Here is a 55203-nt window from a genome sequence, read left to right as displayed (position 1 = left end):
AGCCCGGGCGTCTACTTCGAGCGCACCCCCGACAAGACGTCCGACAAGGACATCTACTCGGCCAAGGTCATCCCCAGCCGCGGCGCCTGGCTCGAGTTCGAGATCGACAAGCGCGACCTCGTCGGCGTCCGCGTCGACCGCAAGCGCAAGCAGTCGGTCACCGTCCTCCTCAAGGCCCTCGGCATGTCCGAGGCCGACATCCTCGAGGAGTTCGGCGACTTCGAGTCGATGCGCCTCACCCTGGAGAAGGACAACACCACCGACCAGGACGACGCGCTGCTCGACATCTACCGCAAGCTGCGTCCGGGCGAGCCGCCGACCAAGGAGGCCGCGCAGACCCTGCTCGACAACCTCTACTTCAACGGCAAGCGCTACGACCTGGCCAAGGTCGGCCGGTACAAGATCAACAAGAAGCTCGGCGTCGACAGCGAGCTGTCGACCTCGACGCTCGGCCTCGAGGACATCGTCGCCACGATCAAGTACATCGTCGCCCTGCACGCCGGCCAGGAGACCCTGCCGGGCCAGCGTCGCGGCGAGCCCGTCGACGTGCGCGTCGAGACCGACGACATCGACCACTTCGGCAACCGCCGCCTGCGCAACGTCGGCGAGCTCATCCAGAACCAGGTCCGTACCGGCCTGTCCCGGATGGAGCGCGTGGTCCGCGAGCGGATGACGACCCAGGACGTCGAGGCCATCACGCCGCAGACCCTGATCAACATCCGCCCGGTCGTGGCGTCGATCAAGGAGTTCTTCGGCACCAGCCAGCTCTCGCAGTTCATGGACCAGAACAACCCGCTCGCGGGCCTGACGCACAAGCGGCGTCTGTCGGCCCTCGGCCCGGGTGGTCTCTCCCGTGACCGCGCCGGCATGGAGGTCCGCGACGTCCACCCGTCGCACTACGGCCGCATGTGCCCGATCGAGACCCCTGAGGGCCCGAACATCGGCCTCATCGGCTCGCTCGCGTCCTACGGGCGGATCAACTCCTTCGGCTTCATCGAGACCCCGTACCGCAAGGTCACCAAGGGCCGCATCACCGACGAGATCCACTACCTGTCGGCCGACGAGGAGGACGAGCACGTCATCGCCCAGGCGAACGCCGCGCTCACCGACGACGGCACGCACTTCGCCACCGAGCGCGTCCTGGTCCGCATCAAGGGCGGCGAGGTCGAGTACATCCCGGCCGACGACGTCGACTACATCGACGTCTCGCCGCGCCAGATGGTCTCCGCGGCCACCGCGCTGATCCCGTTCCTCGAGCACGACGACGCCAACCGTGCCCTCATGGGCTCGAACATGCAGCGTCAGGCCGTCCCGCTGGTGCGGGCCGAGGCCCCGCTCGTGGGCACCGGCATGGAGTACCGCGCGGCGGTCGACTCCGGTGACGTGGTCGTGGCCGAGAAGGCCGGCGTCGTCACCGAGGTCTCGGCCGACCTCGTCACCGTCGCCGGTGACGACGGCACCAGCCGCACCTACCGGATCGCGAAGTTCGACCGCTCCAACCAGGGCAACAGCTACAACCAGGTCGTGCGGGTCGACGAGGGCCAGCGGCTCGAGGCCGGCCAGCTCATCGCCGACGGTCCCGCGACCGAGGGCGGCGAGATGGCCCTGGGCCGCAACCTGCTCGTGGCGTTCATGCCGTGGGAGGGCCACAACTACGAGGACGCGATCATCCTCAGCCAGCGTCTGGTGCAGGACGACGTCCTCTCCTCGATCCACATCGAGGAGCACGAGGTCGACGCCCGCGACACCAAGCTCGGCCCCGAGGAGATCACCCGGGACATCCCGAACGTCTCCGAGGAGGTCCTGGCCGACCTCGACGAGCGCGGCATCATCCGCATCGGTGCCGAGGTCCGCGACGGCGACCTGCTCGTCGGCAAGGTCACGCCCAAGGGCGAGACCGAGCTGACCCCCGAGGAGCGCCTGCTCCGCGCGATCTTCGGTGAGAAGGCGCGCGAGGTGCGCGACACCTCCCTGAAGGTCCCCCACGGCGAGACCGGCACCGTCATCGGCGTCAAGGTCTTCGACAAGGACGAGGGCGACGAGCTGCCTCCGGGTGTCAACTCGCTGGTGCGCGTCTACGTCGCGAACAAGCGCAAGATCACCGACGGCGACAAGCTCGCCGGCCGGCACGGCAACAAGGGCGTCATCTCCAAGATCCTGCCCGTCGAGGACATGCCGTTCCTCGAGGACGGCACCCCGGTCGACGTCGTCCTCAACCCGCTCGGTGTCCCCGGCCGTATGAACGTCGGCCAGATCCTCGAGCTGCACCTCGGCTGGGCCGCCAGCCGCGGCTGGGAGATCGAGGGCACCCCCGAGTGGGCCGAGCTGATCCAGGACGACGCCCGCGAGGCGCCGGCCGGGACCCGCGTGGCCTCGCCGGTCTTCGACGGCTGCCGCGAGAACGAGATCGTGGGCCTGCTCGACAGCACCCGCAAGACCCGTGACGGCGTGCGGCTCATCGACGGCACCGGCAAGGCGCTGCTCTTCGACGGCCGCTCCGGCGAGCCGTTCCCCGAGCCGGTCTCGGTGGGCTACATGTACATCCTCAAGCTGCACCACCTCGTGGACGACAAGATCCACGCGCGCAGCACCGGGCCGTACTCGATGATCACCCAGCAGCCGCTCGGCGGTAAGGCCCAGTTCGGTGGCCAGCGCTTCGGTGAGATGGAGGTCTGGGCCCTCGAGGCGTACGGCGCCGCCTACGCGCTCCAGGAGCTGCTCACCATCAAGTCCGACGACGTCAACGGCCGCGTGAAGGTCTACGAGGCCATCGTCAAGGGCGAGAACATCCCCGAGCCCGGCATCCCCGAGTCCTTCAAGGTGCTCATCAAGGAGATGCAGAGCCTCTGCCTCAACGTGGAGGTCCTGTCCAGCGACGGGTCCACCATCGAGATGCGCGAGGCGGAGGACGACGTCTTCCGCGCCGCGGAGGAGCTCGGCATCGACCTGTCCCGGCGCGAGCCGAGCAGCGTCGAAGAGGTCTGACAGGTGACCCGGCCCGGGCGCCCACCAGCGCCCGGGCCGGGGAGCCCGCCCGACTGACCCCTGTCAGACCACAGAACTGCGTTAGCAAACGAGAGAAGGAACCACGTGCTCGACGTCAACTTCTTCGACGAGCTCCGGATCGGCCTCGCGACGGCCGAATCCATCCGCGCCTGGAGCCACGGCGAGGTCAAGAAGCCCGAGACGATCAACTACCGCACCCTCAAGCCCGAGAAGGACGGCCTCTTCTGCGAGAAGATCTTCGGCCCGACCCGGGACTGGGAGTGCGCCTGCGGCAAGTACAAGCGGGTCCGCTTCAAGGGCATCATCTGCGAGCGCTGCGGCGTCGAGGTCACCCGTGCCGCCGTGCGACGTGAGCGGATGGGCCACATCGAGCTCGCCGCCCCCGTCACCCACATCTGGTACTTCAAGGGTGTCCCGAGCCGGCTCGGCTACCTGCTCGACCTGGCCCCGAAGGACCTCGAGAAGGTCATCTACTTCGCGGCCTACATGATCACCTCCGTCGACGACGAGCAGCGGCACGCCGACCTGCCCTCGCTGGAGGCCCAGATCCAGGTCGAGAAGAAGGAGATCGAGAACCGCCGCGACGCCGACGTCGAGAACCGGGCCAAGAAGCTCGAGTCCGACATCGCCGCGCTCGAGGCCGAGGGCGCCAAGTCCGACGCCAAGCGCAAGGTGCGCGACTCCGCCGAGCGCGAGATGAACGCCATCCGCCGGCGGGCCGACCAGCAGGTCGAGCGCCTCACCCAGGTCTGGGACCGCTTCAAGAACCTCAAGGTCCAGGACCTCGAGGGCGACGAGGTCCTCTACCGCGAGATGCGTGACCGCTTCGGGCTCTACTTCGAGGGTGGGATGGGCGCTGCGGCGATCCAGAAGCGCCTCGAGACCTTCGACCTCGAGGCCGAGGCCGAGAGCCTGCGCGAGACCATCGCCTCCGGCAAGGGCCAGCGCAAGACCCGGGCGCTGAAGCGCCTCAAGGTCGTCAGCGCCTTCCAGACGACGACGAACCAGCCCTCGGGCATGGTCCTCGACGCGATCCCGGTCATCCCGCCGGACCTGCGCCCCATGGTGCAGCTCGACGGTGGCCGCTTCGCGACCTCGGACCTGAACGACCTGTACCGCCGCGTCATCAACCGCAACAACCGTCTGAAGCGACTGCTCGACCTCGGCGCGCCCGAGATCATCGTCAACAACGAGAAGCGGATGCTCCAGGAGGCCGTCGACAGCCTCTTCGACAACGGCCGTCGCGGCCGCCCGGTCACGGGCCCCGGCAACCGTCCGCTGAAGTCGCTGTCCGACATGCTCAAGGGCAAGCAGGGCCGGTTCCGCCAGAACCTGCTCGGCAAGCGCGTCGACTACTCCGGCCGTTCGGTCATCGTCGTCGGCCCGCAGCTCAAGCTCCACCAGTGCGGCCTGCCGAAGCAGATGGCGCTCGAGCTCTTCAAGCCCTTCGTCATGAAGCGGCTCGTCGACCTCGACCACGCCCAGAACATCAAGTCGGCCAAGCGCATGGTCGAGCGTCAGCGCCCGGTGGTGTGGGACGTCCTCGAAGAGGTCATCACCGAGCACCCCGTGCTGCTGAACCGCGCGCCCACGCTGCACCGTCTCGGCATCCAGGCCTTCGAGCCCCAGCTGGTCGAGGGCAAGGCCATCCAGATCCACCCGCTCGTCTGCACCGCCTTCAACGCGGACTTCGACGGTGACCAGATGGCCGTGCACGTGCCGCTGTCGGCCGAGGCCCAGGCCGAGGCCCGCATCCTGATGCTGTCCTCGAACAACATCCTCAAGCCGGCCGACGGCCGCCCCGTGACCATGCCCACCCAGGACATGATCATCGGCCTCTACCACCTGACCTCCGAGGTCGAGGGTGGCAAGGGCTCCGGGCGTCTGTTCAACGGCGTCTTCGAGGCCCGGATGGCGTTCGACGCGCACGAGATCGAGCTCGGCTCGCTCGTGAAGATCCGGCTCGAGCACGTGGTGCCGACCCCGCTCTCGGAGCTCCCCGAGGGCACCGAGGTCGACGCCGACGGCTACGTCCAGGCCCTGACCATCGAGACGACCCTGGGTCGCGCGCTCTTCAACGAGACGCTTCCCGAGGACTACCCGTACGTCAACGACCAGGTCGACAAGAAGCGCCTCTCGACCATCGTCAACGACCTCGCCGAGCGCTACAGCAAGGTGCAGGTCGCGGCGAGCCTCGACGCGCTCAAGGAGTACGGCTTCCACTGGGCGACCCGCTCGGGCATCACGGTGGCCATCTCCGACGTCGTCACCCCGCCGCGCAAGCTCGAGATCCTCGAGGGCTACGAGACCAAGGCCACGAAGGTCCAGACCCAGTACGAGCGCGGTCTGATCACCGACGACGAGCGTCGCCAGGAGCTCATCGAGATCTGGACGCAGGCCACCAACGAGGTCGCCAAGGAGATGGAGGCGAACATCCCGCCGTCGAACACCATCTACCGCATGGTGATGTCGGGGGCGCGAGGCAACCTCATGCAGCTGCGGCAGATCGCCGGTATGCGTGGGCTGGTGTCCAACCCCAAGGGCGACATCATCCCGCGACCGATCCGCGCGAACTTCCGCGAGGGTCTCTCGGTGCTGGAGTTCTTCATCTCCACGCACGGCTCGCGCAAGGGTCTGGCCGACACCGCCCTGCGCACGGCGGACTCGGGCTACCTCACCCGTCGCCTCGTCGACGTCTCCCAGGACGTCATCGTCCGTGAGGACGACTGCGGGACCGAGCGTGGCCTGGCCATGCCGATCGCGGCCACCGACGAGCGCACGGGTACCCGTACGGTCCACGACGACGTCGAGACCGCCGTCTACGCCCGCTCGCTGGCCGAGGACGTCGTCAAGGACGGCGAGGTGCTGGCGGAGGCCGGCATCGACCTCGGTGACGTGGTCATCGGTGCGCTCTTCGCGGCTGGTGTCGACCAGGTCAAGGTGCGCTCGGTGCTCACGTGCGACTCCAAGGTCGGGACCTGCGCCAAGTGCTACGGCCGCTCGCTGGCCACCGGCAAGCTCGTCGACATCGGCGAGGCGGTCGGCATCATCGCGGCCCAGTCGATCGGTGAGCCCGGGACCCAGCTGACGATGCGTACCTTCCACACCGGTGGTGTGGCCGGTGACGACATCACCCAGGGTCTGCCCCGTGTCGTCGAGCTGTTCGAGGCGCGCACCCCCAAGGGTGTCGCCCCGATCGCCGAGGCGTCCGGCCGGATCACCATCGAGGAGACCGACAAGGCGCGGCGCATCCTGCTCACGCCCGACGACGGCTCCGAGGAGCACGCCTACCCCGTCACCAAGCGGGCCCGCCTGCTGGTGCAGGACGGCCAGCACGTCGAGGTGGGCACGCGTCTGACGGTCGGCAACATCGACCCGAAGAACGTGCTGCGCATCCTCGGCCCGCGCCAGACCCAGATGCACCTGGTCGACGAGGTCCAGAACGTGTACCGCCAGCAGGGCGTGTCGATCCACGACAAGCACATCGAGGTGATCGTCCGGCAGATGCTGCGCCGGATCACGATCATCGAGTCGGGCGACGCCGACCTGCTCCCGGGCATGCTCGCCGAGCGCGGCCGCTTCGAGGCCGAGAACCGTCGGGTCGTCGCCGAGGGTGGCAAGCCGGCCTCGGGTCGTCCCGAGCTCATGGGCATCACCAAGGCGTCGCTGGCGACCGAGTCGTGGCTGTCGGCGGCCTCCTTCCAGGAGACCACCCGCGTCCTCACCGAGGCGGCCATGGAGGGCAAGTCCGACCCGCTGCTGGGCCTGAAGGAGAACGTCATCCTCGGCAAGCTCATCCCGGCGGGCACCGGCCTGCCGCGCTACCGCAACATCGCGGTCGAGCCCACCGAGGAGGCCAAGGCGGCCATGTACTCGATGCCGAACTACGAGGACTACGCGTTCTCGTTCGGCCCGGGTTCGGGCGAGGCCGTGCGCCTCGACGACTCCGAGCTCGGTCTCGACCGGCTCTGAGGGTCTGACCCGCTGACGACGAGGGCGGGCACCACGGTGGGAGACCACCGGGTGCCCGCCCTCGGCGTTGCGGCTGGGAGGATGGCGGGATGGACCCCGCCCTCGTCATCCGTCGCGAGCAGCCCGACGACCTCGGGGTGACCCGCGAGCTGCACGACGCGGCGTTCGGGGTGCCCGCGGGCGGGGAGCACTCGCTGCAGACCCGCATCCTCGACGCCCTGCGGGCCGACGGCGACGTGCTGCCCGACCTGACCTTCGTGGCGGCGCTGCGCGGCGAGGTCGTGGGCCACGTCGTCTGCAGCCGGGCGAGGATGGGGGAGGGGCCGTCGGTCGGGCTCGGCCCGGTGGCGGTGCGTCCCGACCGGCAGGGCGAAGGCATCGGCTCGGCGCTGGTCGCGGCGGTCCTGGTGACCGCGGACCAGCAGCACGAGCCCTCGGTGGTGCTGCTCGGCGACCCCGGCTGGTACGCGCACTTCGGGTTCGAGCCCGCGGCGGCGCACGCGGTGGCCTCGCCCCGCCCGTGGCCCGACGGCCACTTCCAGCTCAAGCGGCTCCAGGCCTGGCGCCCGGGGCTGGCGGGCCCCTTCCGCTACGCGGCCGCGTTCGACCTCGAGCCCTGAGGAGCGCCCGCCGGAGCGGGGGAGGCGCGGAGCGCGTGGAGGGCGCCGAGCACCAGCGCCGTCGTCGCCGGCAGGAAGAAGGCGCCGATGGTGAGCAGTGCCAGCAGGGTCAGCGCCGCGTGGGCCGCCACCCCCGCCAGCCGCAGGCCCCGCCACGGCGACGTTGCCGCGCCCAGGGCGAACACCACGAAGAGGGCCGGTGCCACCAGGGCCCCGGGGCCGTTCACGGCCGCCAGGGTGGCGCCCCCCGACCCGTCGCCGGCGGCGTAGAGCGGCGCCACGAGGCACACCAGGGCGGCCAGCACGCTGAGCGCCAGGCCGAGGAGGAGGAGCGGGCGGGTTCGCACGGGAACAGCGTGCTCCTCGCCACCCTGCTCGTCCAGGGGCGGGGCGGCCCGAACCGATTTGGGTGCTACCGCGCGGCCCGGTATCCTTGACGCTTGTGTCTGGCTAGGCCCAGACCCTGGAGTCGGAGCAGCCGCCGCGAGGCGGTGGCACCGGCCTCGCCCACCTTCTGCCGGGCGCCCCACCACCATCCTGACCAGGCTGGCGCATGGGGAGTGCAGGGAGGAGCAGCCGGTGCGACACACCCGACCACGGGGGTCGAGCCCGGTCACCACTAGGAGCCACGGCGACGACGCCGCGGCTTGACCAGACGACACGAAGGAACCAGGTTGCCTACCATCAACCAGCTGGTGCGCAAGGGCCGGCAGGACAAGGCCGTCAAGGCCAAGACCCCTGCCCTCAAGGGCTCGCCGCAGCGCCGCGGGGTGTGCACTCGCGTGTACACCACCACCCCCAAGAAGCCGAACTCCGCCCTCCGCAAGGTCGCCCGCGTGCGCCTCACGAGCGGCATCGAGGTCACCGCCTACATCCCCGGTGTGGGCCACAACCTCCAGGAGCACTCGATGGTGCTCGTCCGCGGCGGTCGTGTGAAGGACCTCCCCGGCGTGCGCTACAAGATCATCCGCGGCGCCCTCGACACCCAGGGCGTCAAGAACCGCCAGCAGGCCCGTAGCCGCTACGGCGCGAAGAAGGTGAAGGGCTGATGCCTCGTAAGGGACCCGCTCCGAAGCGGCCGCTCGTCATCGACCCGGTCCACCAGTCCCCGCTGGTGACCTCCCTGGTCAACAAGGTCCTCCTCGACGGCAAGAAGTCCACCGCCGAGCGCATCGTGTACGGCGCGCTCGAGGGCTGCCGCGAGAAGACCGGCACCGACCCGGTGCAGACGCTCAAGCGCGCGCTCGACAACATCAAGCCGACCCTGGAGGTCAAGTCCCGCCGCGTCGGTGGTGCGACCTACCAGGTGCCGATCGAGGTCAAGCCGAACCGCGCGACGACGCTGTCGCTGCGCTGGCTCGTCGGCTACTCGCGCCAGCGGCGCGAGAAGACGATGACCGAGCGCCTCATGAACGAGATCCTCGACGCCTCCAACGGCCTGGGTGCCGCGGTCAAGCGTCGCGAGGACATGCACAAGATGGCCGAGTCCAACCGGGCCTTCGCCCACTACCGCTGGTGACCACCTCCCGGGAGCCGGCCGCACATCCCTGCGGCCGGCGCCCGGGCACCGGTGAGCACCACGACGGCGCACCGCACCGCACCACCTAGAGCGACGAGACGAGAGCACACACGTGGCACAGGACGTCCTGACCGACCTCAAGAAGGTCCGCAACATCGGCATCATGGCGCACATCGACGCCGGCAAGACGACGGCGACCGAGCGCATCCTCTTCTACACCGGCGTCAACCGGAAGATGGGCGAGACGCACGACGGCGCCTCGACCACCGACTGGATGGAGCAGGAGAAGGAGCGGGGGATCACCATCACCTCCGCCGCCGTCACCTCCTTCTGGGAGGGGTCGCAGATCAACATCATCGACACCCCCGGCCACGTCGACTTCACGGTCGAGGTCGAGCGCTCGCTGCGCGTCCTCGACGGCGCGGTCGCCGTCTTCGACGGCAAGGAGGGCGTCGAGCCCCAGTCCGAGACCGTCTGGCGCCAGGCCGACAAGTACAACGTGCCGCGCATCTGCTTCGTCAACAAGATGGACAAGCTGGGCGCCGACTTCTACTTCACCGTCGACACCATCAAGGACCGCCTCGGCGCGGAGGCCCTCGTCCTCCAGCTGCCGATCGGTGCCGAGAACGACTTCATCGGGGTCGTCGACCTCGTCTACATGCGCGCTCTCGTGTGGCCCGGCGACGCCAAGGGTGACGTGACCCTGGGCGCCAAGTACGAGATCCAGGAGATCCCGGCCGACCTGCTCGAGAAGGCCAAGGAGTACCGCCACCACCTCGTGGAGCGGGTCGCCGAGGCCGACGACGCGCTGATGGAGAAGTACCTCGACGGTGGCGAGCTCACCCCCGAGGAGATCAAGGCCGGCATCCGTGCCCTGACCATCTCCTCCGAGCTCTACCCGGTCCTGTGCGGCTCCGCGTTCAAGAACCGTGGCGTCCAGCCGATGCTCGACGCCGTCGTCGACTACCTCCCCTCGCCGCTCGACGTGCCCCCCATGGAGGGCCACGCCCCCGGCGACGAGAACCAGAAGGTGCTGCGCGCCCCCAGCAAGGACGAGCCGTTCTCGGCGCTGGCCTTCAAGGTCGCCACGCACCCCTTCTTCGGCACCCTGACCTTCATCCGGGTCTACTCCGGCCACATCAGCGCCGGCACCCAGGTGATGAACAGCACCAAGATGAAGAAGGAGCGCATCGGGAAGCTCTTCCAGATGCACGCCAACAAGGAGAACCCGGTCGACGACGCGATGGCGGGCCACATCTACGCCGCCATCGGCCTGAAGGCCACCACCACCGGTGACACCCTCTCCGACCTCGACGCGCCCGTGGTGCTCGAGTCGATGTCCTTCCCCGAGCCGGTCATCCAGGTGGCCATCGAGCCCAAGACCAAGGGCGACCAGGAGAAGCTCGGCACCGCCATCCAGAAGCTCGCCGAGGAGGACCCGACGTTCCAGGTCCACCACGACGACGAGACCGGCCAGACCATCATCGCCGGCATGGGTGAGCTCCACCTCGACATCCTGGTCGACCGCATGAAGCGCGAGTTCAAGGTCGAGGCCAACGTCGGCAAGCCGCAGGTCGCCTACCGCGAGACCATCAAGCGCGGCATCGAGCGCCTCGACTACACCCACAAGAAGCAGACGGGTGGCTCGGGCCAGTTCGCCAAGGTGCAGATCGCCCTGGAGCCGCTGGACACCGCCGAGGGCGAGCTCTACGAGTTCGAGAACAAGGTCACCGGTGGCCGCATCCCGCGCGAGTACATCCCGTCGGTCGACGCCGGCATCCAGGACGCCATGCAGTACGGCATCCTCGCCGGGTACCCCCTCGTCGGGATCAAGGCGATCCTGCTCGACGGTGCCGCCCACGACGTCGACTCCTCGGAGATGGCGTTCAAGATCGCCGGCTCGATGGCGCTCAAGGAGGCCGTCCGCAAGTGCGAGCCGGTCATCCTCGAGCCCATGATGGCCGTCGAGGTGCGCACGCCCGAGGACTACATGGGCGACGTCATCGGCGACATCAACTCCCGCCGTGGCCAGATCCAGGCCATGGAGGACATCAGCGGCGCCAAGATCGTGCGCGGTCTGGTCCCGCTGTCGGAGATGTTCGGCTACGTCGGCGACCTGCGGTCCAAGACCCAGGGTCGTGCGAACTACTCGATGGAGTTCGACTCCTACGCCGAGGTCCCGAAGTCCGTGGCCGAGGAGATCATCAAGAAGACCCGGGGCGAGTGACCGCTAGAGTGGTCGCTGGTCTCCAGCAGTAAGCATCCCCACCCATCCCATAGACGACGCCACGTCCTGCCCGGTCGTAACGGCGTTACCCAGAGAAGAGTCCTGAGGAGGACATCAAGTGGCGAAGGCAAAGTTCGAGCGGACCAAGCCGCACGTCAACATCGGCACCATCGGTCACATCGACCACGGTAAGACGACGCTGACGGCTGCGATCTCGAAGGTCCTGCACGACAAGTACCCGGACCTGAACCCGCAGTTCGCGTTCGAGGACATCGACAAGGCGCCCGAGGAGAAGCAGCGCGGTATCACCATCTCCATCGCGCACATCGAGTACCAGACCGAGGGTCGTCACTACGCCCACGTCGACTGCCCGGGTCACGCGGACTACGTGAAGAACATGATCACCGGTGCGGCCCAGATGGACGGCGCGATCCTCGTGGTCGCCGCCACCGACGGCCCGATGCCGCAGACGAAGGAGCACGTCCTCCTGGCCCGCCAGGTCGGCGTCCCCTACATCGTCGTCGCGCTGAACAAGGCCGACATGGTCGACGACGAGGAGATCCTCGAGCTCGTCGAGATGGAGGTCCGTGAGCTCCTCTCGGACTACGAGTTCCCGGGTGACGACCTGCCGGTCGTCAAGGTCTCGGCGCTCAAGGCCCTCGAGGGCGACGCCGAGTGGGGCAACACCGTCCTCGAGCTCATGGACGCGGTCGACAACTACATCCCCGAGCCCGAGCGCGAGACGGACAAGCCGTTCCTCATGCCCGTCGAGGACGTCTTCACGATCACCGGTCGTGGCACCGTCGTCACCGGTCGTATCGAGCGCGGCATCCTCAAGGTCAACGAGGAGGTCGAGATCGTGGGTATCCACACCGGCCCCCCGGCCAAGACCGTCGCCACCGGCATCGAGATGTTCCGCAAGCTCCTCGACGAGGGTCGTGCGGGCGAGAACGTCGGCCTCCTCCTGCGTGGCATCAAGCGCGAGGACGTCGAGCGCGGCCAGGTCGTCGTCAAGCCGGGGTCCATCACCCCGCACACCGAGTTCGACGCGAACGTCTACATCCTGTCCAAGGACGAGGGTGGCCGTCACACGCCGTTCTACGATAACTACCGCCCGCAGTTCTACTTCCGCACCACCGACGTGACCGGTGTCGTGAAGCTGCCCGAGGGCACCGAGATGGTCATGCCCGGTGACAACACCGAGATGGCCGTCGAGCTCATCCAGCCCATCGCCATGGAGGAGGGCCTGCGCTTCGCCATCCGCGAGGGCGGCCGTACCGTCGGCGCCGGCCGGGTCACCAAGATCAACAAGTGACCTGACGCCGGGCCCGCCCGGCGGCTGGTCGAAGGGCCCGCACCTCCCCCGGGGGGTGCGGGCCCTTCGCCGTCCTCAGCCGTTCGTGGCCTCGCGCCAGTCGTGCGCGGTCAGCTCGGCCAGCCACTCGCCCTCGTCGGCGCCGGGCAGCGGCGAGGCCGGCGCGCGGTGCACCACGCCGGCCGGGCGCATGCCGATCCGGCGCATCACGCCGCGGCTGGCCTGGTTGACGACCATGGTCTCGGCCACCACCCGGTCCAGACCGACCGCGGTGAAGCCGTGCTCCAGCAGGGCGGCCGCGCCCTCGCTCGCCAGCCCGCGACCCCACGCCCGCGGGTGCAGCCGCCAGCCGATCTCGGCCAGCCCCGGCCCCTGGGGGCTGAGCAGCCACCAGCCGACGAACCGGCCACGCTCCAGGCCGGCCCAGTAGCCCAGGCCCATGGCGTCGGCGGTGGGGTCGAGCCGCGACAGCATCCGCTCGCGGACCTCGGCGGGGGTGCGCGGACGGTCGAGGAAGCGCATCACCTCGGGGTCGGCGTCGAGGGCCTCGAGCTCGGGCAGGTCGTCCCACGACAGGGGCCGCAGCACCAGCCGCCCGGTGGTGAGCACCGGGCGGCCACGCGGGGCGCGGCGCGGGCTCACCGCGGGGCCTGGAGGCGCCCGACGGCCTCGTCGGCCAGGGCCTCGCGGACGCGGGCGATGGCGGGGGAGGGGGCCATCGAGCGGCGCCAGGTCATCAGCACTCGGCGGGTGGGTACCGGGTCGATGAGGGGCAGGGCCACCACATTCGGCGGCAGCAGCTCGCGACCCAGGCGGGGCACCAGCGAGACGCAGACCCCTTCGGCGACCAGCCCGACGTGCGAGGAGAACTCCATCGACCAGTGGCGGATGCGGGGGCGGCGGCCGTGCCGGTCGAACATGTGGGTGAGCCAGCCGTGGCAGACCGACCCCTCGGGCGCGCAGACCCAGGTCTCCTCGACGAGGTCGAGGGCGGTGACCCCGGTGGCTCCGGCCAGGCGGTGGTCGGCGGGGACGAGGACGTCGGCGGTGTCCTGCCCCAGGGTCACGACCTCGACGTGGTCCGGGAAGGGCAGCGGCAGGTCGCCCCAGTTGTGCACCAGCGCGGCGTCGGCCCCACCCGTGGCGACCAGCGCGATGGCCTCGTGCGGGTCCGCCTCGACGACGGTGACGTCCAGCCCGGGCGCCTCCGCCCGCAGCCGGCGCAGGGTCGGCGCCACCAGGCCGCGCACGGCGGTGGAGAAGGCGACCAGCCGCACGGCCCCGGTGACCGGCCCGCCGGCCACCCGGCCCAGCCCCGACTCCAGGGCCTCGAGCCGGGCCAGGATCTCGGCACCCTCGTCGACCAGGTGCCGCCCCAGCTCGGTGAGGACCACGCCGCGGCCCACGCGCTCGAGCACCGCTGCCCCGACCCCGTGCTCGAGCCGCTTGACCTGCTGCGAGACGGCCGAGGGCGTGAACCCGAGCTCGGCGGCCGCGCCCCCGATCGAGCCGGTCCGCCGCACGGCCGACAGCGTGGTGAGGTGCTCCAGCGAGATCATGCAGCGACGCTACATGGTTCACGCCACGAACCGTCGCTGGTGCTTCACGGACGGGCGGGGCAGGATCATCACCGTGCCCCTGCGTGACGTGCTCGCCGCCTGCCTCGTGATGGTCCTCTGGGGCCTGAACTTCGTCGTCATCGACTGGGGGCTGGCCGGGGTGCCGCCGCTGGTGTTCGTGGCGCTGCGCTTCCTCGTCGTGCTGCTGGCCCTGCCGTTCGTGCCGCGCCCGGCGGCGCCGCTGGGCCGGGTCCTGGCGATCGGCGCCTGCATGAGCCTCGGTCAGTTCGGCCTGCTCTACACGGCGCTGGCCGTGGGGATGCCGCCGGGCCTGGCTTCCCTGGTGCTGCAGCTGCAGGCGGTCGTCACCGTGGTGGTGGCCGTGGCGCTGCTGGGGGAGCGGCCGCGGGGGGTGCAGTGGGCGGGCGTGGCCGTCGGCCTCCTGGGGTTGGGCGTCGTGGCCCTGGGCCGCGGCGGCCAGGTGCCGCTCGTGGCCCTGCTGCTCACCGTGGGGGCGGCCTGCTCTTGGGCGCTCGGCAACGTCCTGGTCCGCCGGCTCCGGGTCCCCGGGGGGCTGGGCCTGACGGTCTGGTCGGCGCTGGTGGTGCCCATCCCGCTGCTGGCGCTCTCGCTGGTCGTCGAGGGGCCGGGCGCGATCGGAGACGCGGTCCGCCACCTGTCCCTCGCCGCCCTGCTGTCGACGCTGTACACCGCGGGCCTGGCCTCGCTGGTCGGCTACGGCATCTGGAACCGGCTGCTCGAGCGGCACCCGGCCTCGGAGGTCGCGCCCTTCACGCTGCTGGTGCCCCCGGTCGGGCTGCTGAGCGCCTGGCTGGTGCGCGGGGAGCGGCTGAGCACCACGGCCCTCGGCGGGGGGGCGCTGCTGGTGCTGGGGGTGGCCCTCGTCGTCCTGGGGCCGCGGCTCGGGCGACCGCGACGCCCAGGCCCGGGCGGCGACGACCCGGCAGGTACGGAGCCGTGGCGCGCAGGGAGCGTCCGGGACCGTGACGACCCGGCACCTGCGCAGATCCGGTGACCACCGTTCGAGGCGCCACGACGCGCCATGATGGGCGTGGTGCCGGAGGCCTGCCGCGCGGCGGTGTATCGGCCGATTTGGACGAGGCGCCGGGGCTCTGGCAGACTAACGGGGTTGCCTGGCATGCGTGAGTGACCCGAGAGGGTGGCTCACGCCCACCGCGACGAGAGGACGAACCGCCGATCGGCGGGGCGGCTCGTCGGCGAAGAGCCGGGCCCCGGTTCCACCGGGCAGACGATCCCACGGGTGTGGTGCGGGCTTCCGCGCGTCACTCGTACTGCGGAGCAAGGGCGACACGCCCGACCTCGGGGGTCGGAAGCCCAGGGATCGGCACACAGACAGTTGGACGGCGAGAGAGAGACGGAACAACAGATGGCGGGACAGAAGATCCGCATCCGGTTGAAGTCGTATGACCACGAGGTCATCGACAGCTCGGCGCGCAAGATCGTCGACACCGTGACCCGCGCGGGTGCGACCGTGGTCGGCCCCGTGCCGCTGCCGACGGAGAAGAACGTGTTCTGCGTCATCCGGTCGCCCCACAAGTACAAGGACAGCCGCGAGCACTTCGAGATGCGCACGCACAAGCGCCTCATCGACATCATCGACCCGACGCCCAAGGCCGTCGACTCGCTGATGCGTCTCGACCTCCCGGCTGACGTCAACATCGAGATCAAGCTCTGAGGCTCGCGATGACCACCACTGCCACGAAGACCCAGAAGGGTCTGCTGGGTACCAAGCTCGGCATGACCCAGGTGTGGGACGAGAACAACCGACTCGTGCCCGTCACCGTGATCCAGGCCGGCCCGAACGTCGTGACCCAGGTCCGCGCCGCCGGCACCGACGGCTACGCCGCGGTCCAGCTCGGCTTCGGCGCCATCGACCCGCGCAAGGTCAACAAGCCGATGGCCGGCCACTTCGAGAAGGCCGGCGTGACCCCGCGCCGCTTCCTCATCGAGATCCGCACGGCCGACGCGGGCGAGTACTCGCTCGGCCAGGAGCTGGGGGCCGACACCTTCGAGCCGGGCCAGCCGGTCGACGTCTCCGCGACGACCAAGGGCAAGGGCTTCGCCGGTGTCATGAAGCGTCACGGCTTCCACGGCGTCAGCTCCTCGCACGGCTCGCACAAGAACCACCGCAAGCCGGGCTCGATCGGTGGCTGCGCCACCCCGGGCCGCGTCTTCAAGGGGATGCGCATGGCCGGCCGCATGGGCGGCGTGCGCCACACCACCCAGAACCTCACGATCCACGCCGTGGACGCCGACAAGGGCCTGCTGCTCGTCAAGGGTGCCGTCCCCGGCCCCCGTGGCGCGGTCGTCCTCGTGCGCTCGGCCGCGAAGGGGGCCTGACCCACATGGCAACCAAGACCCTCGACGTCGACCTCCCCTCGGAGATCTTCGACGTCCAGACCAACGTCCCGCTGATCCACCAGGTCGTCGTGGCCCAGCTCGCGGCCGCCCGCCAGGGCACGCACGCCACCAAGACCCGCGGCGAGGTCCGCGGCGGTGGCCGCAAGCCCTACAAGCAGAAGGGCACCGGCCGCGCCCGTCAGGGCTCGACCCGCGCGCCGCAGTTCGCCGGCGGTGGCACCGTCCACGGCCCGCAGCCGCGTGACTACGCCCAGCGGACCCCCAAGAAGATGAAGGCCGCCGCCCTGCGCGGTGCCCTCTCCGACCGGGCCCGCCACGGCCGCATCCACGTCGTCGAGTCGATCGCCTCCGGCGACGCCCCCTCGACCAAGGACGCGCGCACCCTGTTCGCCGGTCTCACCGAGCGCCCGAACGTGCTGGTCGTCCTCGACCGCGCCGACGTCGTCTCGATGAAGTCGGTCCGCAACCTCGCCGAGGTGCACGTCCTCGCCGTCGACCAGCTCAACACCTACGACGTGCTGTGCGCCGACGACGTGGTCTTCACCAAGGCCGCCTACGACACCTTCGTCGCCGGTCGACAGGGCGCCGTCGTCGCGTCGACCCCGGTCGTCGTCGAGGACAGCGCGGCCGAGGCCGCCGCGGCCCCCGAGGCCGAGAAGCCGGCCGAGAAGGCCGCCGCAAAGAAGGCCCCCAAGGCCGCCACCACGGCGACCGAGAAGGCCGGGCCCGACCTGCCGAAGGGCGCGGTCGCGCCCCTCGAGGACGGCTCGGCCCCCGAGGGCTACACGGTCAAGGGCAACGCCGACTCCGGCAAGTACCACGAGCCCGACGGCCAGTGGTACGGGCAGACGGTCGCCGAGTTCTGGTTCAAGACCGCCAAGGCTGCCGAGAAGGCCGGCTTCACCAAGGCCGGCACCACCACGGAGGACGAGAAGTGAGCCAGGACAAGAACCCCCGCGACATCCTGATCGCGCCGGTCGTGTCCGAGAAGTCCTACGGGCTCCTGGACGAGGGCAAGTACACCTTCATCGTCGACCCGCGCTCGAACAAGACCGAGATCAAGATCGCCGTCGAGCAGGTCTTCGGCGTCAAGGTCGACTCGGTCCACACCATGAACCGCAAGGGCAAGGCCCGTCGCACGCGGTTCGGCATCGGCAAGCGCAAGGACACCAAGCGCGCGATCGTCACCCTCCGCGAGGGCTCGATCGACATCTTCGGCAGCGCCGGCGCCTGAGGAAGCTGAGGACTGAACAGACATGGGTATCCGCAAGTACAAGCCGACGACGCCTGGGCGTCGCGGGTCGAGCGTGGCCGACTTCGTCGAGGTCACCCGCTCCACCCCCGAGAAGTCCCTCGTCCGTCCGCTGACCAAGAGCGGCGGTCGTAACAACAACGGCCGCATCACCACGCGCCACATCGGTGGTGGCCACAAGCGCGCCTACCGCGTGATCGACTTCCGTCGTCACGACAAGGACGGCGTGCCCGCCACCGTCGCGCACATCGAGTACGACCCCAACCGCACGGCGCGCATCGCGCTCCTGCACTACGCCGACGGCGAGAAGCGCTACATCCTCGCGCCGCGCGGCCTGGAGCAGGGTGCCCGCATCGAGAACGGCCCCGGTGCCGACATCAAGCCCGGCAACAGCCTCCCGCTGCGGCACATCCCCACGGGTACGGTCGTGCACGCGGTCGAGCTCCGCCCCGGTGGCGGCGCCAAGATCGCCCGGTCCGCCGGGGTGCGCGTCCAGCTCGTCGCCAAGGACGGCCCCTACGCGCAGCTGCGCATGCCGTCCGGTGAGATCCGCAACGTCGACGCGCGCTGCCGCGCCACCGTCGGCGAGGTCGGCAACGCCGAGCAGTCCAACATCAACTGGGGCAAGGCCGGCCGGATGCGCTGGAAGGGCAAGCGCCCGACCGTCCGCGGTGTCGTCATGAACCCGGTCGACCACCCGCACGGTGGTGGTGAGGGTCGTACCTCCGGTGGTCGTCACCCCGTGTCGCCGTGGGGCAAGCCCGAGGGCCGCACCCGCCGCCCCGGCAAGCCCAGCGACAAGATGATCGTCCGCCGCCGCCGCACTGGCAAGAAGCGCTGATAGGAGCCTGGAATGCCTCGTAGCCTGAAGAAGGGCCCCTTCATCGACGACCACCTGCAGAAGAAGGTGGATGTCCAGAACGAAGCGGGCACCAAGAACGTCATCAAGACCTGGTCGCGCCGTTCGGTCATCGCGCCCGACATGCTCGGCCACACCCTCGCCGTCCACGACGGCCGCAAGCACGTCCCGGTGTTCGTCACCGAGGCGATGGTCGGCCACAAGCTCGGCGAGTTCGCACCGACGCGGACCTTCAAGGGTCACGTGAAGGACGACAAGAAGGGGCGTCGTCGCTGATGGCCACCGAGTACAGCCCTTCGCAGGCCCGGGCCATCGCCCGGTCCGTGCGGGTCACCCCGATGAAGGCCCGCCGGGTCGTCGACCTCATCCGCGGCAAGAACGCCACCGAGGCCATCTCGGTGCTGCGCTTCGCGCCGCAGGCGGCGAGCGAGCCGGTCCTGAAGGTCCTCGAGTCCGCGATCGCCAACGCCCGCGTCCAGGCCGACAAGACCGCCGAGCGCTTCGACGAGCGCGAGCTCGTCGTCGCCGCGGCCTTCGTCGACGAGGGCGCCACCATGAAGCGGTTCCGCCCCCGGGCCCAGGGCCGCGCCAGCCGCATCAACAAGCGCACGAGCCACATCACGGTGGTCGTCGCTCCCCAGCCCGCCAAGGCCAAGAACGGAGGCACTCGCTGATGGGCCAGAAGGTCAACCCGCACGGCTTCCGTCTCGGGATCACCACGGAGCACAAGAGCCGCTGGTTCGCCGACTCCACCAAGGAGGGTCAGCGCTACCGCGACTACGTCAAGGAGGACGTGGCGATCCGCAAGCTCATGTCCACGGGCATGGACCGCGCCGGCATCGCCCGCGTCGACATCGAGCGCACCCGTGACCGGGTCCGCGTCGACATCCACACCGCGCGTCCGGGCATCGTCATCGGTCGCCGCGGCGCCGAGGCCGACCGCATCCGCGGCGAGCTCGAGAAGCTCACCGGCAAGCAGGTCCAGCTCAACATCCTCGAGGTCAAGAACCCCGAGGTCGAGGCCCAGCTCGTCGCGCAGGGCATCGCCGAGCAGCTCTCGGCCCGTGTCTCGTTCCGTCGCGCCATGCGCAAGGGGATGCAGTCGGCCACCCGTGCCGGCGCCAAGGGCATCCGCGTGCAGGTCTCCGGTCGCCTCGGCGGCGCGGAGATGAGCCGCACCGAGTTCTACCGCGAAGGGCGCGTGCCGCTGCACACCCTGCGGGCGCAGATCGACTACGGCCTGTACGAGGCCAAGACGACCTTCGGCCGCATCGGCGTCAAGGTCTGGATCTACAAGGGCGACATGACCGCTCGCGAGCTCGCGGCCCAGCAGGCCACCGCTCCGCGCCAGGGTCGTGGCCCCCGTCGTGACGGCGCCGACCGTCCCGCCCGTGCCCGCCGCACCGAGGCCCCTGCCAGCGCGCAGGCCCCGGCCGAGCAGGCTCCGGCCGCGAGCACCGAGGAGTCCTGACCATGTTGATTCCCCGTCGAGTCAAGCACCGCAAGCAGCACCACCCGGGTCGCTCGGGTATGGCCAAGGGCGGTACGACCATCGCGTTCGGTGACTACGGCATCCAGGCTCTCGAGCCCGCCTACGTCACCAACCGTCAGATCGAGTCCGCGCGTATCGCGATGACCCGCTACATCAAGCGTGGCGGAAAGGTCTGGATCAACATCTACCCGGACCGTCCCCTCACCAAGAAGCCCGCCGAGACCCGCATGGGTTCCGGTAAGGGTTCGCCGGAGTGGTGGATCGCCAACGTCAAGCCGGGTCGTGTCATGTTCGAGCTCTCCGGTGTCCCGGAGGACGTCGCACGCGAGGCCCTGCGTCTCGCGATGCACAAGCTGCCGATGAAGTGCCGCTTCGTCCGGCGTGAGGGTGGTGACTTCTGATGGCAGTCGGTTCCCAGGACCTGACCCCCACGGAGCTGCGCGGTTTCGAGGACGACCGTCTGGTCGACGAGCTGCGCAAGGCCAAGGAGGAGCTGTTCAACCTCCGTTTCCAGTCGGCCACCGGCCAGCTGGACAGCCACGGCCGGCTGCGTGCCGTCCGCAAGGACATCGCCCGCATCTACACCGAGATGCGCGAGCGCGAGCTCGGCATCGGCGTGAAGGGTGCGGCCAAGTGAGTGAGAAGAAGGACGAGACCGTGACCACCACGATCGACCGCCAGGACCGCAAGACCCGCCAGGGCTACGTGGTCAGCGACAAGATGGACAAGACCGTCGTGGTCGAGGTCGAGGACCGCGTCAAGCACGCGCTCTACGGCAAGGTCATCCGCCGCTCGAGCAAGGTCAAGGCCCACGACGAGGGCAACGCCGCCGGTGTCGGCGACCGCGTCCTCATCATGGAGACCCGGCCGCTGTCCGCGACGAAGCGCTGGCGCGTCGTCGAGATCCTCGAGAAGGCCAAGTAAGCCCGACGTTCGGCCAGGCTCCACGCCTGCGCGTGGAGAACCAGCACGACATCTAGGAGATAACAGTGATCCAGCAGGAGTCGCGACTTCGAGTCGCCGACAACACCGGTGCGAAGGAGATCCTCTGCATCCGTGTGCTCGGTGGCTCCGGCCGCCGGTACGCCGGGATCGGCGACACCATCGTCGCCACCGTCAAGGACGCGATCCCCGGTGGCAACGTCAAGAAGGGTGACGTCGTCAAGGCCGTCATCGTCCGGACCAAGAAGGAGCGCCGTCGCGCCGACGGTTCCTACATCAAGTTCGACGAGAACGCCGCCGTCATCCTCCGCGCCGACGGCGACCCGCGTGGAACGCGCATCTTCGGCCCGGTGGGCCGCGAGCTGCGCGAGAAGCGCTTCATGAAGATCATCAGCCTTGCCCCGGAGGTGCTCTGAGCCATGGCGAACAAGATCAAGAAGGGCGACACCGTGCAGGTGCTCGCCGGCAAGGACAAGGGCAGCACGGGCAAGGTCATCGCGGTCAACCGTGAGACCCAGCGCGTCACCGTCGAGGGCGTCAACCGCGTCACGCGGCACACCAAGGCCGGCGAGTCGGGCCGCGGCAGCCGCACCGGTGGTCTCGTCGTCCAGGAGTCCCCGATCCACGTGAGCAACGTCGCGATCGTCGACCCCTCCGACAAGAAGCCCACCCGGATCAAGACCCGCGTCGAGACCGTCGAGCGGGACGGGCGCCAGAAGGCGACCCGCATCCGCGTCGGCGCGCGCTCGGGCAAGGACCTGTGAGAGAGATGGCTGACACTGCAACCACGCCGCGGCTGAAGTCGCGCTACCAGGACGAGATCAAGGGCGCCCTGCAGGACCAGTTCGGCTACGCGAACGTCATGCAGATCCCCGGTGTCGTCAAGGTCGTCGTCAACATGGGTGTGGGTGACGCCGCCAAGGACAGCAAGCTGATCGACGGCGCCGTCCGCGACCTCACCGCGATCACCGGCCAGAAGCCGGTGGTCACCAAGGCGCGCAAGTCCATCGCCCAGTTCAAGCTCCGCGAGGGCATGCCCATCGGTGCGCACACGACGCTGCGCGGCGACCGGATGTGGGAGTTCCTCGACCGTCTCGTGACGGTCGCCCTCCCGCGAATCCGTGACTTCCGCGGCCTCTCGCCGCGGCAGTTCGACGGCAACGGGAACTACACCTTCGGTCTGACCGAGCAGTCGATGTTCCACGAGATCGACCAGGACAAGATCGACCGGGTCCGCGGCATGGACATCACGGTCGTCACGACCGCGACGAACAACGACGAGGGGCGCGCGCTGCTCAAGGCGCTCGGCTTCCCGTTCAAGGAGAACTGAGCCATGGCCAAGACCGCCCTCGTCAACAAGGCGAACAAGAAGCCGAAGTTCGCTGTCCGCGGCTACACCCGCTGCCAGCGCTGCGGCCGTCCGCACTCGGTCTACCGCAAGTTCGGCCTCTGCCGGATCTGCCTCCGGGAGATGGCCCACGCGGGCGAGCTGCCCGGTGTCACCAAGTCCAGCTGGTAAGCAGTCCCCCCGCCGCATCCGCGGCACCCTGACCACAAGACCATCTACAGCGCAGGTCCGCCGGGAGCATCACCCCCGGAGGAAACCGCGGTGAGAGAGGGCGGAGAAGCCCAATGACCATGACAGACCCGATCGCGGACATGTTGACCCGCGTCCGGAACGCCAACTCGGCGCACAAGGACGATGTCTCCATGCCGTTCTCGAAGCTCAAGAGCCACATCGCGGAGATCCTCGAGGCCGAGGGTTACATCGCGGGTTGGACCGTGGAGGACGCAGAGGTCGGCAAGACCCTGACCGTCCAGCTGAAGTACGGCCCGAACCGTGAGCGCTCCATCGCCGGCCTGCGCCGCGTGAGCAAGCCCGGCCTGCGCGTCTACGCCAAGTCCACCAACCTGCCCAAGGTTCTCGGTGGCCTCGGTGTCGCGATCATCTCGACGTCCTCCGGCCTGCTGACCGACCGTCAGGCCGCCAACAAGGGTGTGGGTGGGGAAGTCCTCGCCTACGTCTGGTAAGGGGTAGCAGACATGTCGCGAATCGGACGTCTCCCCGTCTCCGTGCCCTCCGGTGTCGACGTGACCGTCAACGGTCAGACCGTCACCGTCAAGGGCCCCAAGGGCGAGCTCAGCCACACCGTGGCCGAGCCGATCACCGTCGAGCAGAACGACGGCACGCTCGAGGTCAAGCGCCCCAACGACGAGCGCACCGCGCGCTCGCTGCACGGCCTGACCCGCTCGCTCATCAACAACATGGTCCTCGGTGTCACCGACGGCTACGAGAAGAAGCTCGAGATCCACGGCACCGGTTACCGCGTGCTCGCCAAGGGCTCCAACCTCGAGTTCGCTCTCGGGTACTCGCACTCGATCACCGTCGAGCCGCCGGCCGGGATCACCTTCGCGGTCGAGAACCAGACCCGGTTCTCGGTCCAGGGCATCGACAAGCAGCTCGTCGGCGAGGTCGCCGCGAACATCCGCAAGCTCCGCAAGCCCGACCCGTACAAGGGCAAGGGTGTCCGCTACGCGGGCGAGCAGATCCGCCGCAAGGTCGGAAAGGCTGGTAAGTAAGCCATGGCCATGATCGTCAAGCGCGCCAAGGGCAAGGTCGCCGCGCGCGGCCGCCGCCACTTCCGCGTCCGCAAGGTCGTCACCGGTACCGCGGGTCGTCCGCGCCTGGTCGTCTCGCGCAGCTCGCGCCACGTCTTCGTCCAGGTCGTCGACGACACCACCAGCCGTACCCTCGCGTCGGCGTCGACCATGGAGGCCGACGTGCGCACCCTCGAGGGTGACAAGCGCGAGAAGGCCAAGAAGGTCGGCGAGCTCGTGGCCGAGCGCGCCAAGGCCGCCGGTGTCGAGGCGGTCGTGTTCGACCGCGGCGGCAACAAGTACCACGGTCGCGTCGCCGCGATCGCGGACGGTGCACGGGAAGGCGGACTGTCGCTGTGAGCCACCCCGCCCGTACCACCACGAACGTCGAGAAGAGGAACATCTGATGCCAGGACCCCAGCGTCGAGGCACCGGGCCGGCCACCGGCGGCACCGCCGAGCGTGGCGACCGCCGCGGCGGTCGTGACGGCGGCCGCGGAGGCCGCGACTCCCGCGAGGCCGAGAAGAGCCAGTACCTGGAGCGCGTCGTCACGATCAACCGTGTGGCGAAGGTCGTCAAGGGTGGGCGCCGGTTCAGCTTCACCGCGCTCGTCGTCGTCGGTGACGGCGACGGCACCGTCGGTGTCGGCTACGGCAAGGCCAAGGAGGTGCCCGCGGCGATCGCCAAGGGTGTCGAGGAGGCGAAGAAGAACTTCTTCCGCGTCCCGCGCATCCAGGGCACCATCCCCCACCCGGTCCAGGGTGAGGCCGCCGCCGGCGTCGTCATGCTCCGCCCCGCCAGCCCCGGTACCGGTGTCATCGCCGGTGGCCCGGTGCGCGCGGTGCTCGAGTGCGCCGGCATCCACGACGTGCTGTCCAAGAGCCTCGGCTCGGACAACGCGATCAACATCGTCCACGCGGTCGTCGCGGCCCTCAAGGGCCTCGAGCGCCCCGAGGCGGTCGCGGCCCGTCGTGGCCTGCCCGTCGACCGCGTCGCCCCTGCGGCGATGCTGCGTGCCCAGGCCGCCGGCCTGGCCGAGGCCAAGGCGGGTGCATGATGAGCCGTCTGAAGGTCACCCAGACCCGTTCGGGTATCGGGGGCAAGCAGAACCAGCGCGACACCCTGCGGTCCCTGGGTCTGAAGCGCATCGGCGACGTCGTCGTCAAGGAGGACCGTCCCGAGATCCGCGGGATGGTCAACACGGTCACGCACCTCGTGGCCGTCGAGGAGGTGGAGTGATCATGGCCGACACCAAGGCCACGAAGGCCGCGGGCCGCGAGGCGTCCGCGCTGAAGGTGCACCACCTGCGCCCGGCGCCGGGTGCCAAGTCCGCCAAGATCCGCGTCGGTCGCGGTGAGGGTGGCAAGCGGGGCAAGACCGCCGGTCGCGGTACCAAGGGCACCAAGGCGCGCTACCAGGTGCCTGCGGGCTTCCAGGGTGGTACCACGCCGCTGCACATGCGCTTCCCGAAGCTGCGCGGGTTCAAGAACCCGTTCCGCACCGAGTACCAGGTCGTGAACCTCGACCGCCTCTCGGCGCTCTACCCCGACGGCGGCGACGTCTCCGTCGAGGACCTCGTCGCCAAGGGCGCCGTCCGTGACGGGTTCCCCGTCAAGGTGCTCGGCACCGGCGACATCAGCGTCAAGGTGGCCGTGACCGCGCACGCGTTCTCGGCCAGCGCCAAGGAGAAGATCGAGGCGGCGGGCGGCTCGGCGACCACCGCCTGACGCCCACCCCATGACCGCGTGACGCAGGGCCGGCCCCGGAGGAGTCCCTCCGGGCCGGCCCTGCGCCGCGTCGGACCCGCCGCCGGTACCTGGGACCCCCGAACCGGCAGGTATGTTGTGACGGATCGTTGACGACGCGGGCCTACCCGGACCGCACTTCTGGAGGACCCTGTGCTGACCGCATTCGGCCGCGCGTTCAAGACGCCCGACCTGCGCAGGAAGCTGCTGTTCACGCTGGCCATCATCGTGATCTTCCGGCTCGGCTCGCACGTCCCAGTGCCCGGCGTCAGCTACACGCTGGTGCAGAAGTGCATCGCGGGGGCCGACAGCAGCAACCAGCTGCTGGGGCTGATCAACCTCTTCAGCGGCGGCGCGCTCCTCCAGCTGTCGATCTTCGCGCTGGGGATCATGCCGTACATCACGGCCAGCATCATCGTCCAGCTGCTCACCGTGGTGATCCCGCGGTTCGAGGCCCTCAAGAAGGAGGGCCAGGCGGGCCAGACGAAGATGACGCAGTACACGCGCTACCTCACCATCGGCCTCGCGATCCTGCAGAGCTCGACCCTGATCACCTTCGCCCAGAACCCGGCGACGTTGTTCAACAACCCGGCCTGCACCAACATCCTCGCGGACCGGTCGATCGTGACCATCCTGATCATGGTCCTGACGATGACCGCCGGTACCGGCATGGTCATGTGGCTCGGCGAGCTCGTCACCGACAAGGGGGTCGGCAACGGCATGTCCCTGCTGATCTTCACGTCGATCGCCGCGCAGTTCCCGGCCTCGCTCTGGGGCATCCAGCAGCGCTCCGGCGTGGGCGTCTTTCTCGGCGTCATCGCCCTCGGCTTCGTGGTCATCGCCCTGGTCGTCTTCGTCGAGCAGAGCCAGCGCCGCATCCCGGTGCAGTACGCCAAGCGGATGGTCGGGCGCCGGGTCTACGGCGGAACGTCCACCTACATCCCGCTCAAGGTCAACATGGCCGGTGTCATCCCGGTCATCTTCGCGAGCTCGCTGCTGACCCTGCCGACGTTGGTCGCGCAGTTCAACCAGGGCCCCAACGGGGTCAACCCGGGCTGGGTCGACTGGATCCAGGCGCACCTGGTGCGTGGCGACCACCCGTACTACATGGCCCTCTACACGGGCCTGATCCTGTTCTTCACGTTCTTCTACGTGTCGATCACGTTCAACCCGACCGAGGTCGCCGACAACATGAAGAAGTACGGCGGCTTCATCCCGGGTATCCGGGCCGGGCGACCCACGGCCGAGTACCTCAACTACGTCCTCACCCGGATCACCGTGCCGGGCGCGATCTACCTCGCGCTGATCTCGCTCCTCCCGCTCATCGCGCTGGTCCTGGTGAACGCGAACCAGAACTTCCCCTTCGGCGGCACCTCGATCCTCATCATCGTGGGTGTCGGCCTGGAGACGGTCAAGCAGATCGAAGCCCAGCTGCAGCAGCGCCACTACGAAGGGTTCCTCCGCTGATGCGTCTGATCATCCTCGGCCCCCCCGGTGCCGGTAAGGGCACCCAGGCCGCGCGGATCGCCGAGCACCACGGCATCCCCGCCATCTCCACCGGCGACATCTTCCGGGCCAACATCAAGAACGAGACCGAGCTCGGCACCCAGGTCAAGGAGATCCTCGCCTCCGGTGGCTACGTCTCCGACGAGATCACCAACGCCATCGTCGAGGACCGGCTGGCCCAGGACGACTGCGCGCCCGGCTTCCTGCTCGACGGCTACCCCCGCACCCTGGCCCAGGTCGACGCCCTGGACGCGATGCTGGCCGCCCACGGCCACTCGCTCGACCGCGTGCTCGAGCTCACCGTCGACGACGAGGTCGTCGTCGGCCGGCTGCTGAAGCGGGCCGAGGTCGAGGGCCGCGACGACGACACCGAGGACGTCATCCGCGAGCGGATGGGCATCTACCACCGCGAGACCCGCCCGCTGTCGCAGACCTACCGCGAGCGCGGCCTGCTGGTCGACGTCGACGGCGACGGTGCGGTCGACGAGGTCACCACGCGCATCCTGACCGCGCTGGGCTGAGCCACCCTGCGTGACACCCGGTCATTGACCCGCGAGCGCCCGCCGGCGGAGGGTCGCCCGGGTGCGCGCAGCCCGGATGCGGCGCGCCACCTCGGCCGGGTCGGCGAGGTCGGCCCACACCAGGCGGACCACCTCGTACCCGAGGTCGACGATGGCCGACTCCCGGAGCTTCTCGGCGGCCAGTGCCGCACGCCCGTCGGCGCCCTCGTACTTGACGAGGCCGTCGAACTCCACGACGACCAGGCCGTCGACGAGGAAGTCGACCCGGCACACCAGGGCCCGGGGCGCGCAGCGGCACCTGTGACGTGACGTCGAAGCCCAGGTCCCCGAGCAGGATCCGCGTCCGCGTCTCGCCCACGGACTCACTGGCGGGATCGGTCAGGGCGATGGCGCGGGCCGCCGCATCCCGGTGGTGCTCCGCAAGCAGCGGCACCGCCGAACGCAGCTCCTCCACCGTGCAGCGGCGGTCGTGGAGGGCGTCGTCCAACGAGCAGACCGCCGGGACCACACCCGAACCGCCGGCGACCTGCACCAGCGCCGTGGGCAGCAGCACGACGTTGACCCCCGATGCTCGGTCGGCCACGATCCCGCGGCCCGGGTGGGTCCGAAGGCCGGAGCGCACCCGAGGCGCCTTCACCTGCCCGACGACGTCGACGGTTGTCAGGTCGACGCCGTAGGTATCGACCCGGTGCAGGAGCACGGCCGCATGGTGGCTGGCGGCGTCGAGGCCCGGGCGGGTTCGCAGGATCGCCCGCGTGCGCTGGCGGTAGCGCTCGTCGGGATCGGCGGCGTCGTAGGCCGACCGCAGGACGTACGCCCCCCGCCGCACCCGCACGAGCTGACCACTGCGCACCCAACCGTCGAGCTGGACCGCGCTGACCCCGACCCGGGCCGCATCCGTGGACGACACCACCCCGGCCTGGGCGGTGAGCAGCGTCGTGAGTCGGTCGTCCATGGGTCGACGCTGCCGGGTCGGCTGGCGCTGCGCCAGCGCCGGTCGGACGCCTGTGGACAACGGGCACGCAGGACTTCGGATGCCACGCAGCAACTGCAGCGTGGCATCCGAAGTGCTGCGTCAGCGGCCGCGCGGGCGGCGGGCGCCGATGCGGGGGAGCGGGGCCTGCGCCGGTAGGGTCTGGCCCGTGGGACTGTTCAGCCGCGACCGCTGCGAGGGCAAGACGCCCGAGCAGCTGGCCATGATGCGCACCGCCGGGCTGCTGGTGGGGCGCACCCTCGAGCTGCTGGTGCGCGAGGTACGGCCCGGGATGACGACCCTCGAGCTCGACACCCTGGCCGAGACGCACATCCGCGACCACGGCGGCATCCCGAACTTCCAGCTCGTGCCGGGCTATCGGCACACCCTGTGCACCTCGGTCAACGACGAGATCGTGCACGGCATCCCGGGCGAGCGCGTCCTGGTCGAGGGTGACCTGCTCTCGGTCGACTGCGGTGCCGAGGTACGCGGATGGAACGGCGACGCGGCGGTGAGCCTGGTCGTCGGCGGCCGGGAGGCCGGGCGCCGCGAGGATCTCGAGCTGGTCGACGACGCCGAGGCTTCTCTGTGGGCCGGCATCGGGGCCCTGCGGGTCGGCGGGGGGCTCTACGACGTGGGCGCCGCGGTCGAGGACTCGCTCACCGAGTCCGGCACCCGGCGCGGGCGCGAGTACGGCATCGTCGAGGACTACGTGGGTCACGGCATCGGCACCTCGATGCACATGGACCCTCAGGTGCCCAACTACCGCGTGTCCGGCCGCAGCCCGCGGGTCGTCGACGGGCTCACCATCTGCATCGAGCCCATGGTCACGCTCGGCGACCAGGACAACACCGTCCTCGAGGACGAGTGGACCGTGGTCTCCAAGGACGGCTCACGGGCCGCCCACTGGGAGCACTCGGTCGCCGTCACCGAGGCCGGCCTGTGCGTCCTGACCGCCGTCGACGGCGGACGGGCGCGGCTCGGCGAGCGCTTCGCCGACATCGCGGCCGGCTGACCCCGACGGGTGACCGATCTCTCGCTGAGCGAGGGGTGGGGCGTGGCTAGGGTGAACGACGTGCACCGACGCCACGAGGAGGGCCGATGACGCCGTCGACCGACGCGGGGAGCCTGTCGCTCGCCGACGGCTTCGAGCCGCGCAGCAGTGAGGACTGGCAGCGCCTGGTCGCCACCGTGCTCGACAAGCGCCGCACCGACGGCGGCCACACGGCCCCCGACGACGCCGAGGCGGCGCTGGTCACCGCGCTCGACGGCGGCGTCGAGACCCGCGGCCTCTACCTGCGCACCGACCGCGTGCTGGGCGTGCCGGCCGCGATGCCGTTCACGCGCGGGCGGGCCCTGCGCGACGCCAGCGTGCCGTGGGACGTCCGCCAGCTGCACGACGACCCCGACGCCGCCCGCAGCCGGGCCGCCGTCCTCGACGACCTCGAGCACGGCGTCACCTCGGTGTGGGTGCACGTCGGCGAGGACGGCGTGGCCCCCGCCGACCTGGCCGAGGTGCTGGCCGATGTCCGCCTCGACCTCGCGCCGGTGGTGGTGTCGTCGTGGAGCGACCCGGCCGGTGCCGCGCGCGCCCTCCTGGCGGCCGTGGGGGAGCGCCCGAGCGTCGGCGGCAACCTCGGCCTCGACCCGTTCGCCGCGGCCCTGCGCACCGGCACCGCCCCCGACCTCACCGACCTCGCCCCGCTGGTGCGCGAGCTCGCCTCTCGGCCGGGCTGGCGGGCCGTCACCCTCGACGCCCGCGTGCTGCACGACGCCGGCGCCACCGAGGTCGACGCGCTCGCGGCGGCGGTCGCCTCGGGGGTCGCCCTGCTGCGCCACCTCGAGGCCGAGGGGGTCGCACCGGTCGAGGCGTTCGGGCACGTCGAGCTGCGGCTGCCCGCCACCGCCGACCAGTTCCTCACCGCCGCCACCCTGCGGGCCGTGCGACGCGTCTGGGCCCGGGTCGGCGAGGCCATGGGGGTGCCCGAGGCCGACCGCGGGCTGCGCACCCACGCGGTGACGAGCCTGCGGATGGCGACCCGCGACGACCCCTTCGTCAACGTGTTGCGCAGCACCCTGGCGGTGTTCGGCGCGTCGATGGGCGGGGCGGACGCCGTGACCGTGCTGCCCCACGACACCGTGTCCGGCCTGCCCGAGCGCTTCTCGCGCCGCCTGGCCCGCAACACCCAGGTGGTGCTGGCCGACGAGGCCAACATCGGGCGGGTCGCCGACCCCGGCGGGGGCTCCTGGTACCTCGAGTCCCTCACCGACGACGTGGCCACGGCCGTCTGGTCGCGCTTCCAGGAGGTCGAACGCGCCGGCGGGGTGCCGGCCGCGATCGACGACGGCCTCTTCGCCCGGTGGGTCGAGCAGGCCCGGGCCGAGCGCGAGCCCGGGGTGGCCACGCGCGAGCGGCCGCTCACCGGCGTCTCGACGTTCCCCGACGCCACGGCGACCGCGCTCGAGCGCCGGGCCCGGGCCGGCCTGACGCTGCGCGACGGCGCCCTCGTGCCGCACCGCGACGCCGAGCCCTTCGAAGCCCTGCGCGACCGGGCCCGCACCCTCGACAGCCCCGCCGTGACGCTCCGGGCGCTGGGCAGCCCCCGCGACTCCGGCGCCCGCCGGCTCTTCGCCGTCAACCTCCTCGCCGCCGGTGGCCTGACGACCACCGACGACCCGGCCCCGGTCGCCGTCATCGCGTCGAACCGCGCGGGGTACGCCGCGCACGGTGCCGCGGCGGTCGCCGAGCTGCGGGCCGCCGGTGCCAGCCACGTGCTGGTGGCCGGCCGGGCGGGCGAGCTCGGTGACGCCGCCGGCGCGGTCGACGGCGAGCTCTACGACGGGATGGACGTGGTGGCCGTGCTCTCGGACCTGCTCGACCGGCTCGGTGCCCCGGCGCAGGCGGGGGAGGCGCGATGAGCGGCATCCCGGACTTCACCGGCCTCGGGCTCGGTGCGGGGGAGCCTTCGCCGGCCCCCGTGCCCACAGCAGCCTCGTGGAGGACCCCGGAGGGCATCGAGGTGCCCCCGCTGTACACCGAGCGCGACCTCGAAGGCCTGGACTTCCTCGACACCGTGCCCGGCGCCCCGCCCTACCTGCGCGGGCCCTACCCGACGATGTACACGACCCAGCCGTGGACCATCCGCCAGTACGCGGGCTTCTCGACGGCCGAGGAGTCCAACGCCTTCTACCGGCGCAACCTCGCGGCCGGGCAGAAGGGCCTGTCGGTGGCGTTCGACCTCGCGACCCACCGCGGCTACGACTCCGACCACCCGCGGGTGGCGGGCGACGTGGGGATGGCCGGGGTCGCGATCGACTCCATCCTCGACATGCGCATCCTCTTCGACGGCATCCCGCTCGACGAGATGTCGGTGTCGATGACGATGAACGGAGCCGTCATCCCCGTCCTGGCGCTCTATGTGGTCGCGGCCGAGGAGCAGGGGGTGAGCCCGGACCGCCTGACGGGGACCATCCAGAACGACATCCTCAAGGAGTTCATGGTCCGCAACACCTACATCTACCCGCCCGAGCCGTCGATGCGGATCATCAGCGACATCTTCGCCTTCACCAGCCAGGAGATGCCGCGCTTCAACTCCATCTCGATCTCCGGGTACCACATGCAGGAGGCCGGGGCCACGCAGGACCTCGAGCTGGCCTACACCCTGGCCGACGGGGTCGAGTACATCCGGGCCGGGCAGGCCGTGGGGCTCGACGTCGACCGGTTCGCCCCCCGCCTGTCGTTCTTCTGGGCCATCGGGATGAACTTCTACATGGAGGTCGCCAAGCTGCGCGCGGCCCGGCTGCTCTGGGCCCGCCTCGTGCGCGCGCAGGGGGCCACGAACCCCAGGTCGCTCTCGCTGCGCACCCACTGCCAGACCTCCGGCTGGTCGCTGACGGCGCAGGACGTGTTCAACAACGTGGTGCGGACCTGCGTCGAGGCGATGGCGGCCACCCAGGGCCACACGCAGAGCCTGCACACCAACGCCCTCGACGAGGCCATCGCGCTCCCCACGGACTTCTCGGCCCGGATCGCGCGCAACACCCAGCTGGTGCTGGCGCAGGAGTCGGGCACGACCCGCGTCATCGACCCGTGGGGCGGCTCGGCCTACGTCGAGCGGCTCACCCACGACCTCGCCCGGCGGGCCTGGGCCCACATCGAGGAGGTCGAGGCCGCCGGCGGGATGGCCAAGGCCATCGAGGCCGGCATCCCCAAGCTCCGCATCGAGGAGGCCGCCGCGCGCACCCAGGCGCGCATCGACTCCGGGCAGCAGCCGGTCATCGGCGTCAACCGCTACCCGGTCGACGAGGACGAGCCCATCGAGGTGCTCCGGGTCGACAACGGCGCCGTGCGTGCGAGGCAGGTGGCCCGCCTCGAGCGGCTGCGGGCCGAGCGCGACGAGGAGGCCTGCTCGGCCGCCCTGGCCCGGATGACCGCGGCCGCGAAGGCCGGCTCCGACGGCACCCTCGCCACCAACCTGCTGGCGCTGGCCGTCGACGCCGCCCGCGCCCGTGCCACCGTCGGCGAGATGTCGGCGGCGATGGAGGAGGCCTTCGGCCGCTACACCGCCCAGATCCGTACCATCGGGGGCGTGTACAGCGCCGAGGCGGGGGACGACAGCGCCGTCCACGAGGCCCAGGGCGCCGTCGAGGCGTTCGAGGAGGCGCAGGGCCGCCGCCCGCGGATCCTCGTGGCGAAGATGGGCCAGGACGGCCACGACCGCGGGCAGAAGGTCATCGCCACCGCGTTCGCCGACCTCGGCTTCGACGTCGACGTGGGGCCGCTGTTCCAGACCCCCGAGGAGGTCGCCCGCCAGGCCGTCGAGGCCGACGTGCACGTCGTCGGGGTCAGCTCGCTGGCGGCCGGGCACATGACCCTGGTGCCCGCGCTGCGCGCCGCGCTCGACGCCCTCGACCGCGAGGACCTGATGATCGTGGTCGGCGGCGTCATCCCCGAGCAGGACCACGAGGCGCTGCGGGCCGCCGGGGCCGACGCCATCTACCCGCCGGGCACGGTCATCAGCCGGGCCGCGGTGTCCCTCGTCGCCGAGCTGCGCGAGCGGCTGGGGTGAGGCCGCCGGTCCCGGTCGAGACCCTCGTGGCCGGCGTGCGCGAGGGTTCGCGCCAGGCGGTGGCCCGCGCCATCACCCTGCTGGAGTCGAGCCGCGCCGACCACCGCGAGCAGGCGCGTGAACTGCTGGCCGCGCTCGCCGACGCCACCGGGGGAGCGGTGCGGGTCGGGGTGACCGGGGTCCCCGGCGCCGGCAAGTCGACCTTCGTCGACGCCCTGGGCGTCCGCCTCGTCGAGCGGGGGCACCGGGTGGCGGTGGTGGCGGTCGACCCCAGCTCACGGCGCACCGGCGGCTCCATCCTCGGCGACCGCACCCGGATGGCCGCGTTGGCCGCCTCACCCGACGCCTTCGTGCGGCCCAGCCCCTCGGGCCGCCACCTCGGGGGCGTGGCCCGCGCCACCCGCGAGTCGATGCTGGTCCTCGAGGCCGCCGGTTACGACGTCGTGGTCGTCGAGACCGTGGGGGTGGGACAGAACGAGATCGCCGTCTCCGAGATGGTCGACACCTTCCTGCTGCTCACCCTCGCCCGGGCCGGCGACCAGCTCCAGGGCATCAAGCGCGGCATCCTCGAGCTGGCCGACGTCATCGCCGTCAACAAGGCCGACGGCGACGGCGAGAACCCCGCCAAGGGGGCGGCGCGCGAGCTGGCGGGCGCCATGCGGCTCATGATGCCCGGCGCCGACACCCGCCGCCCGCCGGTGCTCACCTGCTCGGCGCTCACCGGGGCCGGGCTCGACGAGGTGTGGCAGGCCGTGCTCGACCACCGCGCGTACCTGGGCGAGCACGGGTCGCTCGAGGCGCGAAGGGCCCGCCAGCAGCAGGACTGGATGTGGGCGATGGTCGACGCCTCGCTCACCGACGGGGTGCGCCGCAGCCCGTCGGTGCTCGCGGAGCGTGACCGGCTCGAGGCCGCGGTGCGCGACGGGGACCTGAGCGCGGTGGAGGGCACCGCGCGGGTGCTCGGGCTCTACGCCCAGGACCTGCGCGCGCAGGGCCCGCCGGCGGAGCCGGACCGGGGCTGACGCCGGCCCGGCGCAGCCGTTCGGGCCGCGGCACCACCCAACGGCCGATGCCGCGCGCCGGACGGGGGAGCCGCGTTCCACCGAAGGGCCGGACCTCGCGGCGGGTGACCTCGGGGCGGGCCGGCGCCCCAGCATCATCGCTGGCACGGCTCGACCCGACCGTCACACCCGTCGCTCTGCCATCCCCTGCCCCCTCCTCATCACCGGACGTGCGGTCGCCCCGGTCTCGACCCCGGGTCCCCGAGCCCTTCCCTGCACCCTCGAAGGAGCTCCCTGTGCGTACCCCTGCATCCGCACGTCTGCTGTGCGTCCTCGCCTCGTCCCTCGTGCTCGTCGCCGGGATGGCCGCTCCGGCCCTGGCGGCCAAGGGTGGCGGCGGCACGTCAGGCAAGCCCGGCAGGACCACCACGACCGTCCTGACCGGCGCCGCGGCCATCCGCGCCGCCCACGACGCCACCTGCCCGCTGGTGGTCGAGGCCACCGACTGCTCGAGCCTGACGGTGAACATCGTCGACGCCGGCAACACCGGGTGGGCCGCGCAGGCCAGCCCGGCCACCGCCACCGTCACCTACAACAGCTACTACGCCGCCAGCCAGGCCGACTGGGCCCTGGTCGTCGCGCACGAGGTCGGTGGCCACGTCGACGCGTGGAACGAGATCGTCGCCGCGGTCGGCACCACCCAGGCCTGGACCGACTACTACGACCTCGACGGGTTCGCCGCCTCGTGGGCGCCGGCCCGCTGGAGCGCCACGACGGGGACCACCCGCGCCTTCACGAGCACCGACGCCAAGGAGGCCTACCTCGACTGCGCCGGGCCGGTGGCGCACGGCTACCGCGCCAACTACCTGTACCTCTGGGGCCTGACCACGACGGCGCAGCAGCAGACGTTCTGCCAGGGCGCCGACGCCGTGATGACCTCCGCGCTCACCTCCGTTCGGGGCTGAGGCGGGACCGCGGACGCCGCCGGGCCCGCGGATTTCCTCCCGAGCCCTCGCCTGGCGTACTATCGAACGTCGGTCACGTGTGCGTCCCAGCATGGGTGTGTCCCTGCAGGGAGCAGAACGGGGCCGATTTCCATGGGTGGTCCGCCGTGAGCGATGGGCCGCCCAACGGCGGATTGAGAGGGTATGGCCAAGAAGGACGGCGTCATCGAGATCGAGGGCACGATCGTCGAGGCACTCCCGAATGCGATGTTCCGGGTAGAGCTGAGCAACGGTCACAAGGTGCTCGCGCACATCTCCGGCAAGATGCGGCAGCACTACATCCGGATCCTCCCCGAGGACCGTGTGGTGGTGGAGCTGAGCCCGTACGACCTGACACGCGGCCGCATCGTCTTCCGGTACCGCTGAGATCCGAACCGACGAGACAGCGAAGGCGACATGAAGGTTCAGCCGAGCGTCAAGAAGATCTGTGACAAGTGCAAGGTGATCCGCCGCAACGGTCGGGTCATGGTCATCTGCGAGAACCTGCGCCACAAGCAGCGCCAGGGCTGACGCGAGTCAGACGCAGTGACCGCCCCTCACGGGGCCGCACGGGTCCACGATCCGAGCAGACGCAGTACACAGAAGCACGCAGCACCCGACCCCCGACGGGCCACCTGATCGCAGGTGGGCGCGGGACGTCACCCCCGGCCCGGAGGCCGGGGACCGGACCAGGATGGGCCGGACCGGTGCTGTGCCAGACCTCCGGACAACCAGAAAAGGAAACCATCCCAGATGGCACGTCTGATGGGAGTCGACCTCCCGCGCGAGAAGCGCGCCGAGGTCGCACTGACCTACATCTTCGGAGTCGGTCGGACCAGTGCGCAGAAGGCCCTCGCGGCCACCGGTGTCGACCCGAACGTCCGGGTCAAGGAGCTCGGTGACGACGACCTGGTCAAGCTGCGCGACTGGATCGAGGACAACCTCAAGGTCGAGGGTGACCTGCGGCGCGAGGTCGCCGCGGACATCCGCCGCAAGGTCGAGATCGGGTCCTACGAGGGCCTCCGTCACCGCCGGGGCCTGCCCGTGCGGGGCCAGCGCACCAAGACCAACGCGCGCACCCGCAAGGGTCCCAAGCGCACCGTGGCCGGCAAGAAGAAGGCCGGTAAGTGACCTGCGGCTGAGCCGCGTCACACCACTCCACCCGAAGACTTCGTAGGAGAACACATATGCCTCCCAAGGGCCGCACGACCGGCGCCAAGAAGGTGCGCCGCAAGGAGAAGAAGAACGTCGCGGTGGGCCAGGCCCACATCAAGAGCACGTTCAACAACACGATCATCTCGATCACCGACCCCACCGGGGCCGTCATCGCCTGGGCCTCCGCGGGCCAGGTCGGCTTCAAGGGCTCGCGCAAGTCCACCCCGTTCGCCGCGCAGACCGCCGCCGAGGCCGCTGCCCGTCGTGCCATGGAGCACGGCATGCGCAAGGTCGACGTCTTCGTCAAGGGCCCCGGTTCCGGTCGCGAGACCGCCATCCGGTCCCTGACCGCCGCCGGCCTCGAGGTCGGTTCGATCTCGGACGTCACCCCCCAGCCGCACAACGGCGTCCGCCCGCCCAAGCGCCGCCGCGTCTGAGCGACCGACAGACTTCGCGAAAGGTATAGAGACACATGGCCCGTTACACCGGACCCATCACGAAGAAGTCGCGTCGCCTCAAGACCGACCTCGTCGGTGGTGACAAGAACTTCGAGCTCCGCCCGTTCCCGCCCGGCCAGCACGGCCGCCGCCGGATGCAGGAGAAGGAGTACCTCACCCAGCTGCAGGAGAAGCAGAAGGCCCGCTTCACCTACGGCGTCATGGAGAAGCAGTTCCGTCGGTACTACAAGGAGGCGGCCAACCGCCCCGGCAAGACCGGCGAGAACATCCTCACCATCCTCGAGTCGCGCCTCGACAACGTCGTGTACCGCGCCGGCCTGGCGCGCACCCGTCGCCAGTCGCGTCAGCTCGTGACCCACGGCCACTTCGAGGTCAACGGCAAGCGCGTCGACGTGCCCAGCTACCGCGTCGAGCAGTACGACATCATCACGGTGCGCAAGCAGTCGGTCGAGGCCTTCCCGATCCAGCTGGCCCGCGAGACCTTCGGCGAGCGCCCGATCCCGGCATGGCTCCAGGTCGTGCCCGGCACGCTGCAGATCCTCGTGCACCAGCTGCCCACCCGGGCGCAGATCGACACCGTGCTCACCGAGCAGCTCATCGTCGAGTTCTACTCCAAGAACTGACCCATCGTCCGCGGCACCGGCCTCCTCTCGGGGTGGCCGGCGCCGCGGACGCAGCCTGACCCACGGACCGAGTGGGGGCAGGAGCCGGGGTCGCGCCCGGCGTACACGCGGCGTCAAATAGCGGTCGCCCGTGGGAAGGAAGAACCACCGTGCTCATCGCACAGCGTCCCGTCCTCAGTGAGAGCGTCGTCTCCGACAACCGGAGCCGCTTCGTCATCGAGCCCCTCGAGCCCGGCTTCGGCTACACGCTCGGCAACACCCTCCGTCGCACCCTGCTCTCGAGCATCCCGGGCGCGGCCGTCACCAGCATCCGCATCGACGGGGTGCTCCACGAGTTCTCCACGATCCCCGGGGTCAAGGAGGACGTCACCGAGATCATCCTGAACATCAAGACCCTCGTCGTCTCCTCCGAGCACGACGAGCCGGTCGTGATGTACCTGCGCAAGCAGGGCGCCGGCCCCGTCACCGCCGCCGACATCGCCCCGCCGGCCGGGGTCGAGGTCCACAACCCCGACCTGCACATCGCGACGCTCAACGACAAGGGCACCGTCGAGATGGAGCTCACCGTCGAGCGTGGCCGCGGCTACGTCTCCGCCGTCCAGAACAAGGCCGGCGACCAGGAGATCGGCCGCATCCCGGTCGACTCGATCTACAGCCCGGTCCTGAACGTGACCTACAAGATCGAGGCCACCCGCGTCGAGCAGCGCACCGACTTCGACCGCCTCGTCATCGACGTCGAGACCAAGAGCTCGATGGCCCCGCGCGACGCGCTGGCCTCGGCCGGCAAGACCCTCGTCGAGCTGTTCGGCCTGGCCCGTGAGCTCAACGTCGAGGCCGAGGGCATCGACATGGGCCCGTCGCCCACCGACGCCGCGCTCGCCGCCGACCTGGCGCTGCCCATCGAGGATCTCGACCTCACCGTCCGGTCCTACAACTGCCTCAAGCGCGAGGGCATCCACACCGTGGGTGAGCTCGTGGGTCGCAGCGAGGCCGACCTGCTCGACATCCGCAACTTCGGCGCGAAGTCGATCGACGAGGTCAAGGCCAAGCTGGTCGGCATGGGTCTGGCCCTCAAGGACAGCCCCCCCGGGTTCGACCCGAGCCTGATCGCCGACCGCTACGACGACTTCACCTTCGGTGAGGGCGAGGACGACTCGGCGTTCGCCGAGGACGAGCAGCTCTGACCCACGCCTCCAGGCAGAAAAACCAAGGAGATACGCAATGCCCACCCCCACCAAGGGTCCCCGTCTCGGAGGCGGTCCCGCTCACGAGCGGCTCATCCTCGCGAACCTCGCGACCTCGCTCTTCGAGCACGACCGCATCACGACCACCGAGGCCAAGGCCAAGCGCCTGCGCCCGCTGGCCGAGCGGCTCGTGACCTTCGCCAAGCGCGGCGACCTCTCGGCCCGTCGCCGGGTCATGACCGTCATCCGTGACAAGGGCGTCGTGCACCGCCTGTTCGTCGAGATCGGCCCCGACATGGCCGAGCGCCCCGGCGGCTACACCCGCATCACCAAGATCGGCCCGCGCAAGGGCGACAACGCCCCCATGGCGGTCATCGAGCTCGTCCGCGAGCCCGTCGCCAAGAAGGCCACCGTCAAGGAGGCCGAGGGCGCGACCAAGCGTGCGGCCAAGGACGACGCGGCCAAGCGCGCGGCCGCCCAGGCCGAGTCCAAGGAGGCCGCGGCCGAGACCAAGGCCGCGGAGGACGCGGAGGCCGGCGACACCGCCGCCACCGAGCTCCCCGCGGGCGCGGTCGCCGCGGCCGAGGACGGCAGCGCCCCCGACGGCTACACCGTCAAGGGCAACGCCGACTCCGGCAAGTACCACGTCGAAGGCTCGCAGTGGTACGACCAGACGGTCGCCGAGTTCTGGTTCAAGGACGCGGAGGCCGCCGAGGCCGCCGGGTTCGAGCCGGCCGGTGGCGCCGCCAAGCAGCAGGTCGAGGACGAGGCCTGAGCCTCCCCTCGTCCGTCCCGTGAACGGCCCCTCTCCCCGCGTGGGAGAGGGGCCGTCGCGCGTGCGCCCTACGCTGGGGCGATGACCGTGCGGCTCCGGCTCGACCTCGCGTACGACGGCACGGCGTTCTCGGGCTGGGCCGCCCAGCCCGGGATGCGCACGGTCGAGGGGGTGCTGTCGCAGGCCCTGACGACGGTGCTGCGCGCCCCCGACCCGGTGCGCCTCACCGTGGCCGGTCGCACCGATGCGGGGGTTCACGCCCGCGGCCAGGTGGCGCACGCCGACGTCGACGCGGCGGCCTACGCGGCGCTGCCCGGGCGCTCGGACCGGGCGCCGGGGGCCGCCGCCGTCACGCGCCTCAACGGGGTGCTGCCGGGCGACGTCGTGGTGCACGCCGTGGCTCCCGCCGCGCCCGGCTTCGACGCCCGCTTCTCGGCCCTGCGGCGCCGCTACCGCTACCGGGTGCTCGACGACCCGGCGGCCCTGGACCCGCTGCGCCGCCACGACACCGTGGTGGTCCGCGACCGGCTCGACGCCCCGGCCATGGACGCCGCGGCGCGGCAGCTGACCGGGCTGCGCGACTTCGCCGCCTTCTGCAAGCGCCGTGAGGGCGCCGGCACCGTGCGTACCCTGCTCGAGTACTCCTGGCAGCGCGGTGACGACGGCGTGCTCGAGGCGACCGTCGTGGCCGATGCCTTCTGCCACTCGATGGTGCGTGCGCTCGTCGGCGCCGTGGTGCCGGTGGGGGAGGGGCGCCGTCCTCGGGAGTGGCCGGCGCAGGTGCTGACCGCCGGCGTGCGCGACCCGGCCGTGAAGGTCATGCCGGCCCACGGGCTCTCGCTCGAGGAGGTCACCTACCCGGCCGACGACGAGCTCGCCGCCCGCGCGCGGGAGGCCCGCGCCGTCCGCACCCTGCCGGGCCGAGGGGCGTAGCCGGAAAGTGCGTGGAGCGGGCGGCCCCCCATCGGGGAGGATGGTCCCTCGTGGGACACCTCGACATCGGCTCCGTGAGCTTCTCGCTGCCCGACGGCCGGCCGCTGCTGCGGGACGTGAGCTTCCGGGTGGGCGAGGGGGCCAAGGTCGCTCTCATCGGACCCAACGGCACCGGGAAGACGACGCTGCTGCGGATCCTCGCCGGCGACCTCACGGCATCCGACGGCGCGGTCACCCGCAGCGGCGGCCTCGGGGTGATGCGGCAGTTCATCGGCCAGGTCCGCGACGGCTCCAGCGTGCGGGACCTGCTGGTGTCGGTGGCTCCCGAGCCGGTGCGCCGGGCGGCCGCCGAGGTCGAGCGCACCGAGCTCGCGATGATGGAGCGCGAGTCCGAGCAGGACCAGCTCGACTACGCCCAGGCCCTCTCGGACTGGGGCGACGTGGGGGGCTACGAGTGGGAGACCCTCTGGGACGTCTGCACCGTCGCTGCCCTGGGGGTGCCGTTCGAGCAGGCGCAGTGGCGCCAGGTCACGACCCTCTCGGGTGGTGAGCAGAAGCGCCTCGTGCTCGAGGCGCTCCTGCGGGGGCCCGAGGAGGTCCTCCTGCTCGACGAGCCCGACAACTACCTCGACGTGCCGGCCAAGCGCTGGCTCGAGGAGCGGCTCCTGGAGTCGCCCAAGACGGTGCTGTTCGTCAGCCACGACCGCGAGCTGCTCGACCGCGTCGCCACCCGCATCGCGACCCTCGAGCCGGCCCACGGCGGCAACTCGGTGTGGGTGCATCCCGGCCGCTTCTCGACCTACGAGCAGGCCCGGTCCGACCGCAACGACCGCCTCGACGAGCTGCGCCGCCGCTGGGACGAGGAGCACGTCAAGCTCAAGGAGCTCGTCGTCATGTACCGGCAGAAGGCGACCTTCAACGACGGGCTCGCCTCCCGCCTGCGGGCGGCCGAGACCCGGCTGCGCAAGTTCGTCGAGGCCGGGCCGCCCGAGGCGGTGCCGCTGCGCCAGAAGGTGACGATGCGGCTCAGTGGCGGGCGCACCGCCAAGCGGGCCGTCGTGGTGACCGGGCTCGAGCTGAAGGTCGACGGGCAGCGGCTGGTGCAGCCCTTCGACGCCGAGCTCTGGTTCGGCGAGCGGGTCGGCATCCTCGGCAGCAACGGCTCGGGCAAGTCGCACTTCCTGCGCCTGCTGGCCGCGGGCGGCAGCGACCCCGACCGCGAGCACGAGCCGGTGGGCGACATCCGCCCCCCTGCGGTCGAGCACGCGGGGCGGGTGGTGCTGGGGTCGCGGGTGCGGCCCGGCTGGTTCGCGCAGACCCACGACCACGCGGCCCTGCACGGGCGGACCCTCCTGGAGATCCTGCACCGCGGCGACGAGCACCGCGCCGGGATGCCGCGCGAGCTCGCCGCCCGCGCGCTCGACCGCTACGGCCTGGCCGCGGCCGCCGAGCAGGCCTTCGACTCGCTCTCGGGCGGCCAGCAGGCCCGGCTGCAGATCCTGCTGCTCGAGCTGTCGGGGGCCACCCTTCTCCTGCTCGACGAGCCCACCGACAACCTCGACCTGCACTCGGCCGAGGCCCTCGAGGACGCCCTCGCCGCCTTCGAGGGGACCGTGGTGGCAGTCACCCACGACCGCTGGTTCGCCCGCGGCCTCGACCGCTTCCTGGTGTTCCGCCAGGACGGCACCGTGGCCGCCACCGACGAGCCGGTGTGGGACGAGGGCCGGGTGGCGCGCTCGCGGTGACACCCGGACGCCCGCCTCGCCGAGGGCGCCCGGCTCAGCGACCGACGGTGACGTCGGCCCCGTCCAGCGCCACCGCGAAGCCGGACGGGGTCGTCGTCACCTTCCGCAGCACGAGGCCGGCGGGGACTCCGGGTACGGGCTGGCGGATCGTGACCAGGGCGCGGGCGGCCGCGCCGGCGATGGCGTCGAGGAAGGCCGGGCCGCCGAGGTCGACGGTCTCGGGCTCGATCAGCAGCTGCCCACGGTCGGCTCGCACGGTGCCGGTGGCCCGGATGGTGACGGTGCGCCCGAACAGCGTCGCGCGGCGCTGGACGCCGGCCCGCCCGTCGGGGGCGGCGTAGACGGTCGTCCCCGAGCCGATCTGTTCGGCCACCGTGGCGAAGGGCACCGTGGCGTCGACCGCGAGGGTGTCGGCGTGCATCCCGTCGGCGCCGAAACGCACCCCGGTCCCCCGGGCGCGGACGCCGGCGAGGTCACCCTCGGCCGAGACCAGGTCGCGGCTGGTGAGGTCGACCGAGCCGAGCCAGGTCTCGTCGGCGGCCAGGTCGGTCGGGGGAGCCGCCGTGCCGGACGGGGTGGCCGACGGGCGCGGCGCGGCCGGGGCGGTCCCGGAGCCGACGGAGACCAGCAGGACGGCGGCGGCGACCACCAGGACGACGAGGGTCGTGACGACTCCGAGGAGGAACTGCTTCATCGCGCCAGCCTGTCACGCGGGGGCGGGCACCGCCGTGCTCCGTCGCCGCTCACGGTGAAGGGCGGGCAGGTAGAGGACCACCCCGAGCAGGCTGAAGGTGCCGGCGGTGACCATCGCGACCCCGAGGCCCGCGTGGTCGGCGAGCGCGCCGACCGCGGGCGCCGCCACGGCGAACGCGAGGAAGGCCACCATCGAGTTCATCGACAGCACCGTGGAGCGGTTGCCCGCGTCGGCCTCGCGGTGGAGCAGCGCGGCGTGCGGGGCGCCGTTCATCCCGTGCATCGAGTAGGTGAAGAGGTATGCGGCGACGAGCCCCACCGGGCCCACGGCGAGCCCCATCACGACCGCCCCGAGCGCGTTGAGCACCCGGCCGAGCATCGCGGCGCGGGCCACCCCGAGGCGCCCGGAGGCGACGCCGGCCAGCCAGGAGCCGGCCGCGAAGATGCCCCAGCCCGCGGCCGCGACCGGCCCGACGACGGCGCCGGCGGCGCGGGCCGACCCCAGCAGCTCCTCGAGCCGCAGGGGCATCAGCGACTCGAACACGATCATCCCGACCGACCAGAAGAGCTCGACCCCGACGAGCGCCAGCAGCACCCGGTTGGTGCCGAGCAGGCGTACCCCGTCGGCGACCACGCGGGGGGAGCGGCGCCCCTCGACCAGGGCCTCGCGCAGGCGGGCGCGCCGGTCGCCGGCGGCCGGCCGCGGCTCGTGCACGAGGAGGGCCGCCGCCACCAGGTGCACGACGTTGAGGGTGGCGAAGACCCAGACGGCGGTGTCGAGGGCGTGCCCGGGGTGGCCCAGCCGCGCGGCGGGGTCCCACCAGATGAGGCCGCCGGAGACGAGCGCGCCGACGGCGATGGCGCCGCCGAGGATGGTGCCGGTGCGCGAGAGCTGGCGGTCCACGTCGGCCCCCGGGCTCTCGGCGTGGACGGTGTCGACGAACCACGCTTCGAGGGGCCCGGAGTCGAGAGCCCGGAAGGTGCCCGTGAGCACGGCGGCGACGGCGAACGTGACGAAGGAGTCGGCCAGGGCGTAGGCGATCCCGGCGGCCACGTTCACCGCGGCGGCGGCGAGGTAGACCGGGCGGCGGCCCACCGCATCGGCGAAGCCACTGGTCGGCAGCTCGAGCAGGAAGGTCGTGACGCCGGTGACCGACGCGATGGTGGCGGCCTCGGTGATGGTGAGGCCGCGCCCGGTCTGCACCAGCAGCAGGATGCCGACGACGAGGCCGACCGGGAACCAGCGGGTCCCGGTGAGGAGGTAGAGCCGGCGCTGGGCCTCCCGGGCCGTGAGCGGCGCGGTCATCCGCGCTCGCCCCCGCGCGGGGCCCGGTCGAGGTCGATGGGGTAGAGCACGGTGTACGTGGCCACCCGGCGCGCCTCCGGGTTGCCCTGCCCGACCCGGCGGTACCGGCTGACGACGTCGGCCAGCTCGCGGCGCATCGCCTCGGCCTGCTCCGCGGTGGCCAGGACGTAGGAGTCGCTGAGGCCGAGCGCGTCGCGCCAGTCGAGCGGCCAGGCCTGCTCGACGTCGAGCCAGCGCTCGTAGCGGTCGGTGAGGTGGCGGATGTAGTCGCGCGAGAGCCAGTTCAGCGCGGTCTCCGCGTCCTCGTCGCCGGCCATGTCGGAGGCCCAGTACGAGTGCGAGTGGGTGGCGGCACGCCACAGCCTCCGCTTGCCCTCGCCCTCACCGGTGTCCTCGACCAGCCCGATCGTCTCCAGCCGGCGCAGGTGGTAGCTGGTGGCGCCGGAGTTGGTGCCGAGCGTGCCGGCGAGGTCGGTGGCCGTGGCCGGGCCGGCGAGCCGGAGCGTGGACAGCAGACGCGAGCGCAGGGGATGCGCCAGCACCTTCAGGGCGGCGCCGTCGAGCCGGATGCCGGTGTAGTCGGGGTCGGGCGACGAGGGCGGAGAAGTGGCCATGCGTGCACAATACCTCTGCACACTTCCTGTGCACAAGAGGTGTGCACAATGGTCATGCAGTGGCGTATGTGCAGGTGGGAAGGGGTGACCGGGGCCGTGAACAGTGATTTCGTAGCGCGTCGGCGAGCCCCTAAACTGGGTGATGTTGTGCCGTGCGCCCCCGCGAGGGACGCGAGCCCTCCCGAGAGCACGCGGCATACGCCCCCCGTCCCAGAGACCATGAGGATGTTCCCATGCGTACCTACACCCCCAAGGCGGCCGAGGTGACCCGTGCCTGGCACGTCATCGACGCCACCGACGTCGTCCTCGGCCGGCTCGCCAGCCAGACGGCCGTCCTGCTGCGCGGCAAGCACAAGCCGACCTTCGCCCCCCACGTCGACACCGGCGACTTCGTCATCATCATCAACGCCGACAAGGTGGCCCTGACCGGCTCCAAGGCCGAGAAGAAGAAGGCCTACCGTCACTCGGGCTTCCCGGGCGGTCTGCGTTCCACGACCTACACCGAACTGCTCGCCAAGGCCCCCGAGAAGGCCGTCGAGAAGGCCGTCCGCGGCATGCTCCCGCGCACCACCCTGGGCCGTCAGCAGCTGACCAAGCTCAAGGTCTACTCCGGCTCCGAGCACCCGCACTCGGCCCAGCAGCCCAAGCCCTTCGAGATCACCCAGGTGGCCCAGTGATGTCCGAGAACGCCCAGATCGACGAGACCGCCGGCACCGACGTCAACGACGCCCCGGTCAGCGAGTACACCTCCGAGTCCGAGGCCGGCTCCGTCGCCGGCGAGGCCCCGCGCCGCCCGAGCGCCTCGGCGCCCGGCGCCGCCACCGGCCGCCGCAAGCAGGCCGTCGCCCGCGTGCGCATCGTGCCCGGCACCGGCGAGTGGACCATCAACGGCCGTACCCTCGAGAACTACTTCCCGAACAAGGTGCACCAGCAGATCGTCAACGAGCCGCTGGCGGTCCTCGAGCTCGACGGTGCCTACGACGTGCTGGTGCGCGTCCACGGTGGTGGCCCCTCCGGCCAGGCCGGTGCCGTCCGCCTCGGTGTGGCCCGCTCGCTCAACGGGGTCGACGAGGAGCTGAACCGCCCGGCGCTGAAGAAGGCCGGTCTGCTCACCCGCGACGCCCGCGTCCCCGAGCGCAAGAAGGCCGGTCTCAAGAAGGCCCGCAAGGCTCCCCAGTACAGCAAGCGCTGATCTCACCCATCGGCCCGCCACGACGGCGGCATCCCACCCGGGGTGCCGCCGTCGCGGCGTTCCCCGGCGTCTCGCGGTAGGTTCAGGCGCTGGTCTCCAGAAAGGAACCACTTCATGTCCCGACTCTTCGGTACCGACGGCGTGCGGGGGCTCGCCAACGCCGACATCACGGTCGAGCTCGCGCTCGAGCTGAGCATCGCGGCCGCGCACGTCCTCGGCGGCCCCGACCGCGCGTCCGGCCGCCGCCCGCGCGCCGTCGTCGGTCGCGACCCGCGCGCCAGTGGCGAGTTCCTCTCGGCGGCGGTCTGCGCCGGGCTGGCCTCGGCCGGCGTCGACGTGCACAACGTCGGCGTCCTGCCGACCCCCGCGGTGGCCTACCTGACCGCCGACATGGGTGCGACCTTCGGGGTGATGCTCTCGGCGTCGCACAACCCGATGCCCGACAACGGCATCAAGTTCTTCGCCGAGGGCGGGCACAAGCTGCCCGACGCCGTCGAGGACGAGATCGCCGCGCGGATGGGCCAGCACTGGGAGCGCCCCCAGGGGGCCGAGGTGGGCCGCATCCACGAGAACCGCGCCGGCCAGGCCCGCTACGTCGCGCACCTGCTGCAGGCGCTGCCGCACCGCCTCGACGGCCTGACGGTGGTCATCGACGGTGCCCATGGCGCCGCCAGCGCGGTCTCGCCCGAGGTCTTCCGGCTGGCCGGGGCCGAGGTCGTCGAGATCGGCACCGACCCCGACGGGCTCAACATCAACGACGGCTACGGCTCCACGCACCTCGACCGGCTCATCGCCGCGGTGCTCGAGCGCGGGGCCGACCTCGGCATCGCCCACGACGGCGACGCCGACCGCTGCCTCGCCGTGGGCGCCGACGGCGTCGAGGTCGACGGCGACCAGATCATGGCCATCCTCGCCGTCTCCCTGAAGGAGCGCGGGCTGCTGCGCGAGAACACCCTCGTCGCCACCGTGATGAGCAACCTGGGGCTGCTGCAGGCCATGGAGCGCGAGGGCATCCGGGTCGAACAGACCGGGGTGGGCGACCGCTACGTCCTCGAGGAGATGCGCCGCCACGGCTACTCCCTCGGCGGCGAGCAGTCGGGCCACGTCATCCTGCTCGACCACGGCACCACCGGCGACGGCGTCCTGACGGGCCTGATGCTGGCCGCGCGGGTGGCCCAGACCGGGCGCCCCATCGCCGAGCTGGCCCGGGTGATGCACCGCCTCCCGCAGGTGCTGGTCAACGTCAAGGGCGTCGACAAGGGCCGCGTCGAGTCCGACGAAGGGGTCCAGGAGGCCGTGCGCCGCGCGCAGGACGAGCTGCAGGGCTCCGGCCGGGTGCTGCTGCGCAAGTCGGGCACCGAGCCGGTCGTGCGGGTGATGGTCGAGGCCACGAGCGAGGACCAGGCGCGGGCCACGGCCGACCGTCTGGCGGGCGTGGTGCTCGAGCGACTGGCGCTCTGAGCCGAGCCGGATGCGGGGCGGACGGAATGGTCGACGGCCGGCCGGGGTTGGCCCTGGTGACCACACCGCCGATCGAAGGAGTTCTTCCGTGCCGCACGAGTCCGTGACCAAGGAGCTGTACAGCATCGCCGCCACCGCCACCGGTGGTCGCGCCGGCCGCACCCGCAGCGAGGACGGCGTCGTCGACCTGCCGCTCGGCAAGCCCAACCCGTCCAACCCGGTCGCCAACCCCGAGACCCTCTTCGCCGCCGGCTACGCCGCCTGCTACAACGGCGCGCTGACCCTGATCGCGCAGCGCGAGGGCATCGACGCCTCGGGCGCCGAGACCACCGCGAACGTCCACTTCGGCGAGACCGAGTCCGGCTTCGGCCTGGGCGTCGAGCTCACGACCACCATCCCCGGCGTCGACGCCGAGACGGCGCAGAGCCTGGCCGACAAGGCCCACGAGTTCTGCCCCTACAGCAAGGCCACCCGCGGCAACATCGACGTCACCGTCGTCGGCAAGCCCGCCTGAGGCCCGCTCCTCGCAGCATCCGTCGGCCTCCTCCCGTTCACGGGAGGAGGCCGGCGACGTGCCGGGCGATCTCGAGCGAGGCGGTGGCGGCGGGGGAGGGCGCGTTGAGGACGTGCACGCACCGACCCGAGCGTTCGACCAGGAAGTCGTCGACGAGGGCGCCGTCGCGCCGCACGGCCTGGGCCCGCACCCCGGCCGGGGAGGGGAGCAGGTCGGCGTCGCGCAGCGCCGGGACCAGCGCGCGCAGGCTGTCGCCGAAGCGCCGGGGAGAGGCCGAGCGCCGCAGCTCGGTGGCGCCGCTGCGCCAGTGCCGGCGCGCCAGCCGCCAGAACCCCGGGTCGCCCAGGGTGGCGAGCAGGTCGCGGTCGACGTCCCGCCGGCGGTAGCCCTCGCGGGCCAGGGCCAGGACGGCGTTCGGGCCGGCGTGCACGTGGCCGTCGACGCCCCGGGTCAGGTGCACCCCCAGGAACGGCAGCTCGGGGTCGGGCACCGGGTAGACGAGGCCACGCACGAGGTGGGCCGCCTCCGGCGTGAGCTCGCGGTACTCGCCCCGGAACGGCACGATCCGCACCGACGACTCGTGGCCGAGCCGGCGCGCCACCCGGTCGGCGTGCAGCCCGGCGCAGTTGACCACGACGTCGGCCGTCACCGAGCCGGCGGTGGTCTCGACCACGGTGTGCGCCGGGCCGTGATGGGCCGCCAGCACGGTGGCCCCCGTCATCAGGCGGGCACCTCGTGCCTCGAGCCGGCGCACCAGCGCCCGGCAGAGCGCCGGGTAGTCGACGACGGCGGTCTCGGGCACGTGCAGCGCCGCGAGGGCGGCCACGTGGGGCTCGTACTCGCGTGCCTCGTCGGGCCCGAGCCGCCGCACGGCCAGCCCGTTCGCGAGGCCCCGCTCGTGCAGCGCCGCCAGGCGGGCCAGCTCGGCCTCCCGGGTCGCGACGACGAGCTTGCCGGTGACGGCGTGCGGCACGCCCTCGTCGGCGGCCAGGCGCAGCAGGGCGGTCGCGCCGGCCCGGCACCATCGGGCCTTGGCGCTGCCCGGCGGGTAGTAGATACCCGAGTGCACGACGCCGCTGTTGCGCCCGGTCTGGTGGCGCGCCCAGCCGTCCTCCTTCTCGATGACGGTGACGACCGCGGCCGGCTCGTCGCGGGTGACCCGCTCGGCGACCGCGAGGCCGACGACACCCCCGCCCACGACGACGATGCGACGGCTCACGGGCGGTGCCTCCCCGGCCGGCGCGTCAGCGATCGCGGTGCGCGGCGATGACCCGGGCGTACTCGTGCCCGGAGTCCTTGACGGTGCGCACCTGGGTGTCGTAGTCGACGTGCACGATGCCGAAGCGCTTGTCGTAGCCGAGCGCCCACTCGAAGTTGTCGAGCAGCGACCACGCGAAGTAGCCGCGCACGTCGGTGCCGGCCGCCACGGCGTCGGCCAGCGCGCCCAGGTGCGCCATCAGGTAGGCGACGCGCTCGGGGTCGTGCACCTGACCGTCGGCGTCGACCGTGTCGTCCCACGCCGAGCCGTTCTCGGTGACGTACACCGGCAGCCCGCTCTCGCGGGCCGAGCGCTCGACGATGAGGCGGTGGCTCGCGGGCGACTGCTCCCAGCCCATCGCGGTGAGCGGCGGGCGGGGCGCGACCTCGTCGACCCGCTCGCAGCCGGGGAGCAGGTGAAGGCCACCCTGGGGCTCGGCGCCCTGGGGCGTGGCCGCGACGCGGGTGGGGAAGTAGTTGTTGACCCCGAGGTTGTCGAGCGGGGCGGCGATCTCGGCCAGGTCGCCGTCGTGCACGAACGAGCCGTCGGTGAGGTGCGCGACGTCCTCCAGCATCCCCTCGGGGTAGGTGCCGTGGAACAGCGGCCCGAAGAACACCCCGTTGAGGGCGTTGTCGGCGCGCCGCACGGCGTCGAGGTCGGCCTCGGTGGGGTCCTCGGGCCCGTGGACCTGGGTGGGGTTGAGCGTGATGGAGACCTGCGCGTCGGGGCAGTGCTGGCGGATGACGGGGACGGCGCGGCCGTGGGCGAGCATCAGGTGGTGGGCCGTGACCAGCCCCTCGAGCGGGTCCTGGCGGCCGGGGGCGTGGGCGCCGATGGCGTGGCTGAGCATCGAGGAGCACCACGGCTCGTTCAGGGTGGTCCAGTGCTTCACCCGGTCGCCGAGGGGGCCGGCCACGGCGGCGGCGTACTCGGCGAACCAGTCGGCGACCTCGCGGGTGCGCCAGCCGCCGCGGTCCTCGAGCGCCTGCGGGAGGTCCCAGTGGTAGAGCGTGACGACGGGCCGGATGCCCGCGGCGAGGAGGGTGTCGACGAGCCGGTCGTAGAACGCGACACCGGCCGCGTTGACCGCGCCGGTGCCGCCGGGGACGATGCGCGGCCAGGCCACCGAGAAGCGGTAGGCCTCCAGGCCGAGCTCCTGCATCAGGGCGACGTCGGCCGGCATCCGGTGGTAGTGGTCGCAGGCGACGTCGCCGGTGTCGCCCCCGAAGGTCCGGCCCGGGGTGTGCGAGAACGTGTCCCAGATGGAGGGGGAGCGGCCGTCCTCGGCCACGGCGCCCTCGATCTGGTAGCTCGCGGTGGCGGCCCCGAACAGGAAGCCGGGGGGGAAGGTCGGCGCGGACGTCGTCATGACGGCAACCTACCGGGAGGGTACGACCTCGTCACCGACCCGGACGTCGCCGACGGAGCGGGGGACCAGCTGCACGGCGAACCAGGTGGCGCCGTCCCAGCGGCGGTGGTGGGCCAGGGTGCGGATGGGCTCGCGGCCGCCGCGGCCGGTGGCCGGGTCGAGGGTGGTCATGACGCAGCGGTCGACCGGCTTGGCGACGCTGAAGGTGACGGCGCCGACGGTGACGCCGCGCCAGTCGTCCTCCTCGAAGGGGGTGAGGTCGCCGTCGACCACGAGGTTCGGGCGGAACCGCGCCATCTCGAGGACCGGGGGCTCCTCGCCGCGCTCGAGCGCGGTCTCGGCGACCCAGTCGCGCAGCCGGGCCAGGGACGCCGTGGACGCCAGCGTGAGCGGGTAGCCGTCGGCGAAGGCTGTGGCGTCACCGGGGGCGGAGTACTGCGGGTTGAGCGGGCGCGGCGAGGCGACGTGCACCAGCCGGAGGTCGTCCCGGCGCAGCGCCGCACGGACCCAGGCGTGGGCGTGCTCCGGGGCCGGGGTGGCCGTGAGCGCGCGGCCGTGGACGGTGACGGGCACCGCGTCGCCGTCCGGCTCGTCGAGCTCGAGGGCGTCGTGGCCCGGGGCGCGCAGCCGCAGGGCGCACCCCAGCCCGGCGTCGGTGTCCGGGGTGTCAGCGGTCAGCATGAGCATCCCGTGGTCCTCGCGGGCGGTGAGGCACTCGCCGTCGGGCAGCGCGAGCATCCAGCGCCGGTCGCCGCGCAGCCCCCAGCGCTCGACCCGCGCCTGCAGCACCGGCCGCACCGCGGTGCTCTTGACGGGGTGCAGGCCGACGGCCTCGAGACGCACCGTCATACGTGCTGGGTCAGCAGGCCGGTGTCGACGTCGTAGACGAAACCGCCGACGAGGGCGCGCTCGCCGACCAGCGGGTGGGTGCGCACGGCGGCCACGTCCTGGCGCAGGGCGTCGACCTGGTCGGTGACGACGCTGAAGCGCTGCCACGAGGCATCGAGCCCCGCGGACTCGCCGACCCGGCGGCGCAGGTCCTCCTCGGAGGCCGAGGACATCGCGCACCGGGTGTGCGGGATGACCAGGACGCGCTCCACCCCGAGCAGGTGCACGCCGAGCACCAGCGCCTCGAGGGCCTGGGGGGTGACACGGCCGCCGGGGTTGCGGAAGATCTTGGCGTCCCCGGCGCGCAGGCCGAGCATCCGCAGCGGGTCGATGCGGCTGTCCATGCAGGTGACGATGGCGACGCCCGCCCGGGCCACGCCGTCGAACCCGGCGAGGTCGAAGGTCTGCGCGAACCGCTGGTTGGCGTCGAGGAGGTCCTCGAAGCCGGGGGTCTGCTCGGTGCTCATACCAGTCCCGTCCTCTTCTCGATGGTGAACGCCACGGGCTTGGTCACGCCCGCGAAGAAGTCCTCGCCCTTGTCGTCGACGACGATGAACGCCGGGAAGTCCTCGACCTCGATCTTCCACACGGCCTCCATGCCGAGCTCGGGGTACTCGAGCACCTCGACGCTGCGGATGCAGTCCTGGGCCAGGCGGGCCGCGGGGCCGCCGATGGACCCGAGGTAGAAGCCGCCGTGCGCCTGGCAGGCGTCGGTGACCTGCCGGCTGCGGTTGCCCTTGGCGAGCATGACCAGCGAGCCGCCGGCCGCCTGGAACTGGTCGACGTAGGAGTCCATCCGCCCGGCGGTCGTCGGGCCGAACGAGCCCGAGGGCATCCCCTCGGGGGTCTTGGCGGGGCCGGCGTAGTAGACGGGGTGGTCCTTGAGGTACTGCGGCATCTCCTCACCGGCGTCGAGCCGTTCCTTGATCTTCGCGTGCGCGATGTCGCGGGCGACCACCAGCGGGCCGGTGAGCGAGAGCCGGGTCTTGACGGGATGTTGCGTGAGCTCGGCGAGGATCTCGTCCATGGGACGGTTGAGGTCGATGGCCACCACGGCTCCGGCCCCGGTGCCGCCGACGCCCTGGGCGTCGTCGAGGGCCGCCGGGGTCTGCTCGGGCAGGAAGCGCGCGGGGTCGGTCTCGAGCTGCTCGATGAACACGCCCTCGGGGGTGATCCGGCCGAGCACCTGGCGGTCGGCGCTGCACGAGACGGCGATGGCGACCGGCAGCGATGCGCCGTGGCGGGGGAGGCGCACGACGCGCACGTCGTGGCAGAAGTACTTGCCGCCGAACTGCGCGCCGATGCCGAGCTGGCGGGTGAGCTCCAGGACCTGCTCCTCGAGCTCGGTGTCGCGGAAGCCGTGCGCGGTGACCGGGTCGCCCTGCTTGGGGAGCTGGTCGAGGTACTTGGCGCTGGCGTACTTGGCTGTCTTGAGCGCGAACTCAGCGCTGGTGCCGCCGATGACGATGGCCAGGTGGTAGGGCGGACAGGCGGCGGTGCCGAGGCTGCGCAGCTTCTCGTCGAGGAAGCGCATCATCGCCTCGGGGTTGAGGATGGCCTTGGTCTCCTGGAACAGGAACGACTTGTTGGCGCTGCCGCCGCCCTTGGCCATGAAGAGGAACTTGTAGGTGGTCTCGTGCCCGGGCGCGGTGTCGGCGTAGAGCTCGACCTGGGCCGGGAGGTTGGAGCCGGTGTTGCGCTCCTCCCACATCGTGACCGGGGCCATCTGCGAGTACCGCAGGTTCAGGCGGGTGTAGGCGTCGTAGACCCCCCGGCTGAGGGCCTCCTCGTCGGTGCCTTCGGTGAGCACGTGCTGGCCGCGCTTGCCCATCACGATGGCGGTGCCGGTGTCCTGGCACATCGGGAGGACGCCGCCCGCTGCGATGTTGGCGTTCTTCAGCAGGTCCAGGGCGACGAACTTGTCGTTGTTGCTGGCCTCGGGGTCGTCGAGGATGTTCGCGAGCTGCTGCAGGTGGGCGGGGCGCAGGTAGTGGGCGATGTCGTGCATCGCGGTCTCGGTGAGCAGCCGCAGCGCCTCGGGCGCCACCTGGAGGAAGCGGCGGCCGCCGGGGCCGTCGACGACCTCGACGCCCTCGGTGGTGAGGAGGCGGTATGGGGTCTCGTCGGCCTCCACCGGCAGCATGTCCTCGTAGGCGAACTCGGTCATCGGATCTCCTCCCGGGTCGGGGCGTAGGCGCCGGAACGGCGCACCGTGACCCCGCTCGTGGCGAGGGCACGGTCGATGGCGGGCGCGACGTCGGCGAGGCCGGCGGAGCGCAGCCGGGCGCGGGCGTCGGGGCCGCCGAGCAGGCCGGCGTCGAGGAGGCCGGACACCAGCCCGGCCATGAACGAGTCGCCGGCGCCGACGGTGTCGACGACGTCCTTGACCCGCGCGGTCTCGGTGGCCTCCTCGCCCGACGCGACCCGCCAGGTGACGCCGGCGCCGCCCAGGGTGACGACGGTGAAGGCGGCCCCGAGGTCGGTCCAGCGCGCCATCACCTCCGAGGCGCTCCGGCCGGGGTAGAGCCACTCGATGTCGTCCTCGGAGCACTTGACGACGTCGGCCAGGGCGACGAGCTCCTCGACGCGCGGCCGGACGGTGTCGACCTCGCCCATGATCGTCGGGCGCACGTTGGGGTCGTAGCTGACGGTGCCGACCTCCCGGGCCCGGTGCACGGCCGCGGTGACCTCACGCTCGCCGGGGGAGAGGGTCGTGGCGATCGAGCCGGTGTGCAGGTGCGCGGTGCCGGGGGGCAGCTGCACGGGGGGCAGGTCCCAGTGCAGGTCGAAGACGTAGGACGCGGCGCCCCGTTCGTCGATGGTGGCGAGCGCCGTGGAGGTGGGGTGGGCGGTGGTGACGCTGCCGGGGAGCAGGTGCACGCCGCCCCCCTCGACGTGCTGGATGCACCGGTCGCCGCGGGTGTCGGTGCCGACCAGGCAGGCGATGTGGGTGTCGTGGCCGAGCCGGGCCAGCCCCACGGCCACGTTGGCGGGCGAGCCGCCCACGTGCTCGGCGCTGGAGCCGTCGGGGTGGCTGACGATGTCGACGAGCAGCTCCCCCACGACGACGACGGGCGGCACAGGGCTCACGGCATCCCAACCTCTCTGGAGCGGACCGGTCGAGCCTAGCGTCGAGGCCGATTGGGTGTCGGGGGGGCTCGTCGGCGACGATGGAGGGGTGAGCACGCCCGTGGCCCCGAAGAGCCGCTACTCGATGGGCTCGGTGAAGAACCTCGTGTACTCGCTGCTGGCGGTCCTGGGGATGGTCGCCGTCCTCGTCCTGATCGTGCCGCGGGTCAACACCGTGGGCGGGCCTCCCGTGGACATCGCCGCGCAGGCCCAGGACGTGCGCGAGCGGACCGGCTGGCCGATCGTCGTGCCCGAGGGGCTGCCGGCGGGCTGGACGCCGACCTCGGTGCGCTACGTGCGGGTCACCGACGGCTTCATGACCTGGCACGTGGGGTACCGCACGC

The 55203-nt window shown here is 71.5% G+C and carries 63 protein-coding genes and 1 pseudogene (2 of these 64 running past the window's edge); 50 read left to right on the top strand and 14 right to left on the bottom strand.

All coding sequences use genetic code 11. From position 1 onward, the window contains the following. The 3 genes from rpoB to ATL31_RS05480 all read left to right on the top strand — a co-directional run. Window positions 1-2985, top strand: partial view of a DNA-directed RNA polymerase subunit beta gene (gene rpoB / locus ATL31_RS05490; protein ID WP_101394886.1) — the 3' portion only. 504 nt of this gene lie to the left of the window's left edge; 2985 of the gene's 3489 nt are visible here — the last part of the coding sequence; its start codon lies off the left edge, out of view; it ends in the stop codon at window positions 2983-2985. Window positions 2986-3090: 105 nt separating this feature from the next. Beyond that, entirely contained in the window at window positions 3091-6978 is a 3888-nt protein-coding gene (locus tag ATL31_RS05485) for a DNA-directed RNA polymerase subunit beta' (protein ID WP_101394885.1), read from the top strand. 89 nt (window positions 6979-7067) lie between these two features. After that, a complete protein-coding gene (locus ATL31_RS05480; protein WP_101394884.1) occupies window positions 7068-7598 on the top strand; it encodes a GNAT family N-acetyltransferase in 531 nt (176 codons plus the stop codon). Here ATL31_RS05480 and ATL31_RS05475 read toward each other — a convergent pair. Then, entirely contained in the window at window positions 7568-7945 is a 378-nt protein-coding gene (locus ATL31_RS05475; protein WP_101394883.1) for a hypothetical protein, read from the bottom strand. The genes ATL31_RS05480 and ATL31_RS05475 overlap by 31 nt on opposite strands. Before the next feature lie 327 nt (window positions 7946-8272). On the opposite strand from ATL31_RS05475, the gene rpsL reads away from it, so the two are divergent. From rpsL to tuf, 4 genes are all read left to right on the top strand, one after another. Next, complete coding sequence (gene rpsL, locus ATL31_RS05470; protein WP_055815452.1) at window positions 8273-8647, top strand: 30S ribosomal protein S12; 375 nt, start codon at window positions 8273-8275, stop codon at window positions 8645-8647. Continuing rightward, on the top strand, window positions 8647-9117 hold the full coding sequence (gene rpsG / locus ATL31_RS05465; protein ID WP_101394882.1) for a 30S ribosomal protein S7: 471 nt from the start codon (window positions 8647-8649) through the stop codon (window positions 9115-9117). Before rpsL ends, rpsG begins: the two co-directional genes overlap by 1 nt. 112 nt (window positions 9118-9229) lie before the next feature. Further along, a complete protein-coding gene (gene fusA / locus ATL31_RS05460; RefSeq protein ID WP_101394881.1) occupies window positions 9230-11344 on the top strand; it encodes an elongation factor G in 2115 nt (704 codons plus the stop codon). 118 nt (window positions 11345-11462) lie between these two features. Continuing rightward, window positions 11463-12659 (top strand): elongation factor Tu, encoded by a 1197-nt coding sequence (gene tuf / locus ATL31_RS05455; RefSeq protein ID WP_101394880.1) that lies wholly within the window; start codon window positions 11463-11465, stop codon window positions 12657-12659. A gap of 75 nt (window positions 12660-12734) precedes the next feature. On the opposite strand, the gene ATL31_RS05450 is transcribed toward tuf, so the two are convergent. Both ATL31_RS05450 and ATL31_RS05445 read right to left on the bottom strand, forming a co-directional pair. Further along, a complete protein-coding gene (locus ATL31_RS05450) occupies window positions 12735-13301 on the bottom strand; it encodes a GNAT family N-acetyltransferase (protein ID WP_101394879.1) in 567 nt (188 codons plus the stop codon). Further along, window positions 13298-14218 carry a LysR family transcriptional regulator gene (locus ATL31_RS05445; RefSeq protein ID WP_101394878.1) on the bottom strand — a complete coding sequence of 307 codons (921 nt, stop codon included), beginning with the start codon at window positions 14216-14218 and terminating at the stop codon, window positions 13298-13300. The genes ATL31_RS05450 and ATL31_RS05445 overlap by 4 nt, the downstream gene beginning before the upstream one ends. A gap of 73 nt (window positions 14219-14291) precedes the next feature. Here ATL31_RS05445 and ATL31_RS05440 point away from each other — a divergent pair, with 73 nt between their 5' ends. The 24 genes from ATL31_RS05440 to ATL31_RS05325 all read left to right on the top strand — a co-directional run bounded on the left by ATL31_RS05440 (window position 14292) and on the right by ATL31_RS05325 (window position 27536). Beyond that, window positions 14292-15254: an EamA family transporter gene (locus ATL31_RS05440; RefSeq protein WP_101394877.1), complete on the top strand. Its 963-nt coding sequence runs from the start codon at window positions 14292-14294 to the stop codon at window positions 15252-15254. A gap of 372 nt (window positions 15255-15626) precedes the next feature. After that, window positions 15627-15935 carry a 30S ribosomal protein S10 gene (gene rpsJ / locus ATL31_RS05435; protein ID WP_012867945.1) on the top strand — a complete coding sequence of 103 codons (309 nt, stop codon included), beginning with the start codon at window positions 15627-15629 and terminating at the stop codon, window positions 15933-15935. A gap of 8 nt (window positions 15936-15943) precedes the next feature. Beyond that, window positions 15944-16600 (top strand): 50S ribosomal protein L3, encoded by a 657-nt coding sequence (gene rplC / locus ATL31_RS05430; protein WP_101394876.1) that lies wholly within the window; start codon window positions 15944-15946, stop codon window positions 16598-16600. Window positions 16601-16605: 5 nt separating this feature from the next. After that, window positions 16606-17559 carry a 50S ribosomal protein L4, sunset domain variant gene (rplD, locus tag ATL31_RS05425; RefSeq protein ID WP_101394875.1) on the top strand — a complete coding sequence of 318 codons (954 nt, stop codon included), beginning with the start codon at window positions 16606-16608 and terminating at the stop codon, window positions 17557-17559. Further along, the gene (gene rplW / locus ATL31_RS05420) at window positions 17556-17855 is read left to right on the top strand and encodes a 50S ribosomal protein L23 (protein WP_055815483.1); all 300 of its coding nucleotides are present in this window, start codon (window positions 17556-17558) and stop codon (window positions 17853-17855) included. The genes rplD and rplW overlap by 4 nt, the downstream gene beginning before the upstream one ends. Window positions 17856-17877: 22 nt before the next feature. Continuing rightward, entirely contained in the window at window positions 17878-18714 is an 837-nt protein-coding gene (rplB, locus tag ATL31_RS05415; protein WP_055815486.1) for a 50S ribosomal protein L2, read from the top strand. 12 nt (window positions 18715-18726) lie between these two features. Next, window positions 18727-19008, top strand: a complete 282-nt coding sequence (gene rpsS, locus ATL31_RS05410; protein WP_101394874.1) for a 30S ribosomal protein S19 — start codon at window positions 18727-18729, stop codon at window positions 19006-19008. Beyond that, complete coding sequence (rplV, locus tag ATL31_RS05405; RefSeq protein ID WP_101394873.1) at window positions 19008-19406, top strand: 50S ribosomal protein L22; 399 nt, start codon at window positions 19008-19010, stop codon at window positions 19404-19406. The genes rpsS and rplV overlap by 1 nt, the downstream gene beginning before the upstream one ends. Then, complete coding sequence (gene rpsC / locus ATL31_RS05400; protein WP_101394872.1) at window positions 19406-20203, top strand: 30S ribosomal protein S3; 798 nt, start codon at window positions 19406-19408, stop codon at window positions 20201-20203. Before rplV ends, rpsC begins: the two co-directional genes overlap by 1 nt. A gap of 2 nt (window positions 20204-20205) precedes the next feature. Continuing rightward, window positions 20206-20625: a 50S ribosomal protein L16 gene (rplP, locus tag ATL31_RS05395; RefSeq protein WP_055815498.1), complete on the top strand. Its 420-nt coding sequence runs from the start codon at window positions 20206-20208 to the stop codon at window positions 20623-20625. Then, complete coding sequence (gene rpmC / locus ATL31_RS05390) at window positions 20625-20861, top strand: 50S ribosomal protein L29 (protein ID WP_101394871.1); 237 nt, start codon at window positions 20625-20627, stop codon at window positions 20859-20861. Before rplP ends, rpmC begins: the two co-directional genes overlap by 1 nt. Continuing rightward, the gene (gene rpsQ, locus ATL31_RS05385) at window positions 20858-21148 is read left to right on the top strand and encodes a 30S ribosomal protein S17 (RefSeq protein WP_101394870.1); all 291 of its coding nucleotides are present in this window, start codon (window positions 20858-20860) and stop codon (window positions 21146-21148) included. Before rpmC ends, rpsQ begins: the two co-directional genes overlap by 4 nt. A 65-nt stretch (window positions 21149-21213) precedes the next feature. Continuing rightward, a complete protein-coding gene (gene rplN, locus ATL31_RS05380; RefSeq protein ID WP_055815507.1) occupies window positions 21214-21582 on the top strand; it encodes a 50S ribosomal protein L14 in 369 nt (122 codons plus the stop codon). A gap of 3 nt (window positions 21583-21585) precedes the next feature. Further along, window positions 21586-21930, top strand: a complete 345-nt coding sequence (gene rplX / locus ATL31_RS05375) for a 50S ribosomal protein L24 (protein ID WP_101394869.1) — start codon at window positions 21586-21588, stop codon at window positions 21928-21930. A gap of 5 nt (window positions 21931-21935) precedes the next feature. Then, the gene (gene rplE / locus ATL31_RS05370) at window positions 21936-22496 is read left to right on the top strand and encodes a 50S ribosomal protein L5 (RefSeq protein WP_101394868.1); all 561 of its coding nucleotides are present in this window, start codon (window positions 21936-21938) and stop codon (window positions 22494-22496) included. Between the two features lie 3 nt (window positions 22497-22499). Then, window positions 22500-22685: a type Z 30S ribosomal protein S14 gene (locus ATL31_RS05365; protein ID WP_030526842.1), complete on the top strand. Its 186-nt coding sequence runs from the start codon at window positions 22500-22502 to the stop codon at window positions 22683-22685. 113 nt (window positions 22686-22798) lie between these two features. Next, window positions 22799-23197, top strand: a complete 399-nt coding sequence (rpsH, locus tag ATL31_RS05360) for a 30S ribosomal protein S8 (protein ID WP_101394867.1) — start codon at window positions 22799-22801, stop codon at window positions 23195-23197. A gap of 12 nt (window positions 23198-23209) precedes the next feature. Next, window positions 23210-23746, top strand: a complete 537-nt coding sequence (gene rplF, locus ATL31_RS05355; RefSeq protein ID WP_101394866.1) for a 50S ribosomal protein L6 — start codon at window positions 23210-23212, stop codon at window positions 23744-23746. A 3-nt stretch (window positions 23747-23749) separates the two neighbouring features. Further along, the gene (gene rplR / locus ATL31_RS05350; RefSeq protein WP_101394865.1) at window positions 23750-24124 is read left to right on the top strand and encodes a 50S ribosomal protein L18; all 375 of its coding nucleotides are present in this window, start codon (window positions 23750-23752) and stop codon (window positions 24122-24124) included. 46 nt (window positions 24125-24170) lie between these two features. Further along, a complete protein-coding gene (gene rpsE, locus ATL31_RS05345) occupies window positions 24171-24821 on the top strand; it encodes a 30S ribosomal protein S5 (RefSeq protein WP_101394864.1) in 651 nt (216 codons plus the stop codon). Continuing rightward, window positions 24821-25003 (top strand): 50S ribosomal protein L30, encoded by a 183-nt coding sequence (gene rpmD / locus ATL31_RS05340; RefSeq protein WP_055815527.1) that lies wholly within the window; start codon window positions 24821-24823, stop codon window positions 25001-25003. The genes rpsE and rpmD overlap by 1 nt, the downstream gene beginning before the upstream one ends. Window positions 25004-25005: 2 nt before the next feature. Further along, window positions 25006-25491: a 50S ribosomal protein L15 gene (rplO, locus tag ATL31_RS05335; protein ID WP_101397276.1), complete on the top strand. Its 486-nt coding sequence runs from the start codon at window positions 25006-25008 to the stop codon at window positions 25489-25491. Between the two features lie 171 nt (window positions 25492-25662). Then, window positions 25663-26976, top strand: a complete 1314-nt coding sequence (gene secY / locus ATL31_RS05330) for a preprotein translocase subunit SecY (RefSeq protein WP_101394863.1) — start codon at window positions 25663-25665, stop codon at window positions 26974-26976. After that, on the top strand, window positions 26976-27536 hold the full coding sequence (locus ATL31_RS05325) for an adenylate kinase (protein WP_101394862.1): 561 nt from the start codon (window positions 26976-26978) through the stop codon (window positions 27534-27536). The genes secY and ATL31_RS05325 overlap by 1 nt, the downstream gene beginning before the upstream one ends. Window positions 27537-27557: 21 nt before the next feature. Here the strand turns inward: ATL31_RS05325 and ATL31_RS16815 are convergent, their stop codons facing one another. Further along, complete coding sequence (locus ATL31_RS16815) at window positions 27558-27809, bottom strand: hypothetical protein (protein WP_245861958.1); 252 nt, start codon at window positions 27807-27809, stop codon at window positions 27558-27560. Window positions 27810-28353: 544 nt separating this feature from the next. Continuing rightward, window positions 28354-28491 (bottom strand): annotated as a pseudogene (locus ATL31_RS17175) (type IV toxin-antitoxin system AbiEi family antitoxin domain-containing protein); the annotation flags it as partial. A 187-nt stretch (window positions 28492-28678) separates the two neighbouring features. On the opposite strand from ATL31_RS17175, the gene map reads away from it, so the two are divergent. From map to ATL31_RS05250, 14 genes are all read left to right on the top strand, one after another. Further along, complete coding sequence (gene map / locus ATL31_RS05315) at window positions 28679-29524, top strand: type I methionyl aminopeptidase (RefSeq protein WP_101394860.1); 846 nt, start codon at window positions 28679-28681, stop codon at window positions 29522-29524. An 86-nt stretch (window positions 29525-29610) separates the two neighbouring features. Further along, entirely contained in the window at window positions 29611-31428 is a 1818-nt protein-coding gene (locus ATL31_RS05310; protein WP_101394859.1) for a methylmalonyl-CoA mutase family protein, read from the top strand. Then, complete coding sequence (gene scpA, locus ATL31_RS05305; protein ID WP_101394858.1) at window positions 31425-33578, top strand: methylmalonyl-CoA mutase; 2154 nt, start codon at window positions 31425-31427, stop codon at window positions 33576-33578. The genes ATL31_RS05310 and scpA overlap by 4 nt, the downstream gene beginning before the upstream one ends. After that, window positions 33575-34600 (top strand): methylmalonyl Co-A mutase-associated GTPase MeaB, encoded by a 1026-nt coding sequence (meaB, locus tag ATL31_RS05300; RefSeq protein ID WP_101394857.1) that lies wholly within the window; start codon window positions 33575-33577, stop codon window positions 34598-34600. The genes scpA and meaB overlap by 4 nt, the downstream gene beginning before the upstream one ends. Before the next feature lie 275 nt (window positions 34601-34875). Then, the gene (locus ATL31_RS05295) at window positions 34876-35544 is read left to right on the top strand and encodes a hypothetical protein (protein WP_101394856.1); all 669 of its coding nucleotides are present in this window, start codon (window positions 34876-34878) and stop codon (window positions 35542-35544) included. A gap of 183 nt (window positions 35545-35727) precedes the next feature. Next, window positions 35728-35949 carry a translation initiation factor IF-1 gene (infA, locus tag ATL31_RS05290; RefSeq protein WP_013493543.1) on the top strand — a complete coding sequence of 74 codons (222 nt, stop codon included), beginning with the start codon at window positions 35728-35730 and terminating at the stop codon, window positions 35947-35949. Window positions 35950-35979: 30 nt separating this feature from the next. After that, window positions 35980-36093, top strand: coding sequence for a 50S ribosomal protein L36 (gene rpmJ, locus ATL31_RS05285; protein ID WP_006592630.1), 114 nt, complete (start codon window positions 35980-35982; stop codon window positions 36091-36093). Between the two features lie 222 nt (window positions 36094-36315). Then, a complete protein-coding gene (gene rpsM, locus ATL31_RS05280) occupies window positions 36316-36693 on the top strand; it encodes a 30S ribosomal protein S13 (protein WP_101394855.1) in 378 nt (125 codons plus the stop codon). A 56-nt stretch (window positions 36694-36749) separates the two neighbouring features. Next, window positions 36750-37154: a 30S ribosomal protein S11 gene (gene rpsK, locus ATL31_RS05275; RefSeq protein ID WP_055815554.1), complete on the top strand. Its 405-nt coding sequence runs from the start codon at window positions 36750-36752 to the stop codon at window positions 37152-37154. Between the two features lie 35 nt (window positions 37155-37189). Beyond that, a complete protein-coding gene (gene rpsD / locus ATL31_RS05270) occupies window positions 37190-37798 on the top strand; it encodes a 30S ribosomal protein S4 (RefSeq protein WP_055815557.1) in 609 nt (202 codons plus the stop codon). 149 nt (window positions 37799-37947) lie between these two features. After that, window positions 37948-38982 carry a DNA-directed RNA polymerase subunit alpha gene (locus tag ATL31_RS05265; RefSeq protein ID WP_055815560.1) on the top strand — a complete coding sequence of 345 codons (1035 nt, stop codon included), beginning with the start codon at window positions 37948-37950 and terminating at the stop codon, window positions 38980-38982. A gap of 37 nt (window positions 38983-39019) precedes the next feature. Next, window positions 39020-39757: a 50S ribosomal protein L17, sunset domain variant gene (gene rplQ, locus ATL31_RS05260; RefSeq protein WP_101394854.1), complete on the top strand. Its 738-nt coding sequence runs from the start codon at window positions 39020-39022 to the stop codon at window positions 39755-39757. Window positions 39758-39844: 87 nt separating this feature from the next. Continuing rightward, window positions 39845-40690, top strand: coding sequence for a tRNA pseudouridine(38-40) synthase TruA (gene truA, locus ATL31_RS05255; RefSeq protein WP_425440337.1), 846 nt, complete (start codon window positions 39845-39847; stop codon window positions 40688-40690). Between the two features lie 50 nt (window positions 40691-40740). Next, entirely contained in the window at window positions 40741-42435 is a 1695-nt protein-coding gene (locus tag ATL31_RS05250; protein ID WP_101394852.1) for an ABC-F family ATP-binding cassette domain-containing protein, read from the top strand. A gap of 34 nt (window positions 42436-42469) precedes the next feature. Here the strand turns inward: ATL31_RS05250 and ATL31_RS05245 are convergent, their stop codons facing one another. Genes ATL31_RS05245 through ATL31_RS05235 form a run of 3 tightly spaced genes read right to left on the bottom strand, consistent with a single transcriptional unit; the run spans window position 42470 to window position 45048 of the window. Next, window positions 42470-43129, bottom strand: coding sequence for an LmeA family phospholipid-binding protein (locus ATL31_RS05245; protein WP_101394851.1), 660 nt, complete (start codon window positions 43127-43129; stop codon window positions 42470-42472). A gap of 12 nt (window positions 43130-43141) precedes the next feature. After that, window positions 43142-44434 (bottom strand): MFS transporter, encoded by a 1293-nt coding sequence (locus tag ATL31_RS05240; RefSeq protein WP_101394850.1) that lies wholly within the window; start codon window positions 44432-44434, stop codon window positions 43142-43144. After that, window positions 44431-45048, bottom strand: a complete 618-nt coding sequence (locus ATL31_RS05235) for an ArsR/SmtB family transcription factor (RefSeq protein WP_101394849.1) — start codon at window positions 45046-45048, stop codon at window positions 44431-44433. The genes ATL31_RS05240 and ATL31_RS05235 overlap by 4 nt, the downstream gene beginning before the upstream one ends. A 233-nt stretch (window positions 45049-45281) precedes the next feature. Between ATL31_RS05235 and rplM the strand changes: the two genes are divergently transcribed. From rplM to ATL31_RS05215, 4 genes are all read left to right on the top strand, one after another. After that, on the top strand, window positions 45282-45725 hold the full coding sequence (gene rplM, locus ATL31_RS05230) for a 50S ribosomal protein L13 (protein WP_055815577.1): 444 nt from the start codon (window positions 45282-45284) through the stop codon (window positions 45723-45725). Then, entirely contained in the window at window positions 45725-46240 is a 516-nt protein-coding gene (gene rpsI / locus ATL31_RS05225) for a 30S ribosomal protein S9 (RefSeq protein ID WP_055815579.1), read from the top strand. The genes rplM and rpsI overlap by 1 nt, the downstream gene beginning before the upstream one ends. A gap of 114 nt (window positions 46241-46354) precedes the next feature. After that, the gene (gene glmM, locus ATL31_RS05220) at window positions 46355-47701 is read left to right on the top strand and encodes a phosphoglucosamine mutase (RefSeq protein ID WP_101394848.1); all 1347 of its coding nucleotides are present in this window, start codon (window positions 46355-46357) and stop codon (window positions 47699-47701) included. A gap of 88 nt (window positions 47702-47789) precedes the next feature. After that, window positions 47790-48215 (top strand): Ohr family peroxiredoxin, encoded by a 426-nt coding sequence (locus ATL31_RS05215; RefSeq protein WP_055815585.1) that lies wholly within the window; start codon window positions 47790-47792, stop codon window positions 48213-48215. Window positions 48216-48252: 37 nt separating this feature from the next. Here ATL31_RS05215 and lhgO read toward each other — a convergent pair whose 3' ends face one another. Genes lhgO through ATL31_RS05185 form a run of 6 tightly spaced genes read right to left on the bottom strand, consistent with a single transcriptional unit; the run spans window position 48253 to window position 54820 of the window. After that, window positions 48253-49434, bottom strand: coding sequence for an L-2-hydroxyglutarate oxidase (gene lhgO, locus ATL31_RS05210; RefSeq protein ID WP_101394846.1), 1182 nt, complete (start codon window positions 49432-49434; stop codon window positions 48253-48255). A gap of 25 nt (window positions 49435-49459) precedes the next feature. Beyond that, a complete protein-coding gene (locus ATL31_RS05205) occupies window positions 49460-50842 on the bottom strand; it encodes a GH1 family beta-glucosidase (protein ID WP_101394845.1) in 1383 nt (460 codons plus the stop codon). Between the two features lie 9 nt (window positions 50843-50851). After that, window positions 50852-51691: an MOSC domain-containing protein gene (locus ATL31_RS05200; RefSeq protein ID WP_101394844.1), complete on the bottom strand. Its 840-nt coding sequence runs from the start codon at window positions 51689-51691 to the stop codon at window positions 50852-50854. Further along, complete coding sequence (locus tag ATL31_RS05195) at window positions 51688-52197, bottom strand: beta-class carbonic anhydrase (RefSeq protein WP_101394843.1); 510 nt, start codon at window positions 52195-52197, stop codon at window positions 51688-51690. Before ATL31_RS05195 ends, ATL31_RS05200 begins: the two co-directional genes overlap by 4 nt. Beyond that, a complete protein-coding gene (locus tag ATL31_RS05190; protein ID WP_101394842.1) occupies window positions 52194-53897 on the bottom strand; it encodes a fumarate hydratase in 1704 nt (567 codons plus the stop codon). Before ATL31_RS05190 ends, ATL31_RS05195 begins: the two co-directional genes overlap by 4 nt. Continuing rightward, window positions 53894-54820, bottom strand: a complete 927-nt coding sequence (locus ATL31_RS05185; RefSeq protein ID WP_245861954.1) for a carbohydrate kinase family protein — start codon at window positions 54818-54820, stop codon at window positions 53894-53896. Before ATL31_RS05185 ends, ATL31_RS05190 begins: the two co-directional genes overlap by 4 nt. 88 nt (window positions 54821-54908) lie before the next feature. Between ATL31_RS05185 and ATL31_RS05180 the strand changes: the two genes are divergently transcribed. Then, window positions 54909-55203: the 5' portion of a DUF4245 domain-containing protein gene (locus ATL31_RS05180; RefSeq protein WP_245861951.1), read on the top strand. The gene runs 263 nt beyond the window's last position; 295 of the gene's 558 nt are visible here — the first part of the coding sequence; the start codon lies at window positions 54909-54911; its stop codon lies off the right edge, out of view.

The sequence above is a fragment of the Phycicoccus duodecadis genome (genome assembly GCF_002846495.1).
Classification (GTDB): domain Bacteria; phylum Actinomycetota; class Actinomycetes; order Actinomycetales; family Dermatophilaceae; genus Phycicoccus; species Phycicoccus duodecadis.
This window is presented reverse-complemented; position numbering and strand designations above follow the sequence as displayed.

Excerpts from the sequence above, each read along its gene's own strand:
- ATL31_RS05480 (WP_101394884.1), top strand. The coding sequence starts at position 7,068 with ATGGACCCCGCCCTCGTCATCCGTCGCGAGCAGCCCGACGACCTCGGG.
- rpsG (WP_101394882.1), top strand. The coding sequence starts at position 8,647 with ATGCCTCGTAAGGGACCCGCTCCGAAGCGGCCGCTCGTCATCGACCCG.
- ATL31_RS05445 (WP_101394878.1), bottom strand. The coding sequence starts at position 14,218 with ATGATCTCGCTGGAGCACCTCACCACGCTGTCGGCCGTGCGGCGGACC.
- rpsJ (WP_012867945.1), top strand. The coding sequence starts at position 15,627 with ATGGCGGGACAGAAGATCCGCATCCGGTTGAAGTCGTATGACCACGAG.
- rplC (WP_101394876.1), top strand. The coding sequence starts at position 15,944 with ATGACCACCACTGCCACGAAGACCCAGAAGGGTCTGCTGGGTACCAAG.
- rplD (WP_101394875.1), top strand. The coding sequence starts at position 16,606 with ATGGCAACCAAGACCCTCGACGTCGACCTCCCCTCGGAGATCTTCGAC.
- rplB (WP_055815486.1), top strand. The coding sequence starts at position 17,878 with ATGGGTATCCGCAAGTACAAGCCGACGACGCCTGGGCGTCGCGGGTCG.
- rpsS (WP_101394874.1), top strand. The coding sequence starts at position 18,727 with ATGCCTCGTAGCCTGAAGAAGGGCCCCTTCATCGACGACCACCTGCAG.
- rplV (WP_101394873.1), top strand. The coding sequence starts at position 19,008 with ATGGCCACCGAGTACAGCCCTTCGCAGGCCCGGGCCATCGCCCGGTCC.
- rpsC (WP_101394872.1), top strand. The coding sequence starts at position 19,406 with ATGGGCCAGAAGGTCAACCCGCACGGCTTCCGTCTCGGGATCACCACG.
- rplP (WP_055815498.1), top strand. The coding sequence starts at position 20,206 with ATGTTGATTCCCCGTCGAGTCAAGCACCGCAAGCAGCACCACCCGGGT.
- rpmC (WP_101394871.1), top strand. The coding sequence starts at position 20,625 with ATGGCAGTCGGTTCCCAGGACCTGACCCCCACGGAGCTGCGCGGTTTC.
- rplX (WP_101394869.1), top strand. The coding sequence starts at position 21,586 with ATGGCGAACAAGATCAAGAAGGGCGACACCGTGCAGGTGCTCGCCGGC.
- rplE (WP_101394868.1), top strand. The coding sequence starts at position 21,936 with ATGGCTGACACTGCAACCACGCCGCGGCTGAAGTCGCGCTACCAGGAC.
- ATL31_RS05365 (WP_030526842.1), top strand. The coding sequence starts at position 22,500 with ATGGCCAAGACCGCCCTCGTCAACAAGGCGAACAAGAAGCCGAAGTTC.
- rpsH (WP_101394867.1), top strand. The coding sequence starts at position 22,799 with ATGACCATGACAGACCCGATCGCGGACATGTTGACCCGCGTCCGGAAC.
- rplF (WP_101394866.1), top strand. The coding sequence starts at position 23,210 with ATGTCGCGAATCGGACGTCTCCCCGTCTCCGTGCCCTCCGGTGTCGAC.
- rplR (WP_101394865.1), top strand. The coding sequence starts at position 23,750 with ATGGCCATGATCGTCAAGCGCGCCAAGGGCAAGGTCGCCGCGCGCGGC.
- rpsE (WP_101394864.1), top strand. The coding sequence starts at position 24,171 with ATGCCAGGACCCCAGCGTCGAGGCACCGGGCCGGCCACCGGCGGCACC.
- rpmD (WP_055815527.1), top strand. The coding sequence starts at position 24,821 with ATGAGCCGTCTGAAGGTCACCCAGACCCGTTCGGGTATCGGGGGCAAG.
- rplO (WP_101397276.1), top strand. The coding sequence starts at position 25,006 with ATGGCCGACACCAAGGCCACGAAGGCCGCGGGCCGCGAGGCGTCCGCG.
- ATL31_RS05325 (WP_101394862.1), top strand. The coding sequence starts at position 26,976 with ATGCGTCTGATCATCCTCGGCCCCCCCGGTGCCGGTAAGGGCACCCAG.
- ATL31_RS05310 (WP_101394859.1), top strand. The coding sequence starts at position 29,611 with ATGACGCCGTCGACCGACGCGGGGAGCCTGTCGCTCGCCGACGGCTTC.
- scpA (WP_101394858.1), top strand. The coding sequence starts at position 31,425 with ATGAGCGGCATCCCGGACTTCACCGGCCTCGGGCTCGGTGCGGGGGAG.
- infA (WP_013493543.1), top strand. The coding sequence starts at position 35,728 with ATGGCCAAGAAGGACGGCGTCATCGAGATCGAGGGCACGATCGTCGAG.
- rpmJ (WP_006592630.1), top strand. The coding sequence starts at position 35,980 with ATGAAGGTTCAGCCGAGCGTCAAGAAGATCTGTGACAAGTGCAAGGTG.
- rpsM (WP_101394855.1), top strand. The coding sequence starts at position 36,316 with ATGGCACGTCTGATGGGAGTCGACCTCCCGCGCGAGAAGCGCGCCGAG.
- rpsK (WP_055815554.1), top strand. The coding sequence starts at position 36,750 with ATGCCTCCCAAGGGCCGCACGACCGGCGCCAAGAAGGTGCGCCGCAAG.
- rpsD (WP_055815557.1), top strand. The coding sequence starts at position 37,190 with ATGGCCCGTTACACCGGACCCATCACGAAGAAGTCGCGTCGCCTCAAG.
- rplQ (WP_101394854.1), top strand. The coding sequence starts at position 39,020 with ATGCCCACCCCCACCAAGGGTCCCCGTCTCGGAGGCGGTCCCGCTCAC.
- ATL31_RS05245 (WP_101394851.1), bottom strand. The coding sequence starts at position 43,129 with ATGAAGCAGTTCCTCCTCGGAGTCGTCACGACCCTCGTCGTCCTGGTG.
- ATL31_RS05240 (WP_101394850.1), bottom strand. The coding sequence starts at position 44,434 with ATGACCGCGCCGCTCACGGCCCGGGAGGCCCAGCGCCGGCTCTACCTC.
- ATL31_RS05235 (WP_101394849.1), bottom strand. The coding sequence starts at position 45,048 with ATGGCCACTTCTCCGCCCTCGTCGCCCGACCCCGACTACACCGGCATC.
- rplM (WP_055815577.1), top strand. The coding sequence starts at position 45,282 with ATGCGTACCTACACCCCCAAGGCGGCCGAGGTGACCCGTGCCTGGCAC.
- rpsI (WP_055815579.1), top strand. The coding sequence starts at position 45,725 with ATGTCCGAGAACGCCCAGATCGACGAGACCGCCGGCACCGACGTCAAC.
- glmM (WP_101394848.1), top strand. The coding sequence starts at position 46,355 with ATGTCCCGACTCTTCGGTACCGACGGCGTGCGGGGGCTCGCCAACGCC.
- ATL31_RS05205 (WP_101394845.1), bottom strand. The coding sequence starts at position 50,842 with ATGACGACGTCCGCGCCGACCTTCCCCCCCGGCTTCCTGTTCGGGGCC.
- ATL31_RS05200 (WP_101394844.1), bottom strand. The coding sequence starts at position 51,691 with ATGACGGTGCGTCTCGAGGCCGTCGGCCTGCACCCCGTCAAGAGCACC.
- ATL31_RS05195 (WP_101394843.1), bottom strand. The coding sequence starts at position 52,197 with ATGAGCACCGAGCAGACCCCCGGCTTCGAGGACCTCCTCGACGCCAAC.
- ATL31_RS05190 (WP_101394842.1), bottom strand. The coding sequence starts at position 53,897 with ATGACCGAGTTCGCCTACGAGGACATGCTGCCGGTGGAGGCCGACGAG.